At 66.3% G+C, this 56,129-nt stretch carries 57 protein-coding genes and 1 tRNA gene (2 of these 58 cut by a window edge); 31 read left to right on the top strand and 27 right to left on the bottom strand.

All coding sequences use genetic code 11. The annotated features are described in order from the left end of the window. On the top strand, window positions 1-1,257 hold the end of the coding sequence (mutS, locus tag K368_RS0122110) for a DNA mismatch repair protein MutS (RefSeq protein ID WP_027174253.1). 1,497 nt of this gene lie to the left of the window's left edge; the window shows 1,257 of its 2,754 coding nt (coding positions 1,498-2,754); its start codon lies off the left edge, out of view; the stop codon is at window positions 1,255-1,257. A gap of 13 nt (window positions 1,258-1,270) precedes the next feature. Here mutS and K368_RS0122105 read toward each other — a convergent pair whose 3' ends face one another. Both K368_RS0122105 and K368_RS0122100 read right to left on the bottom strand, forming a co-directional pair. After that, entirely contained in the window at window positions 1,271-1,750 is a 480-nt protein-coding gene (locus K368_RS0122105; RefSeq protein WP_027174252.1) for a response regulator, read from the bottom strand. Then, on the bottom strand, window positions 1,747-2,835 hold the full coding sequence (locus K368_RS0122100; protein WP_051440142.1) for a PAS domain-containing protein: 1,089 nt from the start codon (window positions 2,833-2,835) through the stop codon (window positions 1,747-1,749). The genes K368_RS0122105 and K368_RS0122100 overlap by 4 nt, the downstream gene beginning before the upstream one ends. Before the next feature lie 390 nt (window positions 2,836-3,225). On the opposite strand from K368_RS0122100, the gene K368_RS0122095 reads away from it, so the two are divergent. Further along, window positions 3,226-4,710 carry an AmpG family muropeptide MFS transporter gene (locus K368_RS0122095; RefSeq protein WP_027174250.1) on the top strand — a complete coding sequence of 495 codons (1,485 nt, stop codon included), beginning with the start codon at window positions 3,226-3,228 and terminating at the stop codon, window positions 4,708-4,710. A 2-nt stretch (window positions 4,711-4,712) separates the two neighbouring features. Continuing rightward, window positions 4,713-5,675 (top strand): EcsC family protein, encoded by a 963-nt coding sequence (locus K368_RS0122090; RefSeq protein ID WP_027174249.1) that lies wholly within the window; start codon window positions 4,713-4,715, stop codon window positions 5,673-5,675. Window positions 5,676-5,684: 9 nt separating this feature from the next. Here the strand turns inward: K368_RS0122090 and K368_RS0122085 are convergent, their stop codons facing one another. After that, a complete protein-coding gene (locus K368_RS0122085) occupies window positions 5,685-7,016 on the bottom strand; it encodes a leucyl aminopeptidase family protein (RefSeq protein WP_245259706.1) in 1,332 nt (443 codons plus the stop codon). Between the two features lie 185 nt (window positions 7,017-7,201). On the opposite strand from K368_RS0122085, the gene K368_RS0122080 reads away from it, so the two are divergent. Continuing rightward, window positions 7,202-8,071 carry a tetratricopeptide repeat protein gene (locus tag K368_RS0122080; protein WP_051439965.1) on the top strand — a complete coding sequence of 290 codons (870 nt, stop codon included), beginning with the start codon at window positions 7,202-7,204 and terminating at the stop codon, window positions 8,069-8,071. A gap of 76 nt (window positions 8,072-8,147) precedes the next feature. Here K368_RS0122080 and K368_RS25330 read toward each other — a convergent pair whose 3' ends face one another. From K368_RS25330 to K368_RS0122030, 10 genes are all read right to left on the bottom strand, one after another. After that, window positions 8,148-9,314: a calcium-binding protein gene (locus tag K368_RS25330; protein ID WP_051439964.1), complete on the bottom strand. Its 1,167-nt coding sequence runs from the start codon at window positions 9,312-9,314 to the stop codon at window positions 8,148-8,150. Window positions 9,315-9,837: 523 nt separating this feature from the next. After that, on the bottom strand, window positions 9,838-10,800 hold the full coding sequence (locus tag K368_RS0122070) for a type II secretion system F family protein (RefSeq protein WP_027174246.1): 963 nt from the start codon (window positions 10,798-10,800) through the stop codon (window positions 9,838-9,840). A 6-nt stretch (window positions 10,801-10,806) separates the two neighbouring features. Then, complete coding sequence (locus K368_RS0122065) at window positions 10,807-11,775, bottom strand: type II secretion system F family protein (protein ID WP_027174245.1); 969 nt, start codon at window positions 11,773-11,775, stop codon at window positions 10,807-10,809. 24 nt (window positions 11,776-11,799) lie between these two features. Continuing rightward, complete coding sequence (locus K368_RS0122060; protein WP_027174244.1) at window positions 11,800-13,248, bottom strand: CpaF family protein; 1,449 nt, start codon at window positions 13,246-13,248, stop codon at window positions 11,800-11,802. 27 nt (window positions 13,249-13,275) lie between these two features. Next, complete coding sequence (locus K368_RS0122055; protein ID WP_027174243.1) at window positions 13,276-14,520, bottom strand: AAA family ATPase; 1,245 nt, start codon at window positions 14,518-14,520, stop codon at window positions 13,276-13,278. Between the two features lie 70 nt (window positions 14,521-14,590). Beyond that, window positions 14,591-15,325 (bottom strand): CpaD family pilus assembly protein, encoded by a 735-nt coding sequence (locus K368_RS0122050; RefSeq protein WP_027174242.1) that lies wholly within the window; start codon window positions 15,323-15,325, stop codon window positions 14,591-14,593. 74 nt (window positions 15,326-15,399) lie between these two features. Further along, window positions 15,400-16,878: a type II and III secretion system protein family protein gene (locus K368_RS0122045; RefSeq protein ID WP_027174241.1), complete on the bottom strand. Its 1,479-nt coding sequence runs from the start codon at window positions 16,876-16,878 to the stop codon at window positions 15,400-15,402. 34 nt (window positions 16,879-16,912) lie between these two features. Next, window positions 16,913-17,719: a Flp pilus assembly protein CpaB gene (gene cpaB, locus K368_RS0122040; protein ID WP_027174240.1), complete on the bottom strand. Its 807-nt coding sequence runs from the start codon at window positions 17,717-17,719 to the stop codon at window positions 16,913-16,915. A 194-nt stretch (window positions 17,720-17,913) separates the two neighbouring features. Beyond that, window positions 17,914-18,420 (bottom strand): prepilin peptidase, encoded by a 507-nt coding sequence (locus K368_RS0122035; protein WP_027174239.1) that lies wholly within the window; start codon window positions 18,418-18,420, stop codon window positions 17,914-17,916. A gap of 277 nt (window positions 18,421-18,697) precedes the next feature. After that, window positions 18,698-18,868, bottom strand: a complete 171-nt coding sequence (locus K368_RS0122030) for a Flp family type IVb pilin (protein WP_027174238.1) — start codon at window positions 18,866-18,868, stop codon at window positions 18,698-18,700. Between the two features lie 474 nt (window positions 18,869-19,342). On the opposite strand from K368_RS0122030, the gene K368_RS0122025 reads away from it, so the two are divergent. Next, the gene (locus K368_RS0122025; RefSeq protein ID WP_245259644.1) at window positions 19,343-19,810 is read left to right on the top strand and encodes a pilus assembly protein N-terminal domain-containing protein; all 468 of its coding nucleotides are present in this window, start codon (window positions 19,343-19,345) and stop codon (window positions 19,808-19,810) included. A gap of 61 nt (window positions 19,811-19,871) precedes the next feature. Here the strand turns inward: K368_RS0122025 and K368_RS0122020 are convergent, their stop codons facing one another. Continuing rightward, window positions 19,872-20,411, bottom strand: a complete 540-nt coding sequence (locus K368_RS0122020) for a TIGR02281 family clan AA aspartic protease (RefSeq protein ID WP_027174236.1) — start codon at window positions 20,409-20,411, stop codon at window positions 19,872-19,874. Between the two features lie 381 nt (window positions 20,412-20,792). On the opposite strand from K368_RS0122020, the gene K368_RS0122015 reads away from it, so the two are divergent. The 8 genes from K368_RS0122015 (at window position 20,793) to K368_RS0121980 (ending at window position 26,032) form a co-directional block, all read left to right on the top strand. Continuing rightward, on the top strand, window positions 20,793-21,488 hold the full coding sequence (locus K368_RS0122015; RefSeq protein ID WP_027174235.1) for a 50S ribosomal protein L25/general stress protein Ctc: 696 nt from the start codon (window positions 20,793-20,795) through the stop codon (window positions 21,486-21,488). Between the two features lie 233 nt (window positions 21,489-21,721). After that, complete coding sequence (pth, locus tag K368_RS0122010; RefSeq protein WP_027174234.1) at window positions 21,722-22,342, top strand: aminoacyl-tRNA hydrolase; 621 nt, start codon at window positions 21,722-21,724, stop codon at window positions 22,340-22,342. Between the two features lie 57 nt (window positions 22,343-22,399). After that, a complete protein-coding gene (locus tag K368_RS0122005; protein WP_027174233.1) occupies window positions 22,400-22,633 on the top strand; it encodes a hypothetical protein in 234 nt (77 codons plus the stop codon). After that, window positions 22,623-23,090 (top strand): PIN domain-containing protein, encoded by a 468-nt coding sequence (locus K368_RS0122000; protein WP_027174232.1) that lies wholly within the window; start codon window positions 22,623-22,625, stop codon window positions 23,088-23,090. The genes K368_RS0122005 and K368_RS0122000 overlap by 11 nt, the downstream gene beginning before the upstream one ends. Window positions 23,091-23,098: 8 nt before the next feature. Continuing rightward, entirely contained in the window at window positions 23,099-24,196 is a 1,098-nt protein-coding gene (gene ychF, locus K368_RS0121995; protein WP_027174231.1) for a redox-regulated ATPase YchF, read from the top strand. A 206-nt stretch (window positions 24,197-24,402) separates the two neighbouring features. After that, window positions 24,403-25,398, top strand: coding sequence for a MaoC family dehydratase (locus K368_RS0121990; protein ID WP_027174230.1), 996 nt, complete (start codon window positions 24,403-24,405; stop codon window positions 25,396-25,398). Between the two features lie 80 nt (window positions 25,399-25,478). Next, complete coding sequence (locus K368_RS0121985; RefSeq protein WP_027174229.1) at window positions 25,479-25,703, top strand: antitoxin MazE family protein; 225 nt, start codon at window positions 25,479-25,481, stop codon at window positions 25,701-25,703. Further along, on the top strand, window positions 25,700-26,032 hold the full coding sequence (locus K368_RS0121980) for a type II toxin-antitoxin system PemK/MazF family toxin (protein ID WP_027174228.1): 333 nt from the start codon (window positions 25,700-25,702) through the stop codon (window positions 26,030-26,032). Before K368_RS0121985 ends, K368_RS0121980 begins: the two co-directional genes overlap by 4 nt. Before the next feature lie 59 nt (window positions 26,033-26,091). Here the strand turns inward: K368_RS0121980 and mtnA are convergent, their stop codons facing one another. From mtnA to trmD, 4 genes are all read right to left on the bottom strand, one after another. Then, window positions 26,092-27,207 carry an S-methyl-5-thioribose-1-phosphate isomerase gene (gene mtnA, locus K368_RS0121975; RefSeq protein WP_027174227.1) on the bottom strand — a complete coding sequence of 372 codons (1,116 nt, stop codon included), beginning with the start codon at window positions 27,205-27,207 and terminating at the stop codon, window positions 26,092-26,094. 463 nt (window positions 27,208-27,670) lie between these two features. Then, window positions 27,671-29,263 carry a phosphoglycerate dehydrogenase gene (serA, locus tag K368_RS0121970; RefSeq protein WP_027174226.1) on the bottom strand — a complete coding sequence of 531 codons (1,593 nt, stop codon included), beginning with the start codon at window positions 29,261-29,263 and terminating at the stop codon, window positions 27,671-27,673. A 207-nt stretch (window positions 29,264-29,470) separates the two neighbouring features. After that, a complete protein-coding gene (locus K368_RS0121965) occupies window positions 29,471-30,637 on the bottom strand; it encodes a phosphoserine transaminase (RefSeq protein WP_027174225.1) in 1,167 nt (388 codons plus the stop codon). 144 nt (window positions 30,638-30,781) lie between these two features. Further along, on the bottom strand, window positions 30,782-31,513 hold the full coding sequence (gene trmD, locus K368_RS25325) for a tRNA (guanosine(37)-N1)-methyltransferase TrmD (RefSeq protein WP_036266593.1): 732 nt from the start codon (window positions 31,511-31,513) through the stop codon (window positions 30,782-30,784). 138 nt (window positions 31,514-31,651) lie between these two features. Here trmD and K368_RS0121955 point away from each other — a divergent pair, with 138 nt between their 5' ends. Beyond that, window positions 31,652-32,392, top strand: coding sequence for a methyltransferase domain-containing protein (locus K368_RS0121955; protein ID WP_027174224.1), 741 nt, complete (start codon window positions 31,652-31,654; stop codon window positions 32,390-32,392). Window positions 32,393-32,471: 79 nt separating this feature from the next. Next, window positions 32,472-33,263, top strand: a complete 792-nt coding sequence (locus K368_RS0121950; protein ID WP_027174223.1) for a DUF4239 domain-containing protein — start codon at window positions 32,472-32,474, stop codon at window positions 33,261-33,263. A 28-nt stretch (window positions 33,264-33,291) separates the two neighbouring features. Here K368_RS0121950 and rimM read toward each other — a convergent pair whose 3' ends face one another. From rimM to K368_RS0121930, 4 genes are all read right to left on the bottom strand, one after another. Further along, window positions 33,292-33,978, bottom strand: coding sequence for a ribosome maturation factor RimM (rimM, locus tag K368_RS0121945; RefSeq protein ID WP_027174222.1), 687 nt, complete (start codon window positions 33,976-33,978; stop codon window positions 33,292-33,294). A gap of 12 nt (window positions 33,979-33,990) precedes the next feature. Further along, window positions 33,991-34,353: a 30S ribosomal protein S16 gene (rpsP, locus tag K368_RS0121940; protein WP_027174221.1), complete on the bottom strand. Its 363-nt coding sequence runs from the start codon at window positions 34,351-34,353 to the stop codon at window positions 33,991-33,993. Between the two features lie 110 nt (window positions 34,354-34,463). Then, on the bottom strand, window positions 34,464-36,026 hold the full coding sequence (ffh, locus tag K368_RS0121935) for a signal recognition particle protein (RefSeq protein WP_027174220.1): 1,563 nt from the start codon (window positions 36,024-36,026) through the stop codon (window positions 34,464-34,466). Between the two features lie 17 nt (window positions 36,027-36,043). After that, the gene (locus K368_RS0121930) at window positions 36,044-36,274 is read right to left on the bottom strand and encodes a glutathione S-transferase (RefSeq protein WP_036266591.1); all 231 of its coding nucleotides are present in this window, start codon (window positions 36,272-36,274) and stop codon (window positions 36,044-36,046) included. 411 nt (window positions 36,275-36,685) lie between these two features. Here K368_RS0121930 and K368_RS25320 point away from each other — a divergent pair, with 411 nt between their 5' ends. Further along, window positions 36,686-37,915, top strand: coding sequence for a GGDEF domain-containing protein (locus K368_RS25320; RefSeq protein ID WP_051439963.1), 1,230 nt, complete (start codon window positions 36,686-36,688; stop codon window positions 37,913-37,915). Window positions 37,916-38,160: 245 nt separating this feature from the next. On the opposite strand, the gene K368_RS0121920 is transcribed toward K368_RS25320, so the two are convergent. Both K368_RS0121920 and K368_RS0121915 read right to left on the bottom strand, forming a co-directional pair. Then, window positions 38,161-38,529, bottom strand: coding sequence for a hypothetical protein (locus K368_RS0121920; RefSeq protein WP_027174218.1), 369 nt, complete (start codon window positions 38,527-38,529; stop codon window positions 38,161-38,163). A 75-nt stretch (window positions 38,530-38,604) separates the two neighbouring features. Then, the gene (locus tag K368_RS0121915) at window positions 38,605-39,627 is read right to left on the bottom strand and encodes an LLM class flavin-dependent oxidoreductase (protein ID WP_027174217.1); all 1,023 of its coding nucleotides are present in this window, start codon (window positions 39,625-39,627) and stop codon (window positions 38,605-38,607) included. Between the two features lie 186 nt (window positions 39,628-39,813). Between K368_RS0121915 and K368_RS0121910 the strand changes: the two genes are divergently transcribed. After that, window positions 39,814-40,728 carry an MBL fold metallo-hydrolase gene (locus tag K368_RS0121910; RefSeq protein WP_051439962.1) on the top strand — a complete coding sequence of 305 codons (915 nt, stop codon included), beginning with the start codon at window positions 39,814-39,816 and terminating at the stop codon, window positions 40,726-40,728. A 17-nt stretch (window positions 40,729-40,745) separates the two neighbouring features. Here K368_RS0121910 and K368_RS0121905 read toward each other — a convergent pair whose 3' ends face one another. Next, window positions 40,746-41,447 (bottom strand): glutathione binding-like protein, encoded by a 702-nt coding sequence (locus tag K368_RS0121905; RefSeq protein WP_027174215.1) that lies wholly within the window; start codon window positions 41,445-41,447, stop codon window positions 40,746-40,748. 179 nt (window positions 41,448-41,626) lie between these two features. On the opposite strand from K368_RS0121905, the gene K368_RS0121900 reads away from it, so the two are divergent. The 9 genes from K368_RS0121900 (at window position 41,627) to K368_RS25315 (ending at window position 47,922) form a co-directional block, all read left to right on the top strand. Continuing rightward, window positions 41,627-41,890, top strand: a complete 264-nt coding sequence (locus K368_RS0121900; protein ID WP_027174214.1) for a hypothetical protein — start codon at window positions 41,627-41,629, stop codon at window positions 41,888-41,890. 53 nt (window positions 41,891-41,943) lie between these two features. Beyond that, a complete protein-coding gene (locus K368_RS0121895) occupies window positions 41,944-42,138 on the top strand; it encodes a hypothetical protein (RefSeq protein ID WP_027174213.1) in 195 nt (64 codons plus the stop codon). A 72-nt stretch (window positions 42,139-42,210) separates the two neighbouring features. After that, a complete protein-coding gene (locus tag K368_RS0121890; RefSeq protein ID WP_027174212.1) occupies window positions 42,211-42,462 on the top strand; it encodes a pilus assembly protein PilZ in 252 nt (83 codons plus the stop codon). A 142-nt stretch (window positions 42,463-42,604) separates the two neighbouring features. Next, window positions 42,605-42,681 (top strand) — tRNA-Pro (locus K368_RS0121885). Between the two features lie 49 nt (window positions 42,682-42,730). Continuing rightward, the gene (locus K368_RS0121880) at window positions 42,731-43,042 is read left to right on the top strand and encodes an ETC complex I subunit (protein ID WP_027174211.1); all 312 of its coding nucleotides are present in this window, start codon (window positions 42,731-42,733) and stop codon (window positions 43,040-43,042) included. A gap of 548 nt (window positions 43,043-43,590) precedes the next feature. Beyond that, complete coding sequence (locus K368_RS0121870; RefSeq protein ID WP_081739644.1) at window positions 43,591-45,087, top strand: glycosyltransferase 61 family protein; 1,497 nt, start codon at window positions 43,591-43,593, stop codon at window positions 45,085-45,087. A gap of 46 nt (window positions 45,088-45,133) precedes the next feature. Further along, entirely contained in the window at window positions 45,134-45,907 is a 774-nt protein-coding gene (gene rfbF, locus K368_RS0121865; RefSeq protein WP_027174209.1) for a glucose-1-phosphate cytidylyltransferase, read from the top strand. Beyond that, on the top strand, window positions 45,904-47,007 hold the full coding sequence (gene rfbG / locus K368_RS0121860) for a CDP-glucose 4,6-dehydratase (protein WP_036266590.1): 1,104 nt from the start codon (window positions 45,904-45,906) through the stop codon (window positions 47,005-47,007). The genes rfbF and rfbG overlap by 4 nt, the downstream gene beginning before the upstream one ends. 15 nt (window positions 47,008-47,022) lie before the next feature. Next, window positions 47,023-47,922, top strand: a complete 900-nt coding sequence (locus K368_RS25315) for an NAD(P)-dependent oxidoreductase (RefSeq protein WP_081739643.1) — start codon at window positions 47,023-47,025, stop codon at window positions 47,920-47,922. 104 nt (window positions 47,923-48,026) lie between these two features. On the opposite strand, the gene K368_RS0121850 is transcribed toward K368_RS25315, so the two are convergent. Next, window positions 48,027-48,782: an SHOCT domain-containing protein gene (locus K368_RS0121850; protein WP_036266587.1), complete on the bottom strand. Its 756-nt coding sequence runs from the start codon at window positions 48,780-48,782 to the stop codon at window positions 48,027-48,029. A gap of 197 nt (window positions 48,783-48,979) precedes the next feature. On the opposite strand from K368_RS0121850, the gene glgX reads away from it, so the two are divergent. The 3 genes from glgX to K368_RS0121835 all read left to right on the top strand — a co-directional run bounded on the left by glgX (window position 48,980) and on the right by K368_RS0121835 (window position 53,376). Next, entirely contained in the window at window positions 48,980-51,256 is a 2,277-nt protein-coding gene (gene glgX / locus K368_RS0121845) for a glycogen debranching protein GlgX (protein ID WP_245259643.1), read from the top strand. 138 nt (window positions 51,257-51,394) lie between these two features. Then, window positions 51,395-53,017 (top strand): histidine kinase famiy protein, encoded by a 1,623-nt coding sequence (locus K368_RS0121840; RefSeq protein WP_027174205.1) that lies wholly within the window; start codon window positions 51,395-51,397, stop codon window positions 53,015-53,017. A gap of 35 nt (window positions 53,018-53,052) precedes the next feature. After that, window positions 53,053-53,376 (top strand): hypothetical protein, encoded by a 324-nt coding sequence (locus K368_RS0121835; RefSeq protein WP_027174204.1) that lies wholly within the window; start codon window positions 53,053-53,055, stop codon window positions 53,374-53,376. A gap of 67 nt (window positions 53,377-53,443) precedes the next feature. Here the strand turns inward: K368_RS0121835 and K368_RS0121830 are convergent, their stop codons facing one another. Next, entirely contained in the window at window positions 53,444-54,655 is a 1,212-nt protein-coding gene (locus K368_RS0121830) for an NADP-dependent isocitrate dehydrogenase (protein WP_027174203.1), read from the bottom strand. A 205-nt stretch (window positions 54,656-54,860) separates the two neighbouring features. Here K368_RS0121830 and K368_RS0121825 point away from each other — a divergent pair, with 205 nt between their 5' ends. Continuing rightward, on the top strand, window positions 54,861-55,409 hold the full coding sequence (locus K368_RS0121825; RefSeq protein WP_027174202.1) for a formaldehyde-activating enzyme: 549 nt from the start codon (window positions 54,861-54,863) through the stop codon (window positions 55,407-55,409). Between the two features lie 100 nt (window positions 55,410-55,509). Beyond that, window positions 55,510-56,129, top strand: the 5' portion of a protein-coding gene (locus K368_RS0121820) for an RNA methyltransferase (RefSeq protein WP_027174201.1). Its footprint extends 103 nt past the window's final position; only the first 620 of its 723 coding nucleotides appear in the window; the start codon lies at window positions 55,510-55,512; its stop codon lies beyond the right edge, outside the window.

The following is a 56,129-nucleotide window of genomic DNA, read 5'->3' as shown; positions in this document are numbered from 1 at the left end:
CGCACCCTGCGGATCAAGCACAACAACATGCTCGGCTATTACATCGAGGTGCCGCAGGCGGTGGGCGAGACCTGCCTCAAGGGCGCCCTGCGCGAGACGTTCATCCATCGTCAGACCATGATCGACGCCATGCGGTTCTCGAGCGTGGAACTGAACGGGCTGGAGAGCCGCATCTCGGGGGCGGCCGAACGCGCCCTCGCCCTCGAAACCGAAGTTTTCGACACGCTGGCGGCGCGGATCATGGCGCAGGCCGAGACCATCGCCGCCATCGCCGACGCCCTGGCCTGCCTCGACGTCGCCGCCTCCCACGCCGAACTGGCGGTGGAACGGGATTGGCGTCGGCCCTTCGTCGACGACAGTTTCAGTTTCGTGGTCGAGGGCGGCCGTCACCCGGTGGTGGAATTGGCCCTGCGCCGTTCGGGCGAGCCATTCATCGCCAACGACTGCGACCTGTCCGGCGAAGGGCGCGGGCGCATCCGCCTCATCACCGGGCCGAACATGGGTGGCAAGTCCACCTTCCTGCGCCAGAACGCCCTCATCGCCGTCCTCGCCCAGATGGGCGCCTTCGTGCCGGCGACGCGCGTTCATCTCGGCGTCGTGGACCGCCTGTTCTCGCGGGTCGGCGCCGCCGACGACCTCGCGCGCGGGCAATCTACCTTCATGGTCGAGATGGTGGAGACGGCCGCGATCCTGAACCAGGCGAGCCGGCATTCTCTCGTCATCCTCGACGAGATCGGACGGGGAACGGCGACCTTCGACGGCCTCTCCATTGCCTGGGCCTGCCTCGAATACCTCCATGAGCAGAACGGGTGCCGCGCGCTGTTCGCCACCCATTTCCACGAGCTCACCGCCCTCAGCCAGCGGCTCACGCGGCTCGACAACGCGACGCTGAAGGTCGCCGAGCACAAGGGCGAGGTCGTGTTCCTGCACGAGGTCGTGCCGGGAGTCGCCGAGCGGTCCTACGGCCTTCAGGTCGCTCGCCTCGCGGGCCTGCCCGCCGGGGTCATCGCCCGGGCCGGCTCGATCCTGAAGAACCTGGAGAAGGCCGAGCGCGACCGCCCGACCCGTCCTCGCATCGACGACCTGCCGCTCTTCGCCAGCCTCGCACCGCCGCCCCTGCCGGAGGTCCAGGCTCCGTCTGTGGAAGATCCCCTGCGCCAGGAGCTTGACGGGATCGATCCCGACGCCCTGACGCCGCGCGAGGCGCTGGAGGTGCTCTATCGCCTCAAGAAAGCAGCGCGTGGCGGCCTGAGTTGAGGGACGGGAGGCGTCAGGGCCTCGGCCCGATCCAGGGTTTCTGCGACCAGAGGTCATCCTCCGATACGCCCTGCGATGCCGGCCTGAACCCGTCCGATTCGTTGGCGTCGGCTTGCCCGCCGGCCCGGATCGCCGCCACGTAGCGCAATGCGCCGGCCACCGCGCGTTCCGAATAGGGCTTGGCGATGACGCCCAGCGCTCCGGCGAAATCCGCAGGAATGCGCTTGTCGTTGGCGGTCATGAAGACGACGCTGGTGCGCGGGTCGAGGCTCAGCATCCTCGCCACCTCGATCCCGGTCGGACCGTCGATGAGGTGAATGTCCACCAGGGCGATGTCGGGGGAGGTCTCCCGCCCCAGTTCGATCGCCTCGGCCGAGCTTCCCGCCACGCCGGCGATGACGTAGCCGAGATCTTCCAAAAGACACTGGAGTTCGAGGGCAATGAGCGCCTCGTCCTCGACGACGAGGATGCGAAGTCCGTCTCCGCCGCTCACCCTGCCTGCCCTGGCGCGGCTTCGCCCGGCGCGGACGTGCTCGGGCTCTCCGAGTGCAGCGGAATGACGATCTCGACGCGCGTGCCCAGGCCGGGCTCGTGCCAGGTGATGACCCCACGCAATTGCTTCACCACCATCTCCACCAAAGAACATCCGAAGCCGGCGGGGTTCGGCGCCGCGGCCTTCCGTCCGATTCCGTCATCTTCGATCAGAAGGCGCAGGCCGGTCTCGCACCGCCGGGCGGAAATGCTCACACGTCCTTCGCGATCGTCCGGGAAGGCGTGGCGCACGGCGTTGGTGGCAAGTTCGTGCAACATCAGGGCGAGGGGCGCCGCGATGGCGGCCGGCAGGGAAATCGGGTCGATCTCGGCGGTGATCGCCGTGCGCGCCGGATCGATGCCGGCGGTGAGGTCGGACATGAAATCGTCGGCGAATTCGCCAAGGTTGAAGCGGGTCACGTCCCCGGCCGAATAGAGCATGCGATGCACCATGGAGAGCGCGCCGATGCGCTCGGCCATCCCCTGAAGGGCATCCCGCGCCTCGCCCTGGGGGGTTCGCCGTGCCTTGAGGAGAACCAGGGAGGAGATGACCTGCAGGTTGTTCTTCACCCGGTGGTCGACCTCGTGGAGCAGGGCGGTCTTTTCCTCCAGGGCGGCCCGCAGGTCGGCGGTCTGTTCGTGCACCTGCCGTTCGAGCTCGTCGTTCGTCCCCTGCAGGGCGAGTTCGAGAGCGTGTTTCCCGGTCATGTCGGCCTGGGCGGCGTAGTAGTAGACCAGTTCGCCCGCGTCGTTGCGGACCGGCGAAATCGTCATGGCGTTCCAGAAACTGGAGCCGTCCTTGCGGTAATTGCACAGCTCGACCTCTACGGGGATCTGCCGGCGCAAGGCATCGCGAATGGCGTCGATCGCCCGCCGGTCGCTATCCGGTCCCTGGAGCAGGCGACAGTTGCGACCCTGCAGTTCCGCCCGTCCGTAACCGGTGAGGTTGAGAAAAGCGTCGTTGACCCAGACGATGGGGTTGTCGGCGACACGGGGGTCGGTCACCACCATGGGCGTTGGACTGGCGTCGAAAGCCATGGCGAACATCCTGGAATCCAAGGCGGCGTCTCCCGCCGGCCGCAGTTCTGCCGGAACCTGGTCGTTGTTGCTGCCCATCATCCTGACATCACGCTTGCGCCACCGCTTTCAAGAGATGGCAGCCTTTCGACGGCACAGACCGAAACGACCGCCTTGGCAAATAAATCGCGAGGTCGTTGCCTCGTCATGTCGACCCGTCACCAAGGGATATGTCTCATTGCGAGCCAATAGCCACCTACAAACTACGTGCACTCATTAAGTTCCTGGTGACCATTCTTCATTCCAGTCATGGGAGGCGGTACAGGCCGTACCGCGTCGTGACGACCTCTTGGACGAACCACCGTCCGGCGAGCATGGCAGCCGACCCTAAAGGGTCATAAGCCTTCAGGAGTTCCACGAATGGCTCAGAGTCCAGCGGTATCGGGAAAGGTGCGCGGGAAGCTCGCCTTGCGGGATATCTTCGAGGATCCGCGCATCGTCCTGATGCTGGCACTGGGCTTCTCGTCCGGCCTGCCGCTGCTCCTCGTGCTCGGCACCTTCTCCACGCGGCTCGCCTATTCCGACGTGGACATCAAGGCGATCGGCCTCTTCAGCTACTTGGCGCTGCCCTACACCCTGAAGTTCCTCTGGGCGCCGCTCATCGACCGTTTCGACGTTCCCGTCCTGAGCGTTCGTATCGGCCGGCGGCGGTCCTGGATGATCGCGACACAGGTGGCCGTCGCCCTCGCGCTCTCGCTCATGGCGACAGCCAACCCGGCGACCAGCCTCGTCCTCCTCGGCCTCGGGGCGTTCCTGGTGGCGATCTGCGCCGCGACCCAGGACGTCGTGATCGACGGATGGCGCATCGATGCCGCCGGCACCGATCTCCAGGGTGTGATGGCGGCGACCTCGAACCTCGGCTACCGGCTGGCGCTCATGTGCGCCGGTGCGGGCGCCCTGTTCATCGCCGACTGGGCGGGATGGTCGGTCGCGTATTTCAGCATGGCCGGGCTCATGGGCGTCGGCATGATTGCCGCGCTCCTGGCGCCCGCCTACGACAGGAAGCAGTCCGACGCTCCGAGCGCCGCACCGCTGCCGCCGGCCGGTGCACCGGCGAAGGTCTGGTCGTTCCGTGCCGCGGTCCTCGAACCCCTCACCGAATTGCATACCCGCCTCGGCCCGGGCCTATGGGCGATCCTCGTCCTCGTAGCCTTCTATCGGATGCCGGATTTCATTTCCGGCGTGATGGCGAGCCCGCTCTACCGGCAGATCGGCTTCACCCTCACCGAGATCGGCGCGGTGTCGAAGCTTTACGGCATCTGGGTCGGCATCGCCGGCGCCTTCGTCGGCGGCTGGGCGATGACCCGGCTCGGGCTGTTCCCCACCCTCGTCACCGGCGCGTTCCTGGGCGCGGCCTCCAACCTCTCCTTCTCGTGGCTGTCCTATGGCGGACCGGAGGTGTGGCGCCTGACCACCGCGATCTCCATCGACAATTTTTGCGGATCCTTCGCCGGGATGGCGCTCATCGCCTACATGTCGAGCCTCACGGCGCCGGGCTTCGCGGCCACGCAATACGCGCTGTTCTCGTCGCTCTACGCGCTGCCGGGGAAACTCGTGGCAGGCACGTCCGGCTTCATGGTGGCCAGCTACGGTTACCCGGTCTTCTTCGCCTTCACGGCGGCCGTGGGTATCCCGGTGGTGATCCTCTGCTTCTTCGTCGGGCGTGCCGGTGAGCGCAGCGCCGGCCGGGTGGCCGCCGAGACCACCTCCTTCGAGACCGCCGCCTTCGAGACCGCCGCCTCGGGCGACACCGAGACCGTGAGCGGGAACCATCCCGCGGGCCTCACGCTTGCTTCCAGCGATCGGCCCGGCGCGCCGGCGCCCGGAACACGGATGAGACAGTAGTGGTGAGCAACATTTCCCTCGTCGACGATACCCGTTCCACCCCGGCCGAAGGGTCGGCCGGCTCGGACCTCAATGATGCCGACCGCGCGGCCCTCGTTCGTGCCGTCCGTACGCTGGAAACGCCCGGCCTCGCCGCGCGCCTGTCCGCGGTGGCGGGGGCTCCCCTCGAGATGATCAGCCGCAGCCTTCCGGCGCCCGTGACCGATGCGGTGTCGCGTGCCACGGAAGGAGCGATGCGGACGGCCCTGCGCGTGGCCCTCGCGACCCTGCCGGAGGCCGAGAAGACCATTGTCCCGGCCTCGGCCGCCGGGGCGACCGACGCGTCGGCGCTCGACGACCTCCCCGTGCCGGTGGCCACCACGGCGGGCGAGCGCTTCGCGCGCTTCCTGCCCACCGGCGATTTCGGACACAAGGCGATGGCGGCCCTGTCCGGCGCCGTGGGCGGCGCCTTCGGCATCGCGACCCTGCCGGTGGAACTGCCGGTCTCGACCACGCTGATGCTGCGCTCCATCGCGCAGATCGCGCGGGAGGAGGGCGAAGACCTGTCGGACCCGGAAAACGCCCTGGCCTGCGTTCAGGTCTTCGCGCTCGGCGGACGCAGCGGTGCCGAGACTGCGCTGACGGAGAGCGGATATTTCGCGGTGCGCGCGGCGCTCGCCAAGACCATGTCGGAAGCGGCGCGTTATGCCGGCAACCGCGCCCTGCTCGACGAGGCGGCTCCCGCCCTGATCCGCTTCTCCACGCAGATCGCCGCCCGGTTCGGCCTCGTCGTGTCGCAGAAGGTCGCAGCGCAGGCCGTGCCGATCCTTGGCGCGGTCGGGGGAGCGGCCGTGAACACCGCGTTCATGAACCATTTCCAGGCGATGGCGCGCGCCCATTTCACCGTGCGCCGCCTGGAGCGAACCTATGGCAAGGACGTCGTCCGCGTCGCCTACATCGCGGAAAAGGCGCAGCTTGCGGCGTGAAGCATCCCGCTACCGGGCCGGATAGCGCTCCTTCAGGAGGGCGTAGACGAGGCGGGCGGTCTGGACTTCCCCGCCTTCCGGCCGGCCGGGCTTGGTCGACGGGTTCCAGCCATAAAGATCGAAATGCACATGCGCCCGCGTGCCCGGCGCGAACCGCCGCAGGAACAGAGCGGCGGTGATTGCCCCGGCGAAGGGGCCGCCGGAGACGTTGTTGAGGTCCGCCACCTTGGAATCGAGCAGGCTCGCATAGGGCTGGTGAAGCGGCAGCCGCCAGACCGGGTCGGCCGAGACTTGTCCCGCATCGAAGACCGCCGAGGCCAGGGATTCGTCCTCGGTGAAGAAGGCCGGCAGATCGGGACCGAGGGCGACCCGCGCCGCTCCGGTGAGGGTGGCGAAATCGATCAGGAGATCGGGCTTCTCCTCATCCGCGAGGGCGAGGGCGTCGGCCAGGATAAGGCGCCCCTCCGCATCGGTATTGCCGATCTCCACCGTCAGCCCCGCGCGGCTCCTGAACACGTCGCCAGGCCTGAACGCGTTGCCGGCGATGGCGTTCTCGACGGTGGGAACGATGACGCGCAGGCGCAGGTTGAGGCCGGCGCCCATGATCATCGCGGCGGCGGCAAGGGCGGCGGCCGCCCCCCCCATGTCCTTCTTCATCAGCAGCATGCCGCTCGACGGCTTGATGTCGAGGCCGCCCGTATCGAAGACGACGCCTTTGCCGACGAGAGTCACTTTCGGAGCGTTCGCTTCCCCCCAGGTCATGTCGACGAGACGAGGCGCGCGGGGGGAGGCCGCGCCGACCGCGTGGACGAGGGGGAAGTCGCGGGCGAGCGATGCGCCCTCGGTGACGGAGATCACCGCACCGTAGCTCTCGGCCAGCTTTCGGGCGACAGCCTCGATCTGCTCGGGGCCGAGATCGTTGGAGGGCGTATTGACGAGGTCGCGCCCGAGGGCGACGGCCTCGGAGATCCGGCGGATCTCGGTGGCATCGACACCCTCCGGGGTCACGAGGAGCGGCCCCTTCGGCGGCGGCTTGCGATAGCGCGTGAAGCGATAGCTTCCGAGCAGCCACGCCAGGGAAGCGGCCTGCCTGTCGAGGGCGGGCGTGGGTTCGAGCCGGTAGGTTCCGGGGGGCAGCAGCGCGGGCAACTTGCCCACCATGAACGGATCGGCTCCGTCCCCGAGGCCGAACAGGATCCGATCGACACTGCCATCCTCGGCGGGAAGCAACGCTACCCGTCCGGCCTTCGGGACGAAGTCGATCGCTTTGGCGAAGGCCCTGTGCCTTGCGCCGAGTTCCGCTTCGAAGCTGCTCCACTCCTCGCTCCGGATGCAGAAGATCGGAAGGGCGGCGGGATCGTCGGCGCTGAGATGGGGCAGGGTCGGAACTCGGGGGCATTGCGTGGCGCGGCCGGCTGACCCTTGGACGCCCTAAAGTCAGGTTAACCGGCGATTAGGGTTAACGGTCTATCACCGCACGACCGGCGGCGTGAAGCGTCGACCGGCAGGCTCGTGCGGAGCACGTGATGGTGTCGTTGCGTTCAGACCAGCCCCAACCCTCGTCATCGCTGCCGGTCCGGACGGGATTGTCGTTCCCGCTGCGTCTGGCCGGCTTGACGCTGCTCGGTCTACTGGCGAGCGCCTGCCAGTCGCGCTCACCGGAGACCACCGGCTCGATCGGCGGCCTCTCCCTCAAGAGTTTCGGACGTGCACCAGGCCGCGAGGTGGTGACCCTGCGCGACGTCGACGCGCTCGGCCAGAAATACAATGCCGACCAGAACGATGTCGGCTTGGCCCTGCGCTATGCGCAGGCACTGAAGGCAACGAACCAGAAACCGCAGGCCGTTGCCGTGCTTCAGCAGACGGCGCTACGCAACGCCAAGAACTCGGCCGTTCTGGCGGCTTACGGGAAGGCCCTGGCGGAGGTCGGACGCTTCACCGAAGCCGCCGAAGTGCTCCAGAACGCCCATACCCCGGCCCGGCCGGACTGGCGCGTGCTCTCCGCCCAGGGCGCGGTGGCCGACCAGATGGGCGACCATGCCCGCGCGCAGGGCTTCTACGAGGCCGCGCTGAAGATCCAGCCGGACGATCCCATGGTCCTGTCCAATCTAGGCCTTTCCTATGCTCTGGCGAGGCAGCTCGACCAGGCGGAGGCCGTGATGCGCAACGCCGTGGCCCAGCCGCGCGCGGACGCACGGGTGCGCCAGAACCTCGCTTTGGTCCTCGGGTTGAGGGGAAAGCTCGCGGAGGCGGAGGAGTTGACCCGGGGCGACCTGACCCCGGAAGAGGCGGCGGCCAATGCCGCCTCCCTGCGGGCGATGATTGCCCAGGCCCGGGCGCAGAAAGCACCGAGAGCCTCGAGCCGCCCGCTCGCCGGCGAGATGCCGCGCGGCTGAGCGGCGGCGCCACGACGAGCGAGACGGCGTGTCGGGGCGATCGCAACGTGGAACGGCGTATGGAGCGTGGCGAGGGTCAGGCGCCGAACAGGAACAGGCCGCTGGGACCATGTTCCAGCTGGGACACCGTCACGTCGTGCAGAATAATTTTGTCACCGCCGCCGACGCCCTCGAACGTCACCAGCGTGTTCCGCCCGCCATTCAATGGCCGGAAGACGAGATCGCCTTCATCGACGCCGGCGATGCTGATGTAAATCTGGTCGGCATCGACGTCGAAACCGTAGACACCGTCGCGGCCGAATCCGGCCTGAAAGAGGAAGGTGTCGTCTCCTGACCCCGCGAACAGTTTGTCTGCGCTCGCGCCGCCTATGATCGTTGCTCCGGAATCGCCGGCCTTGATACGGTCGTTGCCCTCGTCACCGTGGAGAATGCTGGGCAGGTGGTCGCTTCCGACGATGACGTCGTTGCCGTCTCCGCCATAGGCGTATTTGCCCCCTTTACCCAGGGCGATGACATCGTCGCCGTCCTCACCGGCGATGTAAGCCGTTCCGCTGCTGCCCTTGATCACGTCGTCGCCGTCTCCGGCCTTGATCGAGACGTATCCCCCACCGCCGGTGATGACATCGTCGCCCTGGGTGCCGACGATGTTGCTGGGACTGCCGATCTTGCTCGCCATGAGAATCGTCACGCCCGTCGTGACAGCGGAAAGATCCAGTTTCGAGCCCGCTCCCACATGGATCGTCTCGATGCCCCACAGCGTATCGTCGCTGAAGCTGTATGCGTCTGCGCCCCGCAGGAACAGCCTGTCATGACCTTCACCGCCATTGACGCTGGCGCCGGGCTCCCTGACCACGATGCGGTCGTTGCCGTCGTCTGCCCAGAACGTGTCGATGCCGCCCATGCCACGCAGCGTGTCATTGCCCGCGCCACCGGAAAAGACGTCGTTCCCACGCCCTCCAGTCATGATGTCATCGAAGTCATAGCCATTTAAAGTCACGCCTCCAGTGTTGGAGGAAAAGTCCATCTTGAAGCTCACGGCGTGACCGGTGAGGATGTAATCTTCGGACAAATTGCTGGTGCCATTGTACAACTGCGAAATAACATTCCCGTTTTCGTCTGGGTTGATCTGAGCGCGAAACTTATACTTCGACGTATCGAAGTCGTAGATATTGCTCGAAATCGATATGGCCGAGCTGAAATCCGGATCGAATGTCGCACCGTAATTATACTCGACCGAAGGCATGGCTAACTCCCTGTATTATATAAGAATTTATATTGATGCGCCGCTAAGAGAACATGCTCGTTCGCAGCGATTTGCCGCAATCAAAAATCAGAATTAAATCGCGGCTGCAATTGCAAATAAAGTACTATCATCTCGATGAGATTAGACAATCAATATTGCCTATGTGTCAACGTCCTGTACTATCGGAAGCAACAAACATCGAGTGAAAGACAAAAATAATCCGCGCCCATCGAAGCCCAGATGGTGTATGTTTAGAACATACTTCGGGTTTAGGGATGAGAACCGTACGGATTGGTGCCGTGCCATCATTCTGCCGGACGGAAGGCTCCGATCCCGGCATGTCGGTGTCGAAGGTGCCGGACATGACGGCATAGGGCGGGTTCACGACGGACATGCCGTGGCACGCCCCCTCGACCACGAGGATCTTTGGAATGAGATCGCCCGATAGCTCGTCTCCGAGACCGGGTTTCCTCTTCCACCCATTCGAGCTTGGCGACTGTCACAGATTGAGAGCAGCGCCACCTCAGCGGTAGATCTGGATGATCGCCGGCGTCAGGATCACGACGAACAGTACCGGCAGGAAGAAGAGGATCATCGGCACAGTCAGTTTCGGCGGCAGGGCGGAGGCCTTCTTCTCCGCGGCGTTCATGCGTTGGTCGCGGCTCTCCTGGGACAGCACGCGCAGGGCCTGGCCCATGGGCGTGCCGTAGCGCTCGGCCTGGATCAACGCGGTGGCGACCGCCTTGACGGAATCGAGACCCACACGGTTGCCGAGGTTCTCGAACGCCAGGCGGCGATCGGGCAGGTAGGACAGTTCCGCCGCCGTGACGGCGAGTTCCTCCGCCAGAGCGACCGATTGGGTGACGGCCTCGATGCTGACCCGTCGGATGGCGTGCTCCACCGACATCCCGGATTCGACGCAGATCAGGGTGAGGTCGAGGGCATCGGGCCAGGCCGCCTGGATCTCGGACTGGCGCTTTTTCGTGGCGTTGAGCAGGTAGAGTTCGGGCGCCTTGATGCCGAGGAGCAGGGCCGCGATGACCATCATGAGGCGGATGGTGACGGAGTAGTCCAGCACCTTCAGGACGAAGAGGTAGAAGATCGCTGCCAGTCCGATCGCGATCGGCGTGACCATGCGAAAGAACAGGAACCCGGTCTCCGCACCCGGCGAACGGTATCCCGCCATGATCAATTGTCGCCGGGCGGTATCGGTACCGAGCCAGCGGCTCAGGTTGAACTGGTCCACCACTCGCTTCATGTACGCCTTCGGCGCCACGCGCAGGGTGGACCGGTTGTTGAGCCGGTCACGTTCGCGCCGGCGCAACTCCTCGCGCTCGTCACCGATCAGCTTCATGCGCTTGTTGAGCTTGTCGGGCTCGATGAGCGGCTGCAGCAGGGCGAATGCGGTCGCCGCAGCCGCCACCCCGGCCAGAACCATGCCGATGAAGCGCGGATCGATGAGCTTTTCGCCGATGAGGGACAACATGGGCGGTCAGACCTCGAAGCTGATCATCTTCTTCATCACGAAGATCCCGATCGACATCCAGATCGCGGATGCGACGAGGGCCATCTTGCCGGTATCCGTCGTCCACAGCAGCGAGATGTAATCCGGGCTGGACAGGTAGGTCAGCACCGCCACGATGAAGGGCAGGGCGGCGATGATGCCGCCGGACGCCTTGGCCTCCATGCTCATCGCCTGGATCTTCCCGGCCATCTTCTTGCGCTCACGCAGGACCTTGGAGAGGTTGCTCAGGGCTTCCGAGAGATTGCCGCCGGACCGGCCCTGGATGCCGATGACGATGGCGAAGAAATTGACGTCGGAGACGGGCACCCGCTCGTACATCCGCACCATCGCATCGCCGAGGCTGAGACCCAGGGTCTGGGATTCCACCACCTGGCGAAACTCGCCACGGATCGGCTCCTCGGCTTCCCGCGCGATGATGCGGAAGCAGTCGCCCACCGGGATGCCGGCCCGCACGCCGCGGGTGATGATGTCGATGGCGGTGGGCAATTCTGTGATGAAGGCGTTGATGCGCCGCTTGCGCAGGAAACTCAGCATCCACAGGGGCAGACCGAACCCGCCGGCGAAGAGGGCCGCGAGGGTCGCGAGCTTGTGCGAGGTGAGAACGAAGATGAGAAGACCGGTGACGACGGCCATGAGCGCGGAGACGACCCGGAACTTCTGCTTCGTCCAGTCCAGTCCGGCCCGGGCGATCTTGAGTTCGAGCGTGACCGTCGTCCCGCCGCGCTTGGCCTCGACTTCCTTCAGGCTCCTGGCCACCTGCTCGCGCCGGCTCGCCGTGACCGCGCGATGAGCGGGGGACGTCACCACGCTGACCGCCTGCCTGCGTTTGGCGGCCCGGTTCTCCCCCGACAGGAGGGGGGTCAGCACCACATAGGCGATGGCCCCGGCCGCGACCGCCGCAAGACCGACGGCAAGAGGCATCTGCAGGGCGTTCATGGCAGGATGTTCATGGCAGCATCATCATGCGTTGCCGACGTCGTAGGCCGCCGCGTCGAGGGCGGCCGCCAGGGCCTTCTCCTCCCCGTAATAGCGCGCGCGGTCCCAGAATCGCGGACGGCCGATGCCGGTGGAGCGATGGCGCCCGAGGAGCCTGCCGTTCGCGTCCTCGCCGAGCACGTCGTAGACGAACAGGTCCTGGGTGATGATGACGTCGCCCTCGAGCCCCATCACCTCGGTGATGTGGGTGATGCGGCGCGAACCGTCACGCAGGCGCGTCGCCTGGACGATGATGTCGATCGACCCGACGATCATCTCGCGCAATGTCCGCGAGGGCAGGCTGAACCCGCCCATGGTGATCATCGATTCGATGCGGGCCAGCGCCTCGCGCGGCGAGTTGGCGTGGAGCGTGCCCATCGAGCCGTCATGGCCGGTATTCATCGCCTGGAGCAGGTCGAACGCCTCCGGGCCGCGCACCTCGCCGACGATGATCCGCTCCGGCCGCATGCGCAGGCAGTTTCTCACGAGGTCGCGCATGGTGACCTGCCCCGACCCTTCCATGTTCGCGGGCCGGGTCTCGAGGCGGACGACGTGGGCCTGCTGCAGTTGCAGCTCGGCCGCGTCCTCGCAGGTGATGATCCGCTCGTCCTCGTCGATGTAGCGCGTCAGGCAGTTCAGCAGGGTGGTCTTGCCGGAGCCCGTACCGCCGGAAATCACCACGTTGCAGCGGACGCGACCGATGATCTGCAAAATCCTCGCCCCTTCGGGCGAGATCGCCCCGAAGGTCACGAGCTGGTCGAGGGTGAGCTTGTCCTTCTTGAACTTACGGATGGTGAGGACCGGCCCGTCAATGGCGAGCGGCGGAGCAATGATGTTGACGCGGGACCCGTCCGGCAGGCGCGCGTCGCAGATCGGCGAGGATTCGTCGACGCGCCGGCCGACCTGGCTGACGATGCGCTGGCAGATGTTCATCAGCTGCTGGTTGTCGCGGAAGCGCACGTTGGTAAGCTGGATCTTGCCCCCGACCTCGATGAAGGCCCGGTTGGCGCCGTTGACCATGATGTCGGCGATATCGTCGCGGGCCAGCAGCGGCTCCAGCGGTCCGTAGCCGAGGACATCGTTGCAGATGTCGTCGAGGAGCTCCTCCTGCTCGGCGATGGACAGGACGATGTTCTTGAGGCCGATGATCTCCGAGACGATGTCGCGGATCTCCTCGCGCGCCGATTCGACGTCGAGGCGCGACAGCTGCGCCAGATCGATGGCCTCGATCAGCGCCCCGAAGATCATGCTCTTGGTACGGAAGTAATCCTCCGACTTCACCGCCTCCCGGACGGGGACGAGCCGTTCCACCCGCGGGGTCTTCGCCACGCCCGGCTGGTCGTCGAGGACGGGAAGCGGAACCTGCGGCTTTGGCGCGGACGGAACCGTGACCGCCGTCGGGATTTCCGAGGCTTGGCTTCTCCTACCGAACATGACGGGCCTCCACGCAGCGCGCCGCCATCACGACGCCTTGCGTCGGGACAGCCGCGACAGCAGGGGCTCGAACAGGTTCCCGCGGACACGACGCGTCTCGGGACGTCCGATCATGCGCGCGGCGAGCTCCGAGAACACGTCCGAGGCCTTGGCGCCCGCCTGGACCTCGGCGATCATCTGACCGTTGTTCGCCGCCGTGCCGAACAGGGCCGGATCGTACGGGATCGTCGCCGTCAGCGTGGCGTCCAGGGCCTTGGCGAACTCACCGGCCGAGATCTCGGGGCGCTTCGGCACGCCGACGCTGTTCAGCACGATGCGCGGCCTGGCGTCGTTGGGCCGGCTCTGCTGCAGCAGGGTCAGCAGGTTCTTGAGATTGCGCAGGGAGGCGAGCTCCGGCTGGGCGACGACGATGATTTCGTCCGAGGAGATCAGCAGGCGCCGGGTCCAGGCCGACCAGGTATGGGGCACATCGAGGACCACGCAGGGCACGGCCGCGCGCAGGAGGTCGATCAGGTTGTCGAAGGACGGCTCGGTCAGGTCCGTGGTCCGTTCGAGGGTGGCCGGCGCTGAGAGCAGAGAGAGGTTGTCGCTGCATTTCGAGAGCAGGCGATCGAGGAGGTTAGAATCGAGGCGCTCGGGCGCGAAGACGGCCTCCGCGATCCCCTGCGGCGGGTCCTGATTGAAGTTGAGGCTCGCCGTACCGAAGGCGATGTCGAGATCGGCGATGACCGTCGCCATCCCGTGCTCGCGCGCGACGGTCCATGCCAGGTTGTGGGCGATGGTGGAGGAGCCGACGCCTCCCTTGGCGCCGACCACCGCGATGGTGCGGCCGAGCGGCTTGGCGCCGGGGGCCGTGAACAGATCGGACAGGGCCTGGATCAGGACGATCGGCTCCACCGGCGCCATGAGATACTCGCTCACGCCGCGCTGGATGAACTGGCGGTAGAGCTGGACGTCGTTGACATGGCCGATGACGACGACCTTCGTCCCTTCGTCACAGACCTCCGCCAGGGAATCGAGGATCTCCAGCGGACGCGACTTCGCGCCCTGCGTCTCGATGATGACCACGTTGGGCGTGGGCGCGTGGCGGAACGCCTCGACGGCAGCGGGGCCGCCGCCCATCTGGATCTTGATCTGGGCCTTCTGCAGCCGCCTGTCGCTCCCCGCCGCCTCGATCGACGCGGCCGTCTCGCCCGTCTCGCAGAATGCCTGGATGGTGATCCGCGGCACCGGAGCGATGACGCGCTCGGGTGACTCGATGAAGTCAGGCATGGGGCGGGTCCGGTCTTTGGGTGACAACGAGGGCCGAAGCTCTGTCGAACGACGGGAGGGGACGCGCCGATCAGTTGTCGATGGCTGCCTTCACCGACGTCTTCCCATCCTGACGCCATATGGTTGACGGATCCTTGCCCTCCCGCAGCTTATTGATGTCGACGGTGCGCCGGATCGAGTCGATGCGCCCTTCCGGCCGGCCGCGGACGAGGTCGACCGGATCGGCCACTTGGCTCGCGATATTGGCCTGCATGGCGCAGCCGAGGTTCCAGTGGGTCTCGTTGCGCGCGGAGAAGGCCGGGCTTCCGACCCCGAGATCCTGGGGCCAGACACCGCATTGGCTGGCGACCTTCGCCTCCATGCGCTGGAAGCTCAGACGGAGCGGAGCGGCGAGGAACGGGTCCGCCACCGCGTAGCCGGTGACGATCATCTGCCGTCCGCCGACGCCGTTGTCGGCGCCGAGCCTGCGGATCGCCGCGCCGGTCCGCTCCACGGCGACGCCCTGCGACGGCGAGACCCCGCGCGGCATGTCCAGAATGACGGTGCCGCGCCCGTAGCGGCGGAAGTCCAGCAGGAAGGCCTCGATGTCGGCGCGCTGTCGCGGATCGATATGGCCGGTACCGGTGACGAAGACGTCCAGGGACCGCGTGGCGTCGGCGAGCACGATGGGATGACGGACCCGGTAGTCGGTCGGATAGAGCGAACCGGTGGTCTCGGCGCGGTCGGCGCGGCACGCGCCCAACGCGGTGGCCAGGACGATCGAGGCGACGACCGCGGCGGGGGAGCGGAAGGGGTGGAATGACATGGGGGTCGGGTCCTGATCGTGCCTGGGCCGCGTCGTTCTGCGAGGTCGTCGTGGTTCGCTCTCGAATCGTCGCATCAATCCGTGATGAAGCCGACGCGGCCCCGATAATTGGCGCCCAGCGGCGCCGCGCCGCCCGAGCCGTAGACCCGGTTCAGGCGTCCGAGCAGGATGCCCTGACCGTCCTGGGCATCGACGAAGCCGTCATCCGGCCGCACGACCTGCTTCGCCTCCATCGCCTTGGCGATGTAGGGCGTGACCATGATCATGAGTTCGGTTTCCTGGCGCTGGTAGTCGCGAGAGCGGAACAGGGCACCGAGAATGGGCAGGTTCACGAGGCCGGGCAGTCCGCTGACGGCGGCCTTGTTGCGCTGCTGGATCAGGCCGGCGGTCATCATGGTTCCGCCGGAGGCGAGTTCGACGGTTGTCTCGGTCTTCCGCAGAGTGAAGGCGGGGACGGAGACGGCGGAATCGCCCTGGGTGAAGGTGAAAGAGTTGGTCTGGTCGATTTCGGAGACCTCCGTGGCGACGCGCACGGAGATGCGGTTCTCGGCCATCACCACGGGCGTGAAGTTCAGGGTCACGCCATAGGTCTTGAACGCGATGCCGATGGAGCAGACGCCGCCCGTGCAGTTCTGCGAGGCGGGAACGGGGATCTCCCCGCCGGCGGTAAATTTTGCGGATTCCCCCGAAATCGCGGTGAGCGTCGGCTCGGCGAGAATACGTGAGACGCCGGCCTGCTCGAAAGCCCGCAGGGTGGCCGAGATACTCGCCCCGCCGCCTCCGTTGATTGTCGCCTTGATCTCGTTCCCATTCGGGAACTGGCCGCCATTGAGACCGAAGGGCGCGACGTTCGCGAGGTTGAGCCCGGACCAGTTGCCGCTGAGATTGACGCCGAACTGCTTCAGCACGGTCCGGGCCACTTCGACCACGGTGACGCGGAGCATCACCTGATCCTTGCCCCGGATGGTGAGGTTGTTGATGACGGCGCCCCGGGCCGCCGCCCCGCCGGCGGCACCGCCGGCCTGGCCGACGAAGGCGGTCGCGATGTCCATGGCCTGGGCCGCCTCGGCCGCCGAGCCGACGAAGCCCGACAGGATCAGCGAGTCGCCGGCGGTCCGGATATCGAAGCGACCGCCCGCGATGCTCTGGAGCAGGATCTGCCGCAGGGTTCCGAGCTTGAGGTCCCGCGCCACGGTGACGTCGAGGGCGGTGATCTGGCGGCCTTCGGCGTCCATGATGAAGATCGAGGTCGCCCCGTCCTCCATCCCGATAACGAAGACCTTGCGGGTCGAACGCACGACGGCGTTGGCCACCTTCGGATTGGCGACGAAGACCTCCTTGGCGTCGCGCGGCAGGTCGATCACGAGGGAGCGCCCGGTCGTGAGCTCGATACGGCGCGAGGTGCCGGATTCGTTGCCGCCGACATCGACGATCGGGGCGGCGGTGAAACCATTTCTCGGCGCCGCCCCGGCGGAGGTGGCGGCGAGGACCAGACCGGCAAGGGCCGCGAACACGGACAGGCTGCCCACGCGGACCCGGTGTCTCGTGGTCATCGGAGAATCTTTCATCATCGCGCGGTTCGTCATCTCAGCGACGCGGTTGTTGTTTGGCGATACCGAAGCGGACGACCGTCAGGGCCGTGTCCTGCTGAGTCTCCGGCGGGGCATCCCCGGTCCGGCCGGCATCCATGAGGCTGCGCAGGGAGAGGGAGAGCTGTCCCACCTTCTGGGCCAGGGTGACGGTTTCGGCTTGGGCGGGTGTCAGCGCGAGAGTGGCGGTCTCGCCGGTGACGACGTTGGTCCCGTTCCGCTCCTGCACGATCTGGCCGACGGCGAGCACGCGGATATCTGTGAGCAAGGTCTCCGAAATCTGGACCTCGCCGCCCCCGGAGCGTGTGGATTCCTCGTCGCGATAGGTGCGGATCAGGTCCACGTGATCGTTGGGGAGGATGAATCCACCGGCCGAACTCGACCCGCGCGTATCGGTGACGATGGCGACGGCGCGCATGCCGGAGGGCAGGATCGCCGCCATGAAGCCGCCGTCGGACCGGGCGAGTTTCTGCGGGCGGATCGGCTCACCCGCGAGGAAGGCGCTGCGGGTGATCGAGCCGATGATGGTATCCATGCCGTTGGGCGAGGCCGTGCGCGTCATGTAGCCGACGGTGATGGCCTGGTCGGGCCAGGGCTGCCAGCGAAGGTCGGCGGCCTGGATGTTCTGCCCCATCGGCAGGTCGGCGGCGGCCACCAGCACATCCGTAACCGGCAGCGGGGGAGGAGGGGGCGCTTCGACCACGGCCTGGACCGGAGGCGGCGCATCGCTGCCGCTCATCAAAAACGCGGCGCCCGCACCGGCAGAGAGCGCGATGGCGATGACGGCAAGGCGGGCTGGTTTCATCGCCGTGTTCGAACCTGACAGGACGGCCTGCTGCCGTCGACGTCCAGGCTTCGCCGGGATTCCTCAAATTACGGTTAACGAAAGCTAACGCATGAGAATTAGGGACGACTCGCGATAGGTCAGCTCGATCGAGCACCGAGCTCGACAAGCATCGTTCCGGCCTCTTTAAGTTCAACTCTTACGTGTATCCGGCCTCACGGTGCCATCATTCTTGCCCAAGTCATCGTCTCCGGGATCACGATCAGCGCTCCGAGGGAGAGGGCGATCCCGTAGGGCACGCCGGTCTTGGCGTCATGAAGGTGGAGGGCGAAGGGGAGGCGGCCGAGACATCGCGGCAGGGGATGCGCCCGCGCGACGAGAATTGCCAATGTGAGCGCGCCCCCGGCAAGCGACGCGACGACCAGGTACTCGCCCAATCGGTCGAACCCGATCCACACCGCGGTGGCGGCGGCGAGTTTGGCATCGCCTCCGCCGATGATGCGAAAGGCGAAGAGGCCGAACGTCACGACCAGCGTCGCCGCTCCCGCTCCCAGATGCCCGACGAGATCCCAGCCCCACAGTCCGGTTGCACCGGCGAAGATCGCGAAGCCGAGCAGCAGCAGAAGGGACACAGCGTTGGGAATCGTCATCGTCAGCAGATCCCGAGCGGCCGCATAGGCCATCAGGAACGGGAAGACGATCAGGAGCGTGACACTCGCCATCGGGTCCGTCTCGATCTGGGGTCGGAATTCGGATCGTCACCCGGTGAAGGACCCTCGCCGCAGGGCGCTCGATCGCGGCGACAGAGGCCGTTTCGGGAAACTTGCGGGACCGCTTGGTCACCGTCCGCATGAAGCGGGACATAGGGGACGAGCTCTGCCGGACGATCGGGTCGGACCGTCCGGCGAGGTGTTCGATCCACGCAATGTCTGCGTGAGTAAAACATGCGCATAAGTCTGAAGCGATCAGCTGGAACTCCGACCGTTTCAGACCACCCCGTCAGCTCGCCTTGAGGTTGGTAGCGACCTTGGTGAGAGTATTGGTCAGATTGCCACCGAGGGTGGTCAGGACCGTGATGATGGCGACGGCGATGAGGGACGCGATGAGACCGTATTCGATCGCCGTTGCACCCGACTCGTCGGCGGCAAAACGCTTGAAGAGGTTCGACATGATCGTATTCCTTGAGGGTTCGTCTTGCGAAGTTGCCGTCGAGGATCGTTGTATTTCGACCGGCGACTGAGGATGAAGATGGCCCGTGTCGTCTTGAAATTACGTTAAACGGAGCCGCGAAACCGATCAGCACCGTCTTCGATTGCCATGTGGTGAATAAACATTAAATAATACGGGGATAACTCTTAGTATTTACCATTCCAACAAAACAAGCAGCAGGAGCATTTTCACACGACACAACCTTGGAAGACAGAGAAATGCAACCGATCCAGATCGACGGAGGCTGACGAGATCGAAACATCGGCTATCCATAATATATCGACATTAGATCTTCGTTTACCAATACGTAGTTAAGGCTGTCGTGACGACAAAGGCGGTCGACCGCCCAGGTGCTCGCGATCCCGTCGAAACCTTACCGTCGCAGCCGAGAGCACCCGAGCCATGGGCCACCGGTCAATGCCGACACCCTCGCCGTTGAAGAGATGCGTTCAAGCGAGCGGAGTCGCTCTCTGCCTCGCCGTCGGTGCAGGCCCGGCCCTCGCGGAGACGACACCGGCGATCGTGGCGGTGAACGTCGACAATGCCAAAGTCATTCGTCTGCCCGACAGGACACAAACGGTCATCGTCGGAAACCCGCTCGTGGCGGATGTCGCCCTTCAGCGGAACGGAATCGTCATCCTGACCGGCAAGAGCTTCGGCTCCACCAACCTCATCGCCCTCGACGCATCCGGCGCGATGCTCGCCGAATCCACCATCAGCGTGCAGGCCGCGCAGGGATCGATCGTCACGGTGCAGCGCGGACTCGACCGCGAATCCTATTCCTGCACCCCGAACTGCATGCCGTCGATGCAACTCGGCGACGCCACGAAGTATTTCGGAGACGTCAGCGGACAGGCCGATACCCGCCGCAACCTCGCTACGGGGGCAGGTAGCCAGAAGTAAGACCGGACGTCGATAAGGACGACCATCAGTCGGGATCGGCGCCGCGTGGTAGGAGCCGGCCTCAGCCGCGCATCGTCAGCCGGCCGTCGGACATCTTGAAGTCGTTGAGGCGCCGCAGGAACGACATGCCGAGGAGGCTCTTGCCGAGACGTCCCCTCGGAAGGATCACGGCCTCGACGTCGCGGATGCCGATCGTCCCGATCCGCATCACCGGGATCCGAACGGTGGCGGCGGAGACGGCACCGTTGGCGGTGTCGACGCGGCGGTTGAAGTCGCGCTCGTAGACATGGAGCCCCAAGCGCTGCGCGTCCTCGTAGCTGAAGGCGCAGACGCTCGCTCCGGTATCCACCAGCATTCTGAGGCTACGCCCCGCCACATCGACCTCGGTGGAGAAATGCCCGAGGGAATCGGCCGCCAGGGTCACGGAGTTCGGCGCGAACCGGGTCGGGTTCGAGCCCCCGAGACCGGAATTGTCGAGATTGAGGACCGTGTCGCCGCGTTCCCGCGGGCGGGCGGCATTCTCGAAGCGCGTCGCCAGGGTCAGGCTGGCCGTCGCCGCGATGGAGGTGACTCCCAACGCCCAGAGGACCGGATGCGTCATCGATGGATCTCTCGCCACACGGGGGGCGATCCTCTTCGAAGCGAATGAACGAAGTCTTCGCTTGTCCGCGCGCGCAAGAAGCCGACCGTTCGGATGGTGAACGCCGCATGTGCGAGTTGCCGGGCATTCTCCCCTTCGCATCGCGGCGATGCGGACATCCGGCGGTGTCGCACCTCCCGGTCCGCCCCGCGCGGGCGAGGCGAGGAAAGGAGGAGAGAGGTGGTCGAAACATTGCGTTTACCGGCTCTTGCGGGTATGCACCTCACGCGCTCGCCAGACACCCTTGGAGGCACGGGCGCGTCGTGGATCGGTGAGGGCCGTCCGTTTCGGGCGGCCTTTGGCGTTGCGCGGCTTTTTTCTGTTTTATTGAAGGATCACGCCATGAGCGCAGTAAAGCCGCTTGAGGCCGTGGCACGCGACCGGGTCGGCAAGGGGGCCGCCCGGGAAGTTCGTCGCCAGGGCAACGTTCCCGCCGTCATCTATGGTGGCGGTCAGGCTCCGCAGGCCATCGCCATCGACCTCGTCCGTACCCGCACCCTGATCTACGCCGGTGGCTTCAAGACCACCCTGTTCGAGATCAATGCCGGCGGCCGGAAGACCCGCGCGATCCCGCGCGACTTCCAGCTCGATCCGGTGACCGGCGTGCCGCTGCACGTGGACTTCCTGCGTGTCGTCGCGGGCCAGAACCTCACCGTCGAAGTGCCCGTGCACTTCATCAACGAGGATGAGGCTCCCGGCATCAAGAAGAACGGCGGCACCCTCAACGTCGTGCTGCACACGCTGTCGCTCGAAGTCCCGGCCGATGCGATCCCCGACGCGGTCGAAGTCGATCTCACCGGGCTCCAGATCGGCGATTCGATCCATATCGAAGCCGTGAAGCTGCCGGCCAACACGACCTTCACCGGCGAGGCCGAGGCTGTCGTCGCCAACGTCGTGCCGCCGACCGTACTCGGCGCCGAGGTCGAGGCCGAAGAGGCCGCGATCGCCGAGGCTCAGTCGACCGAAGCTGCCGAGGAGAAGGCCGAGGCTGAGGCCGAAGAGGCCGCCGAGGCTGAGGAAGACAAGAAGGAGGATTGAGGCCCTGGGGCTTCGCGCCCCGGTCTCGTCTCCGTCCACAGGTGCTCCGACCGCGAGGTCGGGGCACCTTTTCGTTTGACGTCGCCTGCTCGTCCTCCGTCCTGGAGCTCCGCACGCCCACGGTGGATCGGGCGCAGCTCTAGACCATACTTTTGCTGCGCTCGTTTTCGCCGAACCGGCATCCCCTTCGGCGGAGAGTGCTCTGGTGACGAAGCCTTCTCGGAGATGATGCCATGCGCCTGATCGTCGGGCTCGGCAATCCAGGGGCCCGCTATGCGGGCAACCGCCACAATATCGGCTTTCTCGCCCTCGACGAGATGGCACGCGTCCACCGCGCCGGGCCGTGGCGGCGTAAGTTCCAGGGTGAGGTGACCGAGGCCACCCTCGGCACCGAACGGGTCGTCCTGGTGAAGCCGCAGACCTTCATGAACGAATCCGGCCGCTCGGTTTCGGAGGCGCAGCGCTTCTACAAGATCACACTCTCCGACGTGATCGTGCTGCACGACGAACTCGACCTCGCCCCGGCCAAGCTCCGGGTGAAGCTCGGCGGCGGCAATGCCGGCCATAACGGCCTGCGCTCGATCACGGCGCAATGCGGCAACGATTACCGGCGCGTGCGCCTCGGGATCGGTCATCCGGGCGACAAGGCCCTGGTCCATGCCTACGTCCTGAACGATTTCGGCAAGGGCGAGCGGGCTTGGGTCGAGGATCTCTGTCGCGCCGTCGCGGACCATGCCGCGCTGCTGGCGGCGGGCGAGGATGCGAGCTTCCAGAACAAGGTCCACCTCGCCATGGCGGGCCGCGGCTGGGACGATGTCGGCCAAGTCAATGCCGCGGCCACCGGCCGTGATTGACACGAAAACACGAGGACACGATATCGAAGCTTGGACCTAACGGACGGGGAGACTGGGGTGAGGAACGTCACGGTGACGATGGACGAGAGCCTCCTGCAACGTGCGCGCGTCGCCGCTGCGCGGGATGGCAAGAGTCTGTCGAAGTTCATCGCCGAGACGGTGGAACAGCGCGTCGGCCGGCCGCTTTCCCAGAGCCAGGCCCTCGAACGCTTCCTGGCGGGACCGCCACTTCATCTCCTCGACGAAAACGGGCGCGCGCCGACCCGCGATCAGATTTACGATGCCGAGTGACGCCGTCCCCGTCGCGGGCCGGGTGTTCGTCGATACCAACGTGTTCCTGTATGCCCGTGACGACCGCTTCCCCGAGAAGCAGGCGATGGCGCGACATTGGTTGGCGGTGCTGGCGGATCGCGGCCTGATCGTGGTGAGTCCGCAGGTTCTCGGTGAGTTGCACGCCGTCATCCTGCGCGGTCGTCTCCCTATCGATCCGGAGGATACGCGGCAGACGACGCTGTCCCTGGAGGAATGGTCGGAAGGCGCGACCGATCTCGCGCTCGTCGGCGATGCGTGGTCATTGTGGGAGCAGACCCGGTTTCAGTGGTGGGACTGCGTCATCCTCGGCTCCGCAATCCGAGCCGGATGCCGCTTCCTGCTTTCGGAAGACTATCAGCACGGCCGTGAGGTCGAAGGAATGACAATCGTGAATCCGTTTCGGGCCTTGCCGGAATCGATCTTCGCGAACTCTTGAGGAATATCATGGGCTTCAAATGCGGCATCGTCGGCCTGCCGAACGTCGGCAAGTCGACTCTCTTCAACGCGCTGACGCAGACGGCGGCGGCCCAGGCGGCGAACTATCCGTTCTGCACCATCGAGCCGAATGTGGGCGAGGTGGCGGTGCCGGACCCGCGCCTCGATGACTTGGCGCGGATCGCGGCATCGAAGGAGATCATCCCGACCCGGCTGACCTTCGTCGACATCGCCGGCCTCGTGCGCGGCGCGTCGAAGGGGGAGGGGCTCGGCAACCAGTTCCTCGCCAACATCCGCGAGGTCGATGCCATCGCCCATGTGGTGCGCTGCTTCACCGACGGCGACGTGACCCATGTGGAGGGCAAGGTCGATCCCAAGGCCGATATCGAGACCATCGAGACCGAGCTGATGCTGGCCGACCTCGACAGCCTCGAGAAGCGCCTCTTCGCCCTGGAGAAGAAGGCCAAGGGCGCCGACAAAGAAGCCAAGGAGATGCTCGACCTCGTCCAGCGGGCGCTGCCGCTGCTGCGCGAGGGCAAGCCCGCCCGTCTGGTCAGCCGCAAGCCGGAGGAGGAGAAGCTGTTCCAGACCCTCGGGCTGATGACAGCGAAACCCGTCCTCTACGTCTGCAACGTGGACGAGGGGGATGCCGACAAGGGCAACGCCTATTCCGAGGCGGTGATCGCCCAGGCCAAGGCCGAGGGTGCGCGCGCGGTGGTGGTCTCGGCCAAGATCGAGAGCGAGATCGCGGTGATGCCGCTGGCCGACCAGGGCGACTTCCTCGAAGCGGTGGGGCTTGTGGAGCCGGGCCTCAATCGCGTCATCCGCGCCGGCTACGAGCTGCTCGGCCTCATCACCTACTTCACCGTGGGGCCGAAGGAGGCGCGCGCCTGGACCATCGAGAAGGGCACCCGCGCCCCCGCCGCCGCCGGCGTGATCCATACCGATTTCGAAAAGGGCTTCATCCGCGCCGAGACCATCGCGTTCGCCGACTACACCGCCCTGAAGGGCGAGAGCGGCGCCAAGGAAGCCGGCAAGTTCCGGCTCGAGGGCAAGGACTACGTGGTGCAGGACGGCGACGTGCTGCACTTCCGCTTCGCCAATTGAGGCCTATCTCACCCGTCGAGCTTACGCACACGTCATCCCGGGGCGCCGTCAGGCGAGCCCGGGATCCAGACACGCTGGCATTGCGGGATGTTGCGCCTCGGCGGCTCTGGATCCCGGGCTCCGCTGCGCGGCCCCGGGATGACGGTGAGTGGTGAGCGGTAAAACCTCTCGGCGCGACCGACCGAGACCATTCCAGGACGGACCGCATGACCGGCATCACCTTCGAGGATTTCACCCCCGGTGACGTGATCGAGGGTGGCCCGCTCGTGGTCACCCGCGACGAGATCGTCGCCTTCGCGAGGGAGTTCGATCCGCAGCCGTTCCATCTCGACGAGGAGGCCGCGAAGGCGACGCTGGCGGGCCAATTGATCGGTTCCGGCTGGCAGACGGCCGGGTTCGGCATGCGCCTGCTCCAGGCCCATGTCTTTCGCGGCGCCACCTCCATGGGCTCGCCCGGCATCTCGCAGCTGCGCTGGCTGCGCCCCGTCCTGCCGGGCGATGCGCTGCGGATCGTCACCAAGGTCGAGGAGTGCCGCACCTCGAACTCCAAGCCGGATCGCGGCTTCGTGCGCTTCACCCTCACGGTCCTGAACGGCCGCGACGAATCAGTGATGATCCAGGCTTTCACGGTGATGTTTGCCCGGCGCGGAGCCGAGCCTCTGCCGCCGCGCACGGTGGTTCCGGGCCTACCCTCGCCCGTCGTCGAAGGCGAGGATGCGGAGACGCTGCTCTTCCTCAAGGAGGCAAAGCTCGGCACCGTCCGCGACCTCGGCCGGCACGTCTTCACGCCGGAGGCGATCACGGCCTTCGCCCGGGCCTATGACTCGCAGGCCTTCCATCTCGATGCGGACGCTGCCCGAAAGACCCATTTCGGCGCGCTCTGCGCCTCCGGCTGGCACACGGCGGCGGTCTGGATGAAGCGCCTGCACATCACCCGCCAGCGCGACATCGAACGGACCGAGCGCGACGGCCCCGTGCCGCAGCTCGGCCCGTCTCCGGGCTTTCGCGACATGCGCTGGCTCGCCCCAGTCTATGCCGGCGACACCATCCGCTACGCCTGCACCCTCCTCGACAAGCGCGAATCGACCTCGCGCCCCGGCTGGGGGGTGGCCACCCATCACAACACCGCGCAGAACCAGCGCGGGGAGCGGGTGTTCGAGTTTACGGGGTCGGTGTTCTGGCAGTGGGCGCCGGCGGGCTGAGCGGCGGCGCCCCGACATCGAAGGCAGACTTCTTTGGCATTCATGCTTGAGCGCGGTAGCATGAAGCGTTGAGGTTTGCCGTGAGTGCTCCACCGAAGTCCGAACCGATCATAGAGACCATTCGTCAACGTCACGCCCGCCTGCGCCGCCAGGGATTACGGCCGGTGAAGATCTGGATTCCGGATCCAAGCTCCGCTTCGTTTGCCGAGGAAGCACATCGGCAATCGGCGGCGGTCGCCACGAGCCATCACGCCAAGGACGATCAGAGCTTCATCGATGCTGCGTCGAATTGGGACGACGCGTGAAGCGTGGTGAAGTTTGGACGGTTTCTGGAGGAAAGGATTACGCCGGCAAGCCACGTCCGGTCGTGATCATCCAGGATGATCGCTTCGACGCGACCGATTCCATCACGGTCTCTGCATTGACGACCGATCCGACGGACGCACCGTTGTTTCGGATTCCGCTGACGCCAAGCACGCAGAACGGCTTACGTGCCGCGTCTCGCCTGATGGCTGACAAGGTGACGACCGTTCCGAAATCTAAGCTCGGCGACAAGATCGGAACCTTGAACGGCGAAGAGATCGCCCGGCTCGTTCGGGCGATCTTCGTTTTCCTTGGTCGAGCCTCGATATGAGCGGTTGTGGCGACGCAGGCCCTGACCCGTGTCGGGAAAGGCGGGCGGTCATCGCTCGACTACGCCACCGGGCGCCGCTCCGGATACAGCGACAACAAGCCTTCCGCATTTGCCGATGCCACGCCGCGCTCGGTGATGATCCCCGTCACCAAACGCGCCGGCGTCACGTCGAAGGCCGGGTTGGCCACCGGGCTGCCGGGCGAGACCACCTCGATCGTGGCGAAGCCGCCATCGGCGAGGCGACCGGTGAGGTGGGATACCTCGCGGCCGTCACGCTCCTCGATGGGGATCTGCGCGACGCCGTCGGTGAGGGTCCAGTCGATGGTGGAGAAGGGCAGGGCGGCGTAGAACGGCACGCGGTTGTCGGAGGCCGCCAGCGCCTTCAGGTAGGTGCCGATCTTGTTGCAGACGTCGCCCGAGGCCGTGGTGCGGTCCGAGCCGACGATGCAGACGTCGATGGCGCCGTGCTGCATCAGGTGACCGCCGGCATTGTCGGCGATGACGGTGTGCGGCACGCCGTGCGCGTTGAGCTCGAAGGCGGTGAGCGCCGCGCCTTGGTTCCGTGGCCGGGTCTCGTCCACATAGACATGGACCGGGATGCCGGCCTCGTGCGCCACGTATATCGGCGCGAGGGCGGTGCCCCAATCGACCGTGGCGAGCCAGCCCGCGTTGCAATGGGTGAGCACGTTGAGACGGCGGCCCTCTTCCTTGTCGTAACCCTTGGCCTTGTGCAGATCGGCGAGGATCGCGGCGCCGTGGCGTCCGATGGCGTGGCAGCTCTCCACGTCCTCCTCGGCGATGCGCCCGGCTTCGGCGAAGGCGAAGGCCGCGCGCTCGGAGACCGCGACCTCGCGCAGCTTGGCGGCGACACGGTCGAGGGCCCAGCGCAGGTTGATCGCGGTGGGGCGAGTGGCGGCCAGGGTCTCGACGGCGTGGTCGATCCCGGCATCGGAGGCGTCCCGCCGCAGACCCAGGGCCAGCCCGTAGGCCGCCGTGACCCCGATGAGTGGCGCGCCGCGCACGATCATGGTGCGGATGGCGATGGCCGCTTCGTCCAGGGTGGCGAGCCGCTTCAGCTCGAAGGCGAAGGGCAGGCGGGTCTGGTCGATGACCTCGACGGATTCGCCGTCGGCGGCGGGCAGGATGGTGCGGTAGGGTTTGCCGTCGATGTTCATGGGCGGGCCTCTCGCATGTTCCGGGCGGCGGGACCAGTCCTTCGGCTTCGCGCCATGCGCTTGACTCCATCAAGGGTGGGCGCGAGACGCGTAAGGCCAGCCGGTCGAAATCCCGCCCCACCTTCCATGGCAGGCTTCACACATCGGCTCTTTCAGGAAAAGCGCGTCCCTCTCCCCCTTGTGGGGAGGGGTTAGGAGTGGGGGTGGCTCCGCCAGCCTCCGCCCCCTGTGGGTCGCCCAATCACCCCCACCTCCAACTCCTCCCCACAAGGGGGAGGAGGGCTCGTCCGCGCAGCCCGCGACATGTCTGAATCCAGTAGTCACTACGGGAGAGGGTGGCCTTCGCGTCAGCGAATGTCGGGTGAGGGGAGCGCCCTGCCCGGAAGGATCTGTGCCGGCCCCTCTCCCGCCCGCTCCGCGGGCACCCTCCCCCGCAGAGGGGGGAGGGTTAGCTAACCCCCGGTCAGAAGCTCACCGGACGCGCCCGCTTTACCTGCGGGATCGTCTCGATCTCCGCCCGCACGCTCTCCGAGATCGGCGCATCGACGGCGCAGAAGCAGATGGCGTTGCCGCCCTCTTCCTCGCGGCCGAGGTTGAAGGTCGCGACGTTGACGCCCGCCTCGCCGAGGATGGTGCCGAGCCGGCCGATGAAGCCCGGCTTGTCGTGATTGCGGACATAGAGCATGTGCGGCGCGAAGGCGGCATCAATGGCGATGGAGCGGATCTCGATGATCCGCGGCTTGCCGTCATGGAACACCGTGCCGGCGGCATCGCGCGGCATGTCCTCGGCGTCCACGGTGATGCGCACCACTGATTCGTAGTCGCTCGCCCCGCCCTCGCGCTTGATCTCGTCTACGACGATGCCGCGCTCGCGCGCCAGGGCGGGGGCGGAGACCATGTTGATGTCCTGCAGGAACGGCCGCAGCGCCCCGGTCACCGCCGCAGCGGTGAGCGCGCGGGTGTTCATGCCGGCCACAGCGCCTTCGTAGGTGATGCGGATGCCCTTGATCGGCGCGTCCGTGAGCTGGCCGAGGAACGAACCGAGCTTTTCGGCGAGCGCCACGAACGGCTTCAACCGGGGAGCTTCATCCGCGGAAATGGACGGGAAGTTGATCGCGTTGGTGATGGCCCCCGTCATCAGGTAGTCGGACATCTGCTCGGCGACCTGCAGCGCCACGTTCTCCTGGGCCTCGTTGGTGGAGGCGCCGAGATGCGGCGTGCAGATGACGTTCGGGTGGCCGAAGAGCGGGTTGGCGGTGGCGGGCTCCTCGATGAACACGTCGAAGGCCGCCCCGGCCACATGGCCCGCATCGAGGGCGGCGCGGAGTGCCACCTCGTCCACGAGGCCGCCACGGGCGCAGTTGACGATGCGCACGCCGCGCTTCGTCCGGGCGAGGTTCTCGGCCGACAGGATGTTGCGGGTCTTGTCGGTCATCGGCACGTGGAGCGTGATGATGTCGGCCCGTGCCAGGAGCGCATCCAGCTCGACCTTCTCCACGCCGATCTCGAGGGCGCGCTCGGGGGAGAGGTAGGGGTCGTACGCGACGACCTTGAGCTTCAGGCCGATGGCGCGGTCGGCGACGATGGCGCCGATATTGCCGCAGCCGATGATGCCGAGCGTCTTGCCCGTCAGCTCGACGCCCATGAAGCGGTTCTTCTCCCACTTCCCGGCCTGGGTCGAGAGATCCGCCTGCGGGATCTGCCGCGCGAGAGCGAACATCATCGCGATGGCGTGTTCGGCGGTGGTGATGGAATTGCCGAAGGGCGTGTTCATCACGATGACGCCGCGCGCCGTGGCGGCCGCGACATCGACATTGTCGACGCCGATCCCGGCCCGGCCGATGACCTTCAGCCGCGAGGTCTGCGCCAGCACCTTCTCCGTGACCTTGGTGGCCGAGCGGATGGCGAGGCCGTCGTAATGGCCGATGACGGCGGCAAAGCGTTCCTTGTCCTTGCCGAGGTTGGGGAAGAAATCGACGTCGATTCCGCGGTCACGAAAGATCTGGACGGCCGCGTTCGAGAGGGAATCGGAAATGAGCACCTTGGGAGCAGCCATGATGGCCTCCGGCTCTTGAGAAAGGGGGATGGGGTGCGAACTCGGGAGACGGCGCGGCAGGTCTCGACCCTCCCCCCGATGCGGGGGAGGGTGGTCGCGGAGCGACCGGGAGAGGGGACGACCTCTCCGGACGGCGCGCTCCCCTCACCCGACCCGCTGCGCGGGCCACCCTCTCCCGCAGAGGGGAGAGGGGGAGGGAGCATTGCCTCACGCAGCCTTGGCGAGCCTGGCCTTTTCAGCCGCATAGGCCCAGTCGAGCCACGGCATCAGGGCCTCGAGGTCCGAGGTCTCCACCGTGCCGCCGCACCAGATGCGCAGGCCGGCCGGCGCGTCGCGATAGGCGCCGATGTCGAAGGCGATGCCCTCGGCATCGAGCGTATCGGCGATGCCCTTGGCCACAGCCGCCACGGTGGCGTCACCCTTGGCCAGGACGTCCGGATCGGTGATGACGAGGCAGACGCCGGTGTTCGAATACGTCGCCGGATCGACGGCGAGGTGCCCGATCCAGGACGTGCGCGCCACCCAGTCGTGGACGACCTTGGCATTGGCGTCGGCGCGGGCATGGAGCGCGTCGAGACCGCCGATGCCTTGCGCCCAGCGCAGGGTATCGAGGTAATCCTCCACCGCAAGGAGCGAGGGCGTGTTGATCGTGTCGCCCTTGAAGATGCCCTCGATCAGCTTGCCACCCTTGGCCATGCGGAAGACCTTGGGGATCGGCCAGGCGGGGGTGTTGTTCTCGATGCGCGCGACAGCGCGGGGCGAGAGGACCAGCATGCCGTGCGCCGCCTCGCCGCCCATCACCTTCTGCCAGGAGAAGGTAACGACATCGAGCTTGGCCCAGTCGAGGGGCATGGCGAAGGCGGCCGAGGTGGCGTCGCAGATGGTGACGCCTTCGCGGTCGGCGGCGATCCAGTCGCCGTTCGGCACGCGGACGCCGGCGGCGGTGCCGTTCCAGGTGAAGATGACGTCGTTGTGCCGGGTGTCGATGGCCGACAGGTCCGGCAGCACGCCGTAGGCGGTCTGGTGGACGATAGGCGAGATCTTGAGTTCCTGCAGCGCGTCGGTGACCCATTCGGAGCCGAAGGCTTCCCAGGCGGCGACTTCGACGGTCTTCGGGCCGAGCATCGACCACATGGCCATTTCGACGGCGCCGGTATCGGAGGCGGGGACGATGGCGATGCGGTAATCGGCGGGCACGCGCAGCACGGTGCGGGTCAGCTCGATGGCCTCGACCAGCTTGGCCTTGCCGGCGGGGGAGCGGTGCGAGCGGCCGAGCGCGGCGTTCTGAAGGGCCTGCAGGGTCCAGCCCGGACGCTTGGTGCAGGGGCCGGACGAGAAGTTCGGCACGCGGGGGCGCGTGTTGGGACGTGTCATGATGAAAAGTCCATCCTTACAGATGAATGCTCCTCGTTGGGGAGGAGTGGCCCGGCGCTGCCAATGAACCTGTCTCGGCGACTTAGCAAGATGCTCGGGCAAGAAATTCAGTCCCGCCGAGCACAAAGGCATCGGTTTTTCCGATCAAGTCTTTGAGAGTCGGGCCTTTGTCGGATGAGATTTATCCGCGTTTAACAGGTCGGGCCGGCGCTCGCGGGTGATCCGTTCCGCCTCGTCCCGGCGCCAGCGGGCGATGGCGCCATGGTTGCCGCCGGTGAGGATGTCGGGAATCGCACGGCCCTCCCACTCCCGCGGCCGGGTGTAGTGCGGGTATTCCAGGAGCCCGCCCTCGAAGCTCTCCTCGTCGCCCGAGACCGCCTTGCCCATGACGCCGGGCAGCAGGCGCACGCAGGCATCGATGGCGACGAAGGCCGCAACCTCGCCACCCGACAGGATGTAGTCGCCGATGGAGACCTCCTCGAGGCCCCGCGCCGCGATGACCCGCTCGTCGACCCCTTCGAACCGGCCGCAGACCACGACGATTCCCGGCCCCTCCGCCAGTTCGCGCACGCGGCCCTGCGTCAGGGGGCGGCCGCGCGGGCTCATGAGCAGCCGGGGGCGGGTATCGCCGGGGGAGGCGGCGGCATCGATGGCCGCACCCAGCACGTCGCAGCGGAGCACCATGCCCGCGCCGCCGCCGGCCGGGGTGTCGTCCACCGCCCTGTGGCGCCCGATCCCGTGCTCGCGGATCTGCCGGGCCTCCAGGGTCCAGGTTCCGCGCGCGAGGGCATCGCCGGAGAGCGACATCCCGAGGAGGCCGGGAAACATCTCGGGGTAGAGGGTGAGGATCGTTGCGGACCAGGGCGCGCTCGTCATGCCGCTTGATGGCGCGTGTGGTCAGGGTAGGTCAACAATCCCTTTCCGGTCTCACACCGCGACAGGCTCCGCGGACGAAGGCCAACGCGCCGCAACCGGGGGAGGGCACTTCCCGGCGGGCGGTCTCGTTGTCCCGTCATGTCCCGTCGTCTCGCCCTCGCGGCCTTCCTCACCCTCATCGTCCCGGCCTTCGCCGCAGAACCGCTGGCACCTCCCGGCGCCCCCGCCTCCGCCTTTCCGAGGCCGGACAGGCCGGTGGCCGAGATCATCGCGCCCCTCTGGGCGTCGGAATCCCAGCGCGACCAAGTCGATGAGGTCGGGCAGGTCGCCCGGCTGATGCGGATCGCGCCCGGGGAGACGGTCGGCGATATCGGGGCCGGCAGCGGCTATTACACGGTGCGTCTCGCCGAGCGGGTCGGGCCGCAGGGGCGGGTCATCGCCGAGGACGTGACGCCGCGCTACCTCGCCGACCTGACGGCACGCATCGCGCGCGCCAAGCTCGGCAACGTCACCGTGGTGCGGGGCGAACCCCACGATCCGAGGCTCCCGTCCGGCTCCCTCGACGCGGCGTTGCTGGTCCACATGTATCACGAGATCAGCCAGCCCTACGGCCTCCTGCACAACCTCGCCGCCGCGATGAAGCCCGGCGGCCGGGTCGGGATCGTCGATGCCGACGCGATTCCCTCGCGGCACGGCACGCCGCCGGCCCTGCTGCGGTGCGAACTCACGGCGGCGGGCTACCGGGAGACCGGCTTCTCGGTGCTGGAGGGCGGGGTCGGCTATCTCGCGATCTTCGAGGCGCCCACAATCGGAGCGCGTCCCGCCCCCTCCGCGATCACCCCATGCAAGGACGTGACGACGCGATCCGACCGGCCGTGATCGCGCCCGGATTCACGGTTCGGTAGCGGCGAATCGCTACGGTGGCCCCGCCTCGAACACCGAGCGGGAGAATGTTTGCGTGGTCCTGACGTTTTGGCTCGATCAGCCGGTCTGGCAGATGTTCGTCCTTTTGAGCGCCGTCTTCGCGGTCTGCATGGGTGCCATCAGCATCCTCTCCAACTGGTCCGCGACCCGGCCGGGTATGCACAAACTCGGGATCGGCGTCGTCGCACCCTATTTCAACGCCATCTCGGTGATGCTGGCGCTGCTCACGGGCTTCGTGGCGAACGACGCCTGGGAGCGTCAGAGGCAGGCAACGAAGATCGTCCAATCGGAGAAGACCAACCTGCTCGCCGTGCATGATCTGAGCCTCGCCACGGCATCCGACATGTCCGTGATCCGCACCAAGCTGGTCGCCTATGCGAACGCGCTGATCGACGACGAATGGCCGAAGATGACGGTGGGCGAGTCGTCGGCGACCGCCAACGAGGCCCTGGGCCAGCTGATGCAGTCCGTGGCCGATCCCCGGCACAGCGCCGAGGCGGGAGCCGCCGCGCATGGGAGCCTTCTCGATGCGGTGATGAACCTGCGGGCCGAGCGCGGTACGCGCCTCGGCCTCGCCGACGTTCAGGGCGACCAGTCGAAATGGCTGACGCTGATGGTGCTGGCGCTGCTCACCCTCGTGTCCATCGGATTGATCCATGTGGACAAGCCGGTGCCGCAGGCCGTGGCGATGATCCTGTTCTCGATCGCCACGGTGACGACCTTGGGCATGATCGGACTGCACGAGCGGCCGTTCGACGGGCCGATGCCGGTGACGTCGGCACCGCTGGAGACGGCGCGGACGACGATGACGAGCGTCAAGCCCTGACCGGTATCCCGGTCCGGGCGCTCTCGCCTCAGACCGGCTCGTCGGGCGGCTTCGGCCCGGCGGGCGCGAACAGGTCCTGGGGCGGATCGATGACGATCCGGCCGTTGGCGACGTCGAGGGTCGGGACGAACGCCTTGGTGAAGGGCAGGAGCGCGGTGGGACCGCCAAGGGCCGGCTTAATCTCCAGGAGATCGCCGCCGCCGTAATTCGGCACGTCGGTGACCGTGCCGAGGACCGCGCCCGAGACATCCACCACGTCGAGCCCGACGAGGTCGGCGGTGAAGAACTCGTCTTCGTCCTCGACTTGGCCGAGGCGGTCGCGCGGCAGGTAGATGGCGAGGCGGTTCAGGGCTTCCGCGCCGTTGCGGTCGGAGACGCCCTTCACCCGCACCACGAGCAGGTCGGGTGAGGCTCCGCCGGCGCGGCGCACGTCGGTGAGCTCGATGCGCTGCCCCCCGGCGCCGATCAGCGGCCCGTAGGAGCCGATCGCCTGCGGATCGCCGGTATAGGATTTCAGGCGAATTTCGCCGTTGAGCCCGTGTGCACGGCCGAACTCGCCCATCTGGACGAGGCTCGGATCCGTGGACGGGAGCGGCACCTCCGGCATCGGTCGGGGCCGATGCGCGGAGGTCGCCGAACCCGAGCCGATACGGCCCGGGCGGTCGCGACGGCCGCCATCGCCGGTGGGGGTGCTGCCTCCGGGACGGCGCGCCATCGCGGGATCGCCTTAGGCTGCGGCGTCTTCGGCCGGGGCGGCGGCCTTCTCGGCGCGCTTGGCGGCGCGCTCCTTGGCCTTCTCGCCCGGCTCGGCCTTCTGCGGGTTGTTGCGCGCGGGGCGCTTGGCGAGGCCGGCGGCGTCGAGGAAGCGCAGGACGCGGTCGGTGGGCTGGGCGCCCTTGGCGAGCCAGGCCTGGATCTTCTCGGATTCGAGCACGATGCGGGCCGGATCGTCCTTGGGCTTCATCGGGTCGTAGACGCCGACCTTCTCGATGAAGCGGCCGTCGCGGGGCGCGCGGGCGTCGGCGACGACGATGCGGTAATACGGGCGCTTCTTGGCGCCGCCACGGGTGAGACGGATCTTGAGGGACATGGTGTGCTCCTGAGGTTGGTAATCTGATCGTTCTTGGCGGATAGCGAGTAGTGAGTAGCGAAGAGAGCCGGCCTGCCGCCCCTTCGCTATTCGCTACTCCCCATTCGCCCCTACTTCTTCTTCCCGAACGGGAAACCGCCGAGGCCCGGCAGACCGCCCGGCCCCTTCGGTCCTCCGAGCCCCGGAAGGCTCGGCATCTTTCCGCCGCCGAAACCCGGCGGCATGGCCGGCAGCTTGCCGCCCATCTGCTTCTGCATCGCCTCGATCTGCTCCGGCGTCGGCTCGGGCATGCCGGGGGGGAGGCCGGGCATGCCGCCCATTCCGCCGCCGCCCAATCCGAACATCGAGCCAAGCGCTTGGCCGATGCCGCGCTTGCCCGAGCCCATCGCCTTCATCATGTCGGCCATGGTCCGGTGCATCTTGAGGAGCTTGTTGAGCTCCTCCACCTTCGTCCCCGACCCCGCCGCGATGCGCTTCTTGCGGGAATTCTTGAGGATGTCGGGATTCTTGCGCTCCTGCGCGGTCATCGAAGAGATGATGGCGCGCTGACGCTTGAACATGTTCTCGTCGAGATTGGCGCCCTCGACCTGCTTCTTCATGGCGCCCATGCCGGGCAGCATGCCCATCAGGCCGCCGATGCCGCCCATCTTCTCCATCTGGGCGAGCTGCATCGACAGGTCGTCGAGGTCGAACTTGCCCTTGCGCATCTTCTCCGCGGTGCGGAGCGCCTGCTCGTGGTCGATGGTCTCGGCCGCCTTCTCCACGAGGGAGACGATGTCGCCCATGCCGAGGATGCGGTTGGCGACGCGGGAGGGGTGGAACTCCTCCAGCGCGTCCACCTTCTCACCGGTGCCGACGAGCTTGATCGGCTTGCCGGTGACGGCACGCATGGAGAGGGCCGCGCCACCGCGCGAATCGCCATCCATGCGGGTCAGCACGATGCCGGTGACACCCAGGCGCTCGTCGAAGGCGCGGGCGGTGACCACCGCGTCCTGACCGGTGAGCGCGTCGGCCACCAGCAGGACTTCGTGCGGGTTCGTCGCCGCCTTGACCTCGGCGGCCTCGGCCATCAGCGCCTCGTCGAGGGTGATGCGGCCGGCCGTGTCGAGCATCACCACGTCGAAGCCGCCGAGGCGCGCGGCATCCATGGCGCGGCGGGCGATCTGCACCGCCGACTGGCCCTCGACGATGGGCAGGCTCTCGACGCCGACCTGCTTGGCCAGGATCGCCAGCTGCTCCATGGCGGCCGGGCGGCGGGTGTCGAGGGAGGCGAGCAGCACCTTGCGCTTGTCGCGGTTGGTCAGGCGCCGGGCGATCTTGGCGGTGGTGGTGGTCTTGCCCGAGCCCTGGAGGCCGACCATCAGGATGGCGACGGGGGCGGGCGCATTGAGATCGATGAGGCCGGCTTCCGAGCCGAGCATGGCCACGAGTTCGTCGTTGACGATCTTCACGACCATCTGGCCGGGCGTCACAGACTTGACGACGACGGCGCCCACCGCCTTCTCGCGGACCTTCTCGGTGAAGCCCCGCACCACTTCGAGCGCCACGTCGGCTTCGAGCAGAGCGCGCCGCACCTCGCGGAGCGCCGCGGTGACGTCGGCTTCCGTGAGCGCACCACGCCGGGTGAGCCCGGACAGGATACCGGACAGGCGGTCGGACAGGCCTTCGAACATCGCGTGTGTCTCCGAACCTACTGGAACAGGCCGGCGGACGAGACGCGGCGCGCCTGCAGCGCGGCCTCGAAACCGTTGATCGCCGCCGCGAACTTGTCCCGGCAATCGGGGTTGCAGAACCCGACCACGGCACCGTTGTAGAGCGTCAGGGAATCGGCCGCGATCGGCTTGCCCGACCAGGGGCAGACCTCGTTGACTGCTTCCTCGATGCGAAGGGTTTCATGGGATGGCGACAGGGCGAGACTCACTCGGCTGGATCGGCGGAGTGACGACCTGCTCCCAACGCGAAGCTCGCCCGAGGGCGCATCGCGCTGTCGGGCGTTGACCTCCGGCCTCACAGGGCCGGTCGGCGTTCGTGTTGACGACATGTCGTCGGATATGAGAGTGGCGGACTAGTCCGTGAGCCACCGCAAGTCAAGATCGGCACCAAGTCAAGATCGCGGTGGAAAGCAAGGGCTACGCCCGGCGCAGGGTCGCGGCAGCGCGTATGCTGAGTTCCTCGCGTTATCGGCTGTCGAAGTCACGGGAACGGCTGCGAGTCACGTATTCGGCATCCATGCTATCGAGCTTGACCGCGGACGACTCGCAATCCTGGCCCGCGGGCTCGATCGAGAACCAGCCCCGAAGTTCGTGGCTCACGAGAGAGACGCCCGTCCCGCATGCCGGACTTCTACACGCTCTATCTGGTCGTGCTGATCGCGGGCCTCTCGCATTGCGTCCTCTGGGCGACGATCCTCTATCGGTACAGGACGCTCGCCGGATTGCGCTATTGGCTGGCGGGCGGCGTCGCCAATGTCGCGGGCGGGATCCTGCTCGCCATCGATGGCGGCGCCGGGCATTTCGCGACGACCGTCGGCGGCAATGCCATCGCCTGTCTGGCCTTCCACCTGAATACGATCGGTCTGCGCCGCTTCCACGGCGACCGGCCGCTCTGGGCTCTCCATGCCGGGCTGCTGGGCGCAAGCGTCCTGGCCATGGCCATCACCTGGCGGCCCTGGTGGGGCCAGAACCCGCTCTACGTCACGTCGCAATGCATTCCCCTGGCACTCGCCGTCCTCTATCTCGCCCGGCGCCGGACCCGGGAGCTCGGCGCCATCATCACGATGTGCGCCCTGGCGACCGCCATCACCGCGCATGGCATCGTCGCCTGCGCGGTGACGGTGAGGCTCAGCGGTATCGCACCGGATGTCTCCCTGGTCTCCCTCGCCGCCATCGACCTGCTGGTCTTCATCCTCGCGGGCATCGTCTGGAATTTCGGCTTCATCGTCTCGGTGGTCGACAGCCTGATGGCGAAGGTGGAGCGGCTGGCCGCCGAGGACGACCTGACCGGCCTGCCCAATCGCCGCCAGTTCATGCGGCTGCTCGCCGAAGAATGCGCGCGCGAGACCGGCGAGCCGTTCAGCGTGATGCTCATGGACCTCGACCGGTTCAAGGGAATCAATGACGGCCTCGGCCACGTGGCCGGCGATGCCGCGCTCAAACACGTGGCGGACACGGTGCGGCGGGGCATGCGCTCCGTGGACGTGTTTGCCCGCCTCGGCGGCGACGAATTCGGTATCCTGCTCCGTGGCGTCCAGGGGGATGCTGCAAGCGAGATCGCCGAGCAGGCCAACGCCGCCCTGCGCGCTTCGCCCTTCCTCTGGCACGGGGAGACCATCGGGCTGACGATCAGCATCGGCGTGACCTCGGCCGTCCCCGGCAGGCGCCACACGCCGGAGGAGCTGATCGAATGCGCGGATTCCGCGCTCTACGCCACGAAGGGCCGGAAACGAGACGGCTGGACGTTTCTGCCCTTCACATCTCGGCCGGGCTTCGGCGCCGGTCAGGCGGGCGGGGCGACGAACGCGCGTCTGGCAGACCGGGGCTCACGCATCCCGTTGGCAGGCTGAACCGGCCGCCTCCGGTCAATCACTCGGCATTCACACATGCCGCGGGATGCGCGGGACCCTCCTCCTCCTTGTGGGGAGGAGTTGGAGGTGGGGGTAATTGGGCGACCCTCACGCTGCGGAGGCAAGCGGCGCCACCCCCACTCCTGACCTCTCCCCACAAGGGGGAGAGGGACGCGGTCTGCGCGAAAAAACAGAAGTGTGAATCCCATAGGTTCGACCGGGGACGGTCAGCCGGCGCCCCGGATTCACCGGTCCTCGAATTTCGGCTTCCGCAATTCCGCCTGGAGTTTCAGCACCTCGTCGATGCTCATGGAGCGGCTGCTCCAGTTCGTCTCCATGATGTTGATGGCGGTGAAGCTGTAATGGGCCTTGCCGCCATAGGCGTCGAACGCCGTGCCGTCCGGGTCGGGCGCCACCGGCTTGACGTAATCGACCCGGTAGGACGGGTGGCCGCCCTTGCCCGTCACCGCGATGCGCACCGAGGCGTTGCCGTGCCGCTTCTGGCAGAAGCGCATGTTGGTCAGCAGCCGGCTCAGATAGGCATCGGCCTCCTCCAGGGTGGGGACGACGTCCGCGAGGGTCGCGTCGGAGGGGAGGTGCGTCTTCTTGATCATGTCGGCCCGTGGGGTTGGTGGCGCACCATAGGCACACCGCCCCGGCGAGGCGAGGCCCCGCCCGGCGGAGCCGGGTCAGCTCTCGACGAGTTCCCGCGCCGGCGCGGCCCGGATCGGAGTAGCGGCCACATCCGCCAGGATCTCGTAGGAGCGCACGCGCGCGGCGTGGTCGTGGATGGCGCTCGCGACCATGAGTTCGTCCGCGCCGGTCTCGGCGATCAGGTCGGCGAGCCCCCGACGGACGGTCTCCGGCGACCCGACGATGGCACGGGCGAGCATCCCCGAGGCCTGTCGCTTCTCGGAGGGCGACCAGTAGGTCTCGATATCGTCGATGGGCGGCGGCAGCAGGCCCCGCGTGCCACGGAACATGTTGGCGAATTGCTGCTGCGCCGAGGTGAACAGGCGCCGCGCCTCGGCGTCGGTCTCGGCCGCCACGACGTTCACGCCGACCATGGCATGGGGCGCCGTCGACTGCTCGGACGGGGTGAAGCGCTCGCGATAGACGGCAAGCGCCTGGATCAGCGCGTCCGGCGCGAAATGCGAGGCGAAGGCGTAGGGCAGGCCGAGCATGGCGGCCAGTTGCGCCCCGAACAGGCTGGAGCCGAGGATCCAGAGCGGCACCTTCGTGCCCGTCCCCGGCACGGCCTGGATCACCTGTCCCGGCTGCGCATCGCCCAGCAGCGCCTGGAGTTCCAGGACGTCCTGCGGGAACTGATCCGACGTCTCGGGCGAGCGGCGCAGGGCACGCAAGGTGCGCTGGTCGGTTCCGGGCGCCCGGCCGAGGCCGAGATCGATCCGGCCCGGATACAGGGTCTCCAGCGTGCCGAACTGCTCGGCGATGACCATGGGCGAGTGGTTCGGCAGCATGACCCCGCCGGCCCCGACGCGGATGCGGCTCGTACCCGAGGCCACGTGGCCGATGACGACGGAGGTCGCCGCACTGGCGATGCCCACCATGTTGTGGTGCTCGGCGAGCCAGAAACGCCGGTAGCCCAGGCGTTCGGCGGCCCTGGCGAGGTCGAGGGTGTTGCGCAGGGCGTCACCGGGCGTCGCGCCTTGCGGCACGAAGGCGAGGTCGAGGACGGAAAGAGGGGTCATGATTCGCGTGTCCGTTTGCAGCGGCGACCGGCTCGCGCCGGCCATGAACGTCCCTATTGCTTGAGAAGATCGAGACGGGACCGCCGCTCCGCAACCGGGCACCCCGGCGCAGGAGCCATGCGTTCCGGCCGGTTCCGGGAGACGCGATCGTCCCCCGACCCGCGACAGCTTCGCGAGGCGACCTATATGGCTGTGCCTCGACCTCCCGCCCCGAACCCGAGCAACGCCGCCGTGTCTCCCGGATACCTGCCCTTCGCGGGCGCCCTCGATCTTCCCGCCTATACCTGTGACAATTGCGGGTACTGGCAGCGCCATTTCGAGCCGCCGCCCTCGTGCCCGATGTGCCTCGACGCACGTCACGTGGTGCCGCAGAAGGGCTGGCAGTTCTGGAGCGAGCGCGAGGCGCAGGAACGCTTCCCCTGCCATTGGGAGGAGTTGGAGCCGGGCATCTGGCGCTTCTGGAACGATCCCGTCTCGGGCATCGGCCCGAGCGCCTACCTGATCCAGACGCCCGACGGGAACATGGGCTTCGAGGCCTGCCCGGTCTTCAGCGAGGCGGCGCTGAAGCACATCGCCGCGCTCGGCGGCATGCAGGTCCTGTCCTCCTCGCACCCGCATGCCTACGGGGCGCTGGTGCAGCTGCAGGACCGGTTCGATCCGGAACTGTGCCTGCCGGCCGCCGACTTCATCTGGAGTGCGGCCTTGCAGGTCTCCTGGCCCTACGACGATTTCCTCGAACCGCTTCCCGGCCTCGAACTCCACCGCACCGCCGGCCATTTCGACGGCCATGCGGTCCTGTTCGACAGATCGCGAAAGATCCTCTTCTGCGGCGACGCCCTCAAGTTCGAGCTCGACCCGAAGGATTTCCGCCGGGCCGAGACGATCTCGGCCCACAAGGCCTTCGTGCGTGGCGTACCGCTCACCACCAACGAGTTGCGCCGCTACCGCGACGTCTTCGCCCAGCTCGACTTCACCCAGACCTGGACGCCGTTCGAACCGGCCGCCAATTGCGGCCGGGCCGAGGTGCTGGCGCTCATCGACGGCATGCTGGCGACCCGCCCGCATGCCGCGCCGGTGAGGCTCGACAGCCTCCGGCGATAGGTCAGGCGCGCTTGAGGTCAGACCCGCTTGGCGGTCTGGCCGAACATCACCTTCTTGGCGTCCTCGCTCATGGTCTTGCCGTGGTCGGGGTTGACCTCCGGCGCGCGGGCATAGGCCGCCTTCGTGCCGGGACGCTCGGCGATGGCCGTGAACCAGCGCTTGAGGTTGGGGAAATCGTCGAGCGTCTGGCCCTGCTTCTCCCACGGGACGATCCACGGATAGGAGGCCATGTCGGCGATGGAATAAGCCGGCCCGGCGACGAACTCGCGATCGGCCAGGCGCCGGTCGAGGACGCCGTAGAGGCGGTTCGTCTCCTTGACGTAGCGGTCGATGGCGTAGGGGATCTTCTCCGGCGCGTATTGGGAGAAGTGGTGGTTCTGGCCGAGCATGGGGCCGAGCCCGCCCATCTGCCAGAACAGCCATTGCAGCACCTCAGCCCGCCCCGGCAGGTCGGCGGCGATGAAGCGCCCGGTCTTCTCGGCGAGGTAGAGCAGGATCGCCCCCGATTCGAAGAGGGTGATCGGAGCGCCGCCCCCCGGCGGTTCGTGATCGACGATGGCCGGCATCCGGTTGTTGGGGGCAATGGCGAGAAAATCCGGCTTGAACTGCTCGCCCTTGCCGATGTTCACCGGCTTGATCGTGTAGGCAAGTCCGGCCTCCTCCAGGAACATCGTCACCTTGTGGCCATTCGGCGTCGGCCAGTAATGCAGATCGATCATCGAAATTCCTTTCAGCGCGCCGCGATTGCCGGGCAGCGCCGAAAGTCGAGTTGGCGACCGCCCGCACGGAGGTCAAGCCGCGCCGTTCACTCGAATGCGAGGGATTGTTCGACCGATCGATTCAGGGTTCTCGTGCTTGCATGATCCTTCAAGGGAAACCCGAGCGGGAGATTGGCAGGATGAGCAGCGCGATCTCGATCAGCAGCGGCGGGATGGTGGCGGCCTCCCAACGCTTCGGCAACGCGGCGGAACAGATCGCCTCGGTCGGCATGACCCTGCCCAGCCCGATGCAGGTGGAGACGAGCCTGCCCAGCGCGACGCAGGTGGACCTGTCGAGCTCGGCGGTGCAGCTGATGGAGAGCAAGGCGAGCTTCGAGCTCAACACAGCGGTGCTGACGTCGTCCCTCGACACCGAAAAGCGCGTCCTCGACATCCTCGCGTAGCATCTCGCACCACGAGGCATCACAGCCCCATCCATCGACGGAGGCCCCTCCCGATGACGATCACGGTCTCGCTGAACTCGCTCGGAGTGCTGAAAGCCATCGACGTGGTAACGAGCGCCCGCATGGAGGCCCTGCGCGATCGGGAGGCCGAGACGAAGCTGGTCTCCGTCAATGTGGGCGCGCCCACCGCACCAACCTCGAACGCCCGTCCGACAGGCCAGGACCGTGTCGTCGACGTGTTGGTCTAGCAGGATACCAAAGGCCTGAAAATTAACCTGCGTCGATGACAGTCGATGTCCGGTTAGAACGGGATCCATGACGTGACTACCAATCGTCGCAGCGCCTCACGCAAAGATGCCTTTCGCATCGGGGCGCTTTCCTTCGGGGGCACCCGAGCTGATATCGACTGCCTGGTCTGGGATCAGTCCGAAACCGGCGCGCAGATCGAAGTCGAGGTTCCGGAGGCGGTCCCGGACGAGTTCATCCTGGTGATGACCGCCTACGCCAAGCCGCGCGCCTGTACCGTGGTCTGGAGGCGGGATCGGAAGCTCGGCGTGGCTTTCTCGGTCTGAACGCCAGTACCGACGAAGCATCCTCCGGACAGGGGAGGGGCGGGAGAAATTCGGTTCCCCTTCATCATCCTCGCGCTTATCACTCCGGCGCGCTTGCTGTTTGCTTCCAAAGACCGTACCTCCCCTCTGCGCGCGAGCGTGTCGGGGTGTAGCGCAGCCTGGTAGCGCATCTGGTTTGGGACCAGAGGGTCGTAGGTTCGAATCCTATCGCCCCGACCAATCGCGTGTGTATCGGCCGTTCCCTCTTGCAGGAGCTATCGACCCCACGATGCCGAGTGCCCGAATCTTCCAGCCCGCCAAGGATGCCTCGCAATCCGGCACGGCCCGCACGAAGGCATGGCTGCTGGAATTCGACCAGAGCTCACCGCGCGACACGGACCCCCTCATGGGCTGGACCGGATCGTCGGACATGCTGCAGCAGGTCAGGCTGTCGTTCGAGACGCAGGAAGAAGCCGTCGCCTACGCCACCCGCAACGGCATCACCTACCGGGTCGAGCAGCCCCAGAAGCCGGCGATCCGCAAGGGCCTGTCCTATTCCGATAATTTCAAATTCAATCGCACGGCCCCCTGGACGCACTGAGGTCGCCGCGGAGCCGCGATCGGGACGTTCGGCTCAGAGCTGAATCAAAATCGTGACGGCTCCGAAAATCAGGACCGACGCGACAGCGACGGCCAGCAAGATCAGTGCGGCGCGTGATTCGCGCATGTCATCTTCGGTCATTGAGCCCATGCTACAACATCGGGTGACGATCTGGGAGTGAGAACGGGGAGGGCCGATGATCAATCGTTATCGGCACGAGACCTGCTTTTCAGATCGGAATGGACCACATCACTCTCATGCTATAGCGGACCTGCCTGTGGATGATGTCGTGATCGCGGCGCAGAAAAACTTAAGGGACCGTGAAGCCATGACATTGGGAGTGGTTGCACATACGACCCAAACGACGATCGGATCGATTGTATTTTTCGTGAGCGTCATTCGCTCCCATACTGCCTAATTTCCCCCGGGGATCAACGGGCGATGACAGCCTCCATCCTTTATCAAACAGCCTCCATCATTTATCAACATGTCATATGCGCAAACTGTTGGGCGACAGTCGATCGATTTACGCCGTAAGGTTATAACAGATGGATCGTGATACGAAACCGATGGATACTTCGATTATTATAGAGTCGGCCGTATCGCCCGCCAATGAGAGCTATCGCCGGACAATGCGCAAGCTGAAAGGTTTTGCTTCTGCGGGGCGCTGGCTGAAACTCCTCCTGGCCGCCAAGAAGAGCCAGAGCCCAGTCGATCATCCCTATTTTCTCGATTATCAATTGCGCGCTGCTCTCGAGCTCGGCGATGAAGCAGAGATTAAACGTTGCTGTGCCGAGAGCCGACAGATCGACGATGCCGATCGCGTCATCAAACTCGCGTCACTGATCACGAAGTGGAAGCGACCACTCGACGCCGCTGAAGTCCTGAATGAGCTTCCTCCTGATTTTAAATCAGACAAGGCCCGACGGCTCGCGGTGCGCCTCAAGAAGATGCCGAAAGACCGCGTCACACGCCGCGAAGTCCGTCGGCTGATCTCAAGATTCATAGCGCCGCGAGCTGCACGAACGGAAACCGTGACACATCGTTTCCCCACCGACTCGGAAAATTTCAGTGTGCCCCCGTCGCGTATCGAAGTCGTGCGCCTTGACGGGATCGAACCGGAGATCGAGGAACTCGTCAAGACGCTGTTTGCCAAGTTCGAAGTGCGTCTCGAACAAAAGAAATTTCCCGTCGTCACGGAATACAGAGACGTTTTCACCAACGAATTGGGAATGATCTGGTCGGCGGACGGGAGCGTCTTCCAGGCACCGGACGGCGTCGGACCAAACGTGACCGACCCAACATCCGTACCCCTCTTCGAAACAGCCTTCAGCTGCGCCGGCCGGCACAAAGGCTATTTCGAGTGGATCGTGCGACGGCTGAGCGGCCTCGCCTGGCGCCTCGATCCCAGCACGCCCGACTGCCCGATCCTGCTCCGGAAGCAACATCTGAGTTTGGCCAAAGACGCGCTCGGCGTGCTTGGCATCCCTGAACACCAGCTTATCGCAATCGAGGGACCAGTATTCTGTCGCCGGCTATATGTGGGATACGGGGAGATCGGTGTACTTCCTCGCAGGGATGCCTTCCAGAGAACGTATGGCGACCTTATCGCCGCGGCGGAACACCGGAACGATCGCCAGATTCCCCGCCGCTTCTATATTTCCCGCCGCGATTCGGCACGCCGTTCCATGGCCGGCGAACTGGAATTCGAGACAGCTCTCGCTGAACGCGGCATCACACCGATGGTGCTGAGCGAGCTTGGCCTGCTGGACAAGATCAATCTGTTCCGCAATGCGGAACTGGTGGTCGGCGCACATGGCGCTGGCTTGTCGCATCTCGTCTTCGCCAAGCCTGGTGTGAGGGTCCTCGAGATCGCGCCCACCACGCTGGCCAAATCCAAGATGCTGGGCGTTCAGACGTGCTTCACGCGGTTGTCGACCGTCTACGGGCATCATCATACGTTCGTGCTTCAGCCCATGAACCCAGTAACGTCCGAGTGGTCGCCCAATATCGCGGATATCGATAGGGTGCTGGCCGCCGGCTGATGTCGCCGCATACCATTTCTGTTCTCACATATTCCGAGGAGTGACTATGAAAGCGATCATCCTGGCGGGCGGGCTCGGCACCCGTCTCAGTGAAGAAACATCGGTGAAGCCGAAACCCATGGTGGAGATCGGTGGCCGGCCGATCCTGTGGCATGTCATGAAGATCTATGCCGCTCATGGCGTGACCGATTTCGTGATCTGCTGTGGCTATAAAGGCTATGTCATCAAGGAATATTTTGCGAACTACGCGCTCCACAATTCCGACATGACCATCGATCTGTCGAGTGGCGAGATGGTGTTCCATCGTCGCTGGGCCGAGCCGTGGCGCGTCACGCTGGTCGATACCGGCGAGGAATCGATGACGGGCGGCAGGTTGCTGCGGACGGCGGACCATGTCCGCGACGAGAAGGAATTCTTCTTCACCTACGGCGACGGGCTGGGCGACGTCGACATTACCGCCAGCCTCGCCTTCCATCGCGAGCACGGCCGCCAGGCGACGCTCACCGCCGCCTACCCGCCGGGTCGATTCGGTGCCCTGGGCATCCACGACAAGGTCGTGACGAATTTCGAGGAGAAGCCCAAGGGCGACGGATCGATGATCAACGGCGGCTTCTTCGTCCTGTCGCCGAAGGTCATCGAGCGCATCGCCGACGACCTGACGGTCTGGGAGCAGGAGCCGCTGCGCGGCCTCGCCAGCGACGGGGAACTGATGGCGTTCGAGCATCGCGGCTTCTGGCAGCCAATGGATACGCTCCGCGACAAGCACATGCTCGAGAGCCTGTGGGCGTCCGGCAAGGCTCCCTGGAAGGTGTGGGCATGAGCGCCGCAGCCAGCGCCGCATCCGAACGCGGGGGCGCCGCATGGTGGCGCGGCAAGCGTGTCTTCGTCACGGGTCATACCGGTTTCAAGGGCGCGTGGCTCTCCCTGTGGCTCACCCGCTGGGGAGCCGAGGTGACGGGCCTGTCCCTCGCGCCGCCGACGCAGCCGAGCCTGTTCGAGGAGGCGGAGATCGCCAAGCGGATGACGTCGCATATCGGCGACATCCGTGACGCCGAACTCGTCAAGCGCCTGATCGCGGAGGCGCAGCCGGAGATCGTGCTTCACCTCGCGGCCCAGCCCCTGGTACGCTTGTCCTACCGGGAGCCGGCCGAGACCTACGCCACCAACGTCATGGGCACGATCCATGTGCTGGAAGCCGTCCGGGCCACGCCGTCGGTGAAGGCGGTCGTCTCGGTGACCAGCGACAAGTGCTACGAGAACCGCGAATGGCCCTGGGGCTATCGCGAGAACGACCCGATGGGCGGTCACGATCCCTACAGCAGCAGCAAGGGCGCGTGCGAGATCGTCATCGCGTCGTGGCGCAAGTCGTTCTTCTCGACGCCGGATTCGGCCCGGGTCGCGTCGGTGCGCGCGGGCAACGTCATCGGCGGCGGCGACTGGGCGGAGGATCGTCTGGTCCCCGACATCCTCCGGGCCTTCGAGGCGGACAAGCCGGCCGTGATCCGCAATCCGGGCGCGACCCGGCCGTGGCAGCACGTTCTCGAACCGATCGGCGCCTATCTCCGCATCGCCGAGCACCTGTACGAGGACGGCCATGACTGGGCCGAAGGCTGGAACTTCGCCTGTGACGGGGACGACATCCGCCCGGTCGGCTACATCGTCGACCGGATGGTGACGCTGTATGGCGGCACGGCGCGCTGGGAGCTGGACAAGGACGGGCATGTCCACGAGGCGCATGCCCTGTCGCTGGACTGCTCGAAGGCACGCCAGCGGCTCGGCTGGCGGCCCACATGGCGCCTGGACCGGACCCTGGAGCGGATCGTCGACTGGTCGCAGCGTCGGCTCGCGGGCGAACCCGTCGGCGCCCTGAGCGAGGCCGAGATCGACCTGTTCCTGGCCGATATGGCCGCGCGCCCGTAACGTGGTGCGGCTTGGGTGGGACGTGGCAAGGAGGCCGGTACGGTGCGGGTAGCGATAACCGGAGCGTCCGGCTTCCTCGGCAGGAGAGTGACCGCCGCTCTCGTGGCGCGGGGCGACGACGTCGCCCTCCTGGCCCGTCCCTCCTCGGCGCTCGAATCCGGCGGGGCCTCGATCTTTCGCTTTGCCGGTGCGGATGAGGCGGCACGGCATGTGGGCGCGCTCGCGCCCGATGTGCTGATCCACCTCGCCGCCGCCCAGGGGCGGCGGGGCGAGAGCGCGGCGACGATGGTGGATGCGAACGTGACGTTGAGCGCGGCGCTGCTCGGGGCGATGGGTCCCGGAACGCTGTTCATCAATACCGCGACGACCCTGCCACCCGCGGTGAACCTCTATGCGTTGACCAAGCGCCAGTTCGTCGATCTCGCCCGCCTTCTCGTCGCACAGGGTCGAACGGGCGTGCATGTGGCGAATGCGGAATTGCAGATGATCTATGGTCCGGGCGACGATCCGGACAAGTTCGTTCCCGGTCTCGCCCTGCAACTCGTCGAGAACCTGAAGCCGCTCGTCACCACGCCGGCAACGCAACGCCGCGATTTCGTCCATGTGGACGATGCCGTCTCGGCCCTCCTCGCTCTGATCGATGCAAGAGGGCGGCTTGCCCCATGGCAGGATGTGCCGCTGGGGTCAGGTGTCGCGGTGCCGCTCGGTGACTTCATCGAGCGCGCCATCCGGGCGAGCGGCTTCGATCGGCCCTGGCATCGGTCGCTTCCCCCCCGCGCCGGAGAGCCGCCGGAGATGGTGGCCGATACCTCCGTCCTGCGAGATCTGGGCTGGACCGCTCGAATGGATCTCGATGAGGGGATCTCGCAGCTGATCGCCGACGCGCGCAGCCGCTTGGTCGCCGCGCGCGCCTAAGCGACTTTCGCGACGGCGGATTCAGATTCTGTTCTGAAGACCTGCGCCTCCCCGCGAGCCTGAACGGGTCTGCCGGGGCAGACCCGTTCAGGCGGACGGAATCCTTACAGCCGGGCCAGAAGTTCGGCCTTCTTGGCCGAGAACTCCGCCTCGGTCAGCACGCCCTTGCGATGGAGTTCGGACAGGCGCTCGAGGGTCGAGATCACGTCCCCCGAGGGGTTTCCGGTCTGGTGGGAGTCCGGCTCCGAGGCCGGGCGCGGACGGTCTTCGGCGCGGATCGGCGCCGCGATCGGGTCGGGGTGGAACGGCTTCGGTTCGAGGGAACGTTCCGGTGCGGGGGCCACGCTGACCCGCTGGAGCGATTCGAGGTCGACGTAACCGTTGCGGCCGCTGAAGCGGAGGCTCTGGGTATCGCCCTGCTGCTGCGAGACGCCGGAAATGTCGTAATGCCCGGTATCGTAGAGCACGAGCGTGCCGGCGGTCTCCACCGCGAGCAGCCGGCTATCCGGGAAATAGGCGTAGCGCATGCTGTTCTGCGAGCCGGATGTCGCCGGTCGTCCGAGTTCGGCCGGCCACCAGGTCGCGGAGGCCGAGCCGTCGTCCCAGCCGCCGGGGGGCAGGGATTGGGCGAGATCCAAGCAGATCGCCGCCACGCGCGACTTGAGATTGGCGTCGAACATGTTGCCGATCATGGTCATGCCGCCGGACGACCATTGACCGAACCCTCCGAGTTCGGGATGGTTGAACTGGGCCATCGTCCCATTGCCCGCTTCCAGCGCGCGCATGAGATGGCGGACGGCGTCGATGCTGACGCCGTGCCGGTCGGCGACGGTCTGCAAAACGGAAGATCTGTCGGGCATGGGCTGGCTCCAGGACGGCAACGATGTCGAGCGCGGCAAAGCGACCCGATCATAGTACGGCACTGATGCGAAAGTGCGTCTCGCACCGCAAAAAGTTTCCGCGCTTGCGGACCTTACGGTCAAGCATGAACGTTCACTCGCCAGAATTCATGCCGTCGGGCTCCGCCTCAGGCAGCGAGCCCCCCCCTGGAGTGATCATGGTCGCCAAGAACCCCCCGATGACGCAGGCCGCCGCGCAGACGAAGGCGGTGCGATCGCGCATCAAAGAGGGATCGCCCTACCCGCTGGGCGCAAACTGGGACGGCCTCGGCGTCAATTTCGCCCTGTTCTCGGCCCATGCCACCAAGGTCGAACTCTGCCTGTTCGATGATGCCGGAGAGCAGGAACTCGAGCGGATCGAGCTGCCCGAGTACACCGACGAGATCTGGCACGGCTATCTCCCCGACGCGCGTCCCGGCACGATCTACGGCTACCGGGTCCACGGCCCCTACGAGCCCAAGGCCGGCCATCGCTTCAACCCCAACAAACTGCTCATCGACCCCTACGCCAAAGGCCTCGTCGGCTCCATCACCTGGAACCCGGCCCTGTTCGGCTACCAGATGGAGACGGGTGACGACCTCACCTTCGACGAGCGTGATTCCGCGCCGTTCACCCGCCGCAGCCGCGTCATCGACCCCGCCTTCACCTGGGGACGGGACCGCAAGCCGCATGTGCCGTGGGAGAAGACGATCTTCTACGAGACCCATGTGAAGGGCTTCACCAAGCTGCATCCGGCGGTGCCGGAGAAGCTGCGCGGCACCTATGCCGGCCTCGGCAACCCCGCCGTCCTCGACTACATCAAGAGCCTCGGCGTCACCTCGGTGGAGCTGCTGCCGGTCCATGCCTTCGTGCAGGACGACTATCTCCAGGAAAAGAACCTGGTGAATTACTGGGGCTACAACACGATCTCGTTCTTCACCCCCGCGCGGCGCTACGCGGCGGTGCCGGACTTCGCCTTCTCCGAGTTCAAGGAGATGGTGGCGCGGATGCACGGTGCCGGCCTCGAGGTGATCCTCGACGTGGTCTACAACCATACCGCCGAGGGCAACGAGAAGGGTCCGACCCTGTCGTTCAAGGGCGTCGACAACGCTTCCTATTACCGCTTGATGCCCGGCGACGAGCGCTACTACATCAACGATACCGGCACGGGTAACACCTTCAATCTGTCACACCCGCGCGTCCTGCAACTGGTCACGGATTCCCTGCGCTACTGGGCGACGGAAATGCGGGTCGATGGGTTCCGTTTCGACCTCGCCACCATCCTTGGGCGCGAGCCGCACGGATTCGACGAGGGCGGCGGCTTCCTCGATACCTGCCGGCAGGACCCCGTGCTGAACTCGGTCAAGCTCATCGCCGAGCCGTGGGATTGCGGTCCGGGTGGTTACCAGGTGGGCGGCTTCCCGCCAGGCTGGGCGGAATGGAACGACCGGTTCCGCGACGATGTCCGCGGCTATTGGCGCGGGGATTCCGGCCTGCTGCCGAGCCTCGCCTCGCGCATCACCGGATCGGCCGACAAGTTCAACAAGCGTGGGCGCAAGCCCTGGGCCTCGGTGAACTTCCTCACCGCCCATGACGGGTTCACCCTGAACGATACGGTCTCGTACAACGAGAAGCACAACCTCGCGAATGGCGAGGACGGGCGGGACGGCCACTCTCACAACCTCTCGAACAATTACGGCGTCGAGGGACCGACCGACGACGAGGCGATCCGCGCCGTCCGCACCCGCCAGATGCGCAACATGATGGCGACGCTGTTCCTGTCGCGCGGAACGCCGATGCTGCTCGCCGGCGACGAGTTTGCCCGGAGCCAGGGCGGCAACAACAATGCCTATTGTCAGGACAACGAGATCTCCTGGCTCGATTGGGAGGGGATCGACGATGCGGGTCGCGACCTCGCCGAGTTCACGCAGCGCCTCACGATCCTGCGCGAAGCCCTGCCGATCCTCACCCGCGGCCGCTTCCTCAGCGGCGCCTATGACGAAGACCTCGGCGTCAAGGACGTCACCTGGCTCAGACCCGACGGCGAGGAGATGTCCACGGAGAACTGGTCGGATGGCGGCGCGCATTCCATCGCCGTCCTCCTCGACGGTCGCGCCCAGGCCTCGGGCATCCACCGCCGGGGAGGCGATGCGACGCTGCTGATCCTCTACAACGCCTACAGCGACCTCGTTTCCTTCACCCTGCCGGGTTCCGTCGGCGGCGTCGGCTGGACGCGGCTCCTCGACACCAACCTGCCCGACAGTCAGGAAGTCGGCACCTGGGCGATCGGGGATCGCTACGACGTCACCGGGCGCTCGATGCTGATGTTCGTGCTGAAGCCCGAGGAGACCCAGGACGGCGAGGTGACCGAGATGGAGCGCTCCTACCAGCACGTGATGCAGGCCTTCGAGCGCGCCAATATCGAGAGCGTGCGCTTCGCCCCGTCGGCGAAATAGGCCTTCCGTGACAGAGACGACGCAGGTGGATGGTGCGCCTGCGTCGTCATCACGGGGATCGTCAAGGAAACGGATGCGATGCGAACCGTTGTTCAGTGCTGACCGTCCCGTCTTCCATGGCCAATCAATCGACCGATGATGATCAACCCTCCCGAGACACGCCCCGCAGGTGATCCGCCGCGCGCGAGAACCGGGGCGGTCTCGGAGATCGCCGACCAGACCAGCGACATCTTCTTCACGGCGGTCGAAGCGACCCGCATGCCGATGGTGGTCACCGACCCGCGGCAGGACGACAACCCGATCATCTTCGTCAACGACGCCTTCACGGACATGACGGGCTATGGCCGCGAGGAGATCGTCGGCCGTAATTGCCGCTTCCTCCAGGGGCCCGACACCGACCCCGCGACCGTGGTGCTGCTGCGCGACACGATCCGGGGCAAGAGGGAACTCGCCATCGAGATCCTCAACTACCGCAAGGACGGGTCGACCTTCTGGAACGCGCTGTACGTGGCGCCGATCTACGATGCGGCCGGGGAGCTGGTCTACTTCTTCGCCTCGCAGCTCGACGTCTCCCGAAGGCGGGATGCCGAAGAGGCCCTGGGCCAGGCCCAGAAGATGGAGGCACTCGGCCAGTTGACCGGGGGCATCGCCCACGATTTCAACAACCTTCTCCAGGTCATCGTCGGCTACGTCGATATTCTCAGCACCGGTCTCGACCAGCCGGACGCGGACCGTAACCGCCTGCGGCGGGCAACCGACAACATCCGGACCGCCGCCGAACGGGCCACGACTCTCACCCAGCAGCTCCTCGCCTTCGCGCGCAAGCAGCGTCTCGACGGCCGCGCGGTCAATCTCAATGCTCTGGTGAAGGGCATGGAGGACTTGGCCCGGCGGACCTTCGGCGATGCGGTCGACCTGCGCCTCGACCTGCGCGAGAACCTCTGGAATTGCAGGGTCGACCCGGCGCAGGCAGAGGCCGCCCTTCTCAACATCCTCATCAATGCGCGCGACGCCATGCCCGATGGCGGTGATCTCGTCATCTCCACGGACAACCAAGACATCGCCGCGAATTCCTCACGCGGGCCGGGTCCCCTGAGCGAGGGGCGCTATGTCACGGTGACCGTCACGGATACCGGAGCGGGCATTCCACCGGCGATCCTGGCCCGCGTGATGGAGCCGTTTTTCTCTACAAAGGACGAGGGCAAGGGGACGGGTCTCGGCCTGTCGATGGTCTACGGATTCGCCAAGCAATCCGGCGGCGCGGTCCAGATCGACTCTGTGGAGGGCAAGGGCACGAGCGTGCGCCTGTCCTTCCCGGCCGCCGCCGCCGACGACCGGCAGCCCACGCGCGCGGTGCAGCAGACGGCCGACCGTCAGGGCACCGAGACCATCCTCATCGTCGACGACCGGGAGGACGTGGCTGAACTGGCGCGCACCATCCTGCGGGATTTCGGCTACACGCTGTTCATGGCCCGGAACGGCCGCGAAGCCCTGGACATCCTCGATTCGAATGGCTCGGTGGACCTGCTGTTCACCGACCTCATCATGCCGGGCGGCATGAACGGTATCGTCCTCGCCCGTGAAGCCAAGCAGCGCCAGCCGCACCTGAAGATCCTGCTGACCACCGGTTACGCCGAGGCGAGCCTTGAGCGAACCGATGCCGGGGGTTCGGAGTTCGATCTCTTGAACAAGCCCTATCGCCGGACCGATCTGATCCGCCGCGTTCGCGCCATCCTCGACGGTCCGACCGCCGACAGCTGAGGCGGCGGCGAGGGGCCTGATACGGGAGGCTCGCCATGCCGCAGGGTGACAAGTCGAAATACACCGACAAGCAGATCCGCAAGGCCGAGCACATCGCAGACTCCTACGAGGAGCGCGGCGTGCCGGAAAAAGAGGCCGAGGCGCGGGCCTGGGCGACCGTCAACAAGGACGATGGCGGCGGAAAGCATCCGGGCGGATCGGGCAGGGGCAAGTCGAGCACCCATCCGGCCGCCCACGAGGGCGGCGCCGTCGGCGGAAAGGCCTCGGCCTCCCGCACCACCGAACAACGCTCGGCCTCAGCGAAAAAAGCTGCCGCGACCCGCAAGCGGAATGCCGAGGCGGCAAGACCCTCATCCTGAAGCGGCGATGGCCGGCGCGAATCCCCTCTCCCCGCACGCGGGGAGAGGGGGAACCCGCACTTCGTCCTCAGGCCATGGCGGCCTTCAGGTTCGCGTCGACCTTGTCGAGGAAGCCGGTGGTGGAGAGCCACTTCTGGTCGGGGCCGACGAGGAGGGCGAGATCCTTGGTCATGAAGCCGGCCTCCACCGTGTCGACGCAGACCGTCTCCAGGGTGTTGGCGAACTTGGCCAGATCGGCATTGTCGTCGAGCTTGGCGCGGTGGGCGAGGCCACGGCTCCAGGCGAAGATCGAGGCGATGGAGTTGGTGGAGGTCTCCTTACCCTTCTGATGCTCGCGGTAATGGCGCGTCACCGTTCCATGCGCGGCTTCCGCCTCCACGGTCTGGCCGTCCGGCGTCATCAGCACCGAGGTCATCAAGCCGAGCGAGCCGAAGCCCTGGGCGGCGGTGTCCGACTGCACGTCGCCGTCGTAGTTCTTGCAGGCCCAGACGTAGCCGCCCGACCATTTCAGGCACGAGGCCACCATGTCGTCGATGAGACGGTGCTCGTAGGTGATGCCGAGCGCCTGGAACTTGGCCTTGAACTCCGCGTCGAACACCTCCTGGAACAGGTCCTTGAAGCGGCCGTCATAGGCCTTCAGGATGGTGTTCTTGGTGGACAGGTAGACCGGGTACTTGCGGGCGAGGCCGTAGTTCAGGGAGGCGCGGGCGAAGTCGCGGATCGATTCGTCGAGGTTGTACATCGACATCGCGACGCCGGCGGCGGGGAACTTGAACACTTCCTTCTCGATGACGGTGCCGTCGTCGCCCTCGAACTTGATGGTCAGGCGGCCCTTGCCGGGCACCTTGAAGTCGGTGGCGCGATACTGGTCGCCGTAGGCGTGGCGGCCGATGACGAAGGGCTGGGTCCAGCCGGGAACGAGGCGCGGCACGTTCTTGCAGATGATCGGCTCGCGGAAGATCACGCCGCCGAGGATGTTGCGGATCGTCCCGTTGGGCGAACGCCACATCTCCTTGAGCTTGAACTCCTCCACCCGCTGCTCGTCGGGGGTGATGGTGGCGCATTTCACGCCGACGCCGTGGCGCTTGATCGCCTCGGCCGCATCGACGGTGACCTTGTCGTTCGTCTCGTCGCGGTGCTCGACGCCGAGGTCGTAATAATCCAGGTCGAGGTCGAGATAGGGGTGGATGAGCTTGGACTTGATCTCGCTCCAGATGATCCGGGTCATCTCGTCGCCGTCGAGTTCGACGACCGGGTTCGCCACCTTGATCTTCGACATGATCCTCAGAACCTTTCTCATCACGCGGCCGGGGCCGGCCGCGCTCCCGCTGTGGCGGTCATAGCGCGCTGCAACAGGACGCGAAAGCCGTGCCCCTTACAGATCGCGCGGGGCGTCGGCCGGGTCGAAAATCGCCGATCCCCCTGGACATCCGGCGATGGGGCGGGAATGTGCGGGCCATTCCGACATCGAGAAGGACATGTCCATGAGCGAACGCATCATCCTGCGGGCCGGCGAGGCCCTGGTCGCCGGCGGCCCGCCCAACACAGCCTCCGAGCCGGAGGTCATCATCGGCGAACTCGACGGGCCGGTCGGCACGGCGCTGGCCACCCTCACCGGCGATCAGGTGGTGGGCCATTCCCGCGTCTTCGCGCTCCTCAACACCGACATCATGGTGCGCCCGGTGACGCTCTGCGTCTCCAAGGTCAGCGTCACGGAGAGCAAGTACACCTCCATCCTCATGGGCACGGTGCAGTTCGCCATCGCCAATGGCGTCCTCGACGCCGTGCGCCTGGGCTACATCCCCAAGGAGAAGGCCAACGATCTCGGCATCATCTGCTCGGTCTGGCTCAGCCCCGGCGTGATCGAGGCCGAGACGGTGGACCACAAGGCGCTGTTCGAGATCCAGCGCAAGGGCATGACGGAAGCGATCCGCAAGGCCATGACCAACGAGCCCTCCATCGACTGGCTCCTGGAGAACCAGGACAAGATCGTCCACAAATACTACCAGATGGGCCTCGACGGTAAGATCTGAGCGAGTCTGCCGAAAGCGGGGGAGCCGCGGCACCGCCGGCTCCCCACATCGTAACCATGACGGACTATGCGTCCGGGCCGACCCGTGGCAGAGGGCGACGATGATCGCCCCCGTCGTCGTCCTGGTCGAACCGCAACTGGCCGAGAATATCGGCATGGTCGCGCGCGCCATGGCCAATTTCGGCCTCTCCGAACTCCGCCTCGTGGCCCCGAAGAACGGCTGGCCGAAGAAGGGCGTGCGCGAGGCGGCCTCCGGGGCGACGCATGTCCTCGACAGCGCCACCGTCTTCGCCACGGTGCCGGAGGCCATCGCCGACCTGAACTATCTGCTCGCCACCACGGCCCGCGAACGCGGGCAGATGAAGCGCGCCTATGCCCCCGACGAGGCGATGGCGGATGTGGCGGCGCGGGCGGGCCAGCGCGTGGGCGTGATGTTCGGCCGGGAGAGGATCGGGCTGACCAACGACGAGGTGTCGCTTGCCGACGCCATCGTTACCTTTCCCGTCACCCCCGACTTTCCGTCGCTGAACCTCGCGCAGGCGGTGCTCCTCGTCGGCTACGAATGGCGCAAGGCCTCGGGGCAGGCCCGTCTTCCCTTCACCGGCGAGATGCAGTCGCCGCCCGCCACGCGGGAGGCGATGGCTTCCCTCGTCGCCAGCCTGGAAGGCAGCCTCGACGCGGGCGGGTTCTATCCACCCGAGAAGCGGGACGTGATCGCCCG

It is taken from the genome of Methylobacterium sp. 10, from assembly GCF_000519085.1.
Taxonomy (GTDB): domain Bacteria; phylum Pseudomonadota; class Alphaproteobacteria; order Rhizobiales; family Beijerinckiaceae; genus Methylobacterium.
The sequence above is the reverse complement of the archived record's forward strand: the minus strand, read 5'-3'. Positions and strand labels throughout refer to the sequence as shown.

Bases quoted from the DNA above. Each gene is read 5' to 3' on its own strand.
- K368_RS0122100 (WP_051440142.1), bottom strand. From the start codon at position 2,835: ATGTTCGCCATGGCTTTCGACGCCAGTCCAACGCCCATGGTGGTGACC.
- K368_RS0122095 (WP_027174250.1), top strand. From the start codon at position 3,226: ATGGCTCAGAGTCCAGCGGTATCGGGAAAGGTGCGCGGGAAGCTCGCC.
- K368_RS0122080 (WP_051439965.1), top strand. From the start codon at position 7,202: ATGGTGTCGTTGCGTTCAGACCAGCCCCAACCCTCGTCATCGCTGCCG.
- K368_RS25330 (WP_051439964.1), bottom strand. From the start codon at position 9,314: ATGCCTTCGGTCGAGTATAATTACGGTGCGACATTCGATCCGGATTTC.
- K368_RS0122070 (WP_027174246.1), bottom strand. From the start codon at position 10,800: ATGTTGTCCCTCATCGGCGAAAAGCTCATCGATCCGCGCTTCATCGGC.
- K368_RS0122065 (WP_027174245.1), bottom strand. From the start codon at position 11,775: ATGAACGCCCTGCAGATGCCTCTTGCCGTCGGTCTTGCGGCGGTCGCG.
- K368_RS0122060 (WP_027174244.1), bottom strand. From the start codon at position 13,248: ATGTTCGGTAGGAGAAGCCAAGCCTCGGAAATCCCGACGGCGGTCACG.
- K368_RS0122055 (WP_027174243.1), bottom strand. From the start codon at position 14,520: ATGCCTGACTTCATCGAGTCACCCGAGCGCGTCATCGCTCCGGTGCCG.
- K368_RS0122050 (WP_027174242.1), bottom strand. From the start codon at position 15,325: ATGTCATTCCACCCCTTCCGCTCCCCCGCCGCGGTCGTCGCCTCGATC.
- K368_RS0122045 (WP_027174241.1), bottom strand. From the start codon at position 16,878: ATGACCACGAGACACCGGGTCCGCGTGGGCAGCCTGTCCGTGTTCGCG.
- cpaB (WP_027174240.1), bottom strand. From the start codon at position 17,719: ATGAAACCAGCCCGCCTTGCCGTCATCGCCATCGCGCTCTCTGCCGGT.
- K368_RS0122035 (WP_027174239.1), bottom strand. From the start codon at position 18,420: ATGGCGAGTGTCACGCTCCTGATCGTCTTCCCGTTCCTGATGGCCTAT.
- K368_RS0122030 (WP_027174238.1), bottom strand. From the start codon at position 18,868: ATGTCGAACCTCTTCAAGCGTTTTGCCGCCGACGAGTCGGGTGCAACG.
- K368_RS0122020 (WP_027174236.1), bottom strand. From the start codon at position 20,411: ATGACGCATCCGGTCCTCTGGGCGTTGGGAGTCACCTCCATCGCGGCG.
- K368_RS0122015 (WP_027174235.1), top strand. From the start codon at position 20,793: ATGAGCGCAGTAAAGCCGCTTGAGGCCGTGGCACGCGACCGGGTCGGC.
- pth (WP_027174234.1), top strand. From the start codon at position 21,722: ATGCGCCTGATCGTCGGGCTCGGCAATCCAGGGGCCCGCTATGCGGGC.
- K368_RS0122000 (WP_027174232.1), top strand. From the start codon at position 22,623: ATGCCGAGTGACGCCGTCCCCGTCGCGGGCCGGGTGTTCGTCGATACC.
- ychF (WP_027174231.1), top strand. From the start codon at position 23,099: ATGGGCTTCAAATGCGGCATCGTCGGCCTGCCGAACGTCGGCAAGTCG.
- K368_RS0121990 (WP_027174230.1), top strand. From the start codon at position 24,403: ATGACCGGCATCACCTTCGAGGATTTCACCCCCGGTGACGTGATCGAG.
- mtnA (WP_027174227.1), bottom strand. From the start codon at position 27,207: ATGAACATCGACGGCAAACCCTACCGCACCATCCTGCCCGCCGCCGAC.
- serA (WP_027174226.1), bottom strand. From the start codon at position 29,263: ATGGCTGCTCCCAAGGTGCTCATTTCCGATTCCCTCTCGAACGCGGCC.
- K368_RS0121965 (WP_027174225.1), bottom strand. From the start codon at position 30,637: ATGACACGTCCCAACACGCGCCCCCGCGTGCCGAACTTCTCGTCCGGC.
- trmD (WP_036266593.1), bottom strand. From the start codon at position 31,513: ATGACGAGCGCGCCCTGGTCCGCAACGATCCTCACCCTCTACCCCGAG.
- K368_RS0121955 (WP_027174224.1), top strand. From the start codon at position 31,652: ATGTCCCGTCGTCTCGCCCTCGCGGCCTTCCTCACCCTCATCGTCCCG.
- rimM (WP_027174222.1), bottom strand. From the start codon at position 33,978: ATGGCGCGCCGTCCCGGAGGCAGCACCCCCACCGGCGATGGCGGCCGT.
- rpsP (WP_027174221.1), bottom strand. From the start codon at position 34,353: ATGTCCCTCAAGATCCGTCTCACCCGTGGCGGCGCCAAGAAGCGCCCG.
- ffh (WP_027174220.1), bottom strand. From the start codon at position 36,026: ATGTTCGAAGGCCTGTCCGACCGCCTGTCCGGTATCCTGTCCGGGCTC.
- K368_RS25320 (WP_051439963.1), top strand. From the start codon at position 36,686: ATGCCGGACTTCTACACGCTCTATCTGGTCGTGCTGATCGCGGGCCTC.
- K368_RS0121920 (WP_027174218.1), bottom strand. From the start codon at position 38,529: ATGATCAAGAAGACGCACCTCCCCTCCGACGCGACCCTCGCGGACGTC.
- K368_RS0121915 (WP_027174217.1), bottom strand. From the start codon at position 39,627: ATGACCCCTCTTTCCGTCCTCGACCTCGCCTTCGTGCCGCAAGGCGCG.
- K368_RS0121910 (WP_051439962.1), top strand. From the start codon at position 39,814: ATGGCTGTGCCTCGACCTCCCGCCCCGAACCCGAGCAACGCCGCCGTG.
- K368_RS0121905 (WP_027174215.1), bottom strand. From the start codon at position 41,447: ATGATCGATCTGCATTACTGGCCGACGCCGAATGGCCACAAGGTGACG.
- K368_RS0121900 (WP_027174214.1), top strand. From the start codon at position 41,627: ATGAGCAGCGCGATCTCGATCAGCAGCGGCGGGATGGTGGCGGCCTCC.
- K368_RS0121895 (WP_027174213.1), top strand. From the start codon at position 41,944: ATGACGATCACGGTCTCGCTGAACTCGCTCGGAGTGCTGAAAGCCATC.
- K368_RS0121880 (WP_027174211.1), top strand. From the start codon at position 42,731: ATGCCGAGTGCCCGAATCTTCCAGCCCGCCAAGGATGCCTCGCAATCC.
- K368_RS0121870 (WP_081739644.1), top strand. From the start codon at position 43,591: ATGGATCGTGATACGAAACCGATGGATACTTCGATTATTATAGAGTCG.
- rfbF (WP_027174209.1), top strand. From the start codon at position 45,134: ATGAAAGCGATCATCCTGGCGGGCGGGCTCGGCACCCGTCTCAGTGAA.
- rfbG (WP_036266590.1), top strand. From the start codon at position 45,904: ATGAGCGCCGCAGCCAGCGCCGCATCCGAACGCGGGGGCGCCGCATGG.
- K368_RS0121850 (WP_036266587.1), bottom strand. From the start codon at position 48,782: ATGCCCGACAGATCTTCCGTTTTGCAGACCGTCGCCGACCGGCACGGC.
- glgX (WP_245259643.1), top strand. From the start codon at position 48,980: ATGGTCGCCAAGAACCCCCCGATGACGCAGGCCGCCGCGCAGACGAAG.
- K368_RS0121840 (WP_027174205.1), top strand. From the start codon at position 51,395: ATGATCAACCCTCCCGAGACACGCCCCGCAGGTGATCCGCCGCGCGCG.
- K368_RS0121835 (WP_027174204.1), top strand. From the start codon at position 53,053: ATGCCGCAGGGTGACAAGTCGAAATACACCGACAAGCAGATCCGCAAG.
- K368_RS0121830 (WP_027174203.1), bottom strand. From the start codon at position 54,655: ATGTCGAAGATCAAGGTGGCGAACCCGGTCGTCGAACTCGACGGCGAC.
- K368_RS0121825 (WP_027174202.1), top strand. From the start codon at position 54,861: ATGAGCGAACGCATCATCCTGCGGGCCGGCGAGGCCCTGGTCGCCGGC.